The sequence below is a fragment of the Akkermansia sp. KLE1798 genome, assembly GCF_001580195.1.
In the GTDB taxonomy this organism is placed as follows: Bacteria; Verrucomicrobiota; Verrucomicrobiia; order Verrucomicrobiales; family Akkermansiaceae; genus Akkermansia; species Akkermansia biwaensis.
Window position 1 is genome coordinate 197,700 of sequence record NZ_KQ971082.1, and the last position, 53,388, is coordinate 251,087.

Here is a 53,388-nt window from a genome sequence, read left to right on the forward strand (position 1 = left end):
GCGGCCCCGGACACATGGTTTACCTACTACTACTGGATGGACGACACCAAGGCGCCGGACTTCGCCCGCTGCGTGGACATTCACCGCAAACCGGGCTACGACCCCGCGGAAATGTTCTTTGACCCGGCCCTTTCCTTCCCCATGCTCCATGCGGCCCTGTTCCTGCTGAAAAAGAAACTCGGCTTCCGTGCCCTGATGAAAGTCATCCCTCTCAACGGGGACCAGGTGAAAGGCTCCCACGGCCGGGACAACGTACCGGACTCCCAGCAGCCCGTCTTCATCGGTCCTGCCGGCCTGCCGGAGGTCCATTCTCCGCGGGACGTGCATGAAGCCATTTTGGCGGCCTTCGCCTCCGGCTGCCAATAAAATAAAAAGGAAACAGCCGGAGGAAGGCGCACTTCCACGGAGAAAAACTCAGGATTTCTGCCCGGACACCACTTTCATTCCGGGAGTCTCAACCCGTCAGCCCAGGCGTTCCAGCAGGGCGTCCACGTCCAGGGAATCCTGCCCGTGAATCAATTCACCCAGCACGGGCACGTCGGAAAACTCCTCAATCATGCTCCGGTTCGTCACGCAGGCCGTATCCCATTCATCCTTCACATTGTTGAAAATGATGCCCAGGCACTCCAATCCGCGCGCCTTGATGGCGTCAAGGGTCAGCAACGCGTGATTGATGGCTCCCAGCTTGTTGCCGATCACCAGAAGAATGGGAAGGTGGAAATCCGCGGCCATATCGCTGAACCTCCGCCCTGCCGCAATCGGCACCTCCCAGCCGCCCACGCCTTCCACCAATACGCAGTCATGCGCAGCGGCCAAAGCCTCATAGGCGCGGCGGATGGCGTCTTCATCCACCTGTGTATTCTCCAGCTTGGCGGCCACATAGGGACAGGTGGCATTCTTCAAAAACACGGGGTTCAGCTCATCCAGCGTCAGGCCTTCCGGCCCCGCCTCCCGCAGAAGCCGCGCATCCTGCCTGTCTCCGCAGGCCACGGGCTTGAATCCCGCGGCGTTCACGCCCCGTTCCCTCAGGGCCTTCACAATCAGACAGCTCACATAAGTCTTGCCTGCTTCCGTATCAGTTCCGGTAACGATAAAATTCCTCATGACAGTAAACTTCAGGGATGGGACCTTCTGATCTCCTCCAGTTGCGCGCGGGACGGCGCGGCATCATTCGTAGTCACCCAGTGGTTGATGAAAGACCAGATGATGACGGCCAGCACCAGGCAGAACAACTTGGCAGGCCAGTTAAGCAATAGCAGTTTTTTCATTGGAAGGAGAAATATTCAGCAGCTCTTCAAGACGGGCCTTCAACTGTTCCGGAGTCAGGTTGCGCTCCAGCTTGCCGCCCACGGCCAGGGCAATGGCCCCCGTTTCTTCGGACACCACCACCACCACACAATCGCTCTCCTCGGACATGCCCACGCCGGCCCGGTGCCGCAGTCCCAGGGTACGGTCGCTCATTTCCTTCTGGGAAACAGGGAACACGCAGGCGGCCGCGGAAATCCGGTCGCCGGAAATGACCACTCCCCCGTCGTGAAGAGCGGTCTTCGTATGAAAAATGGTCAGGGCCAGTTCCGGGGAAAAAATGGCGTCCAGCTTCACGCCGGAATCCTCGATCGGTTTCATGCTGATGCTCCGTTCAAAAGCGAACAGGGCTCCGAACCGCTGGTTGGAAAGCTTGCTCACCGCCTTGCAGAAATTATCCAGGAAATCCACCCGCTGAAGCTTGGCGAAGGAGGAAAAAAACGGATGGCTGCCCAGCTTAGCCAGCCCCACGCGCAGCTCCGGCTGGAAAATCACCACCAGCGCCAGCGCCAGGCCGGGGGCGAAGATGCGCGTCAGTATCCAGGAAATTACGTTCAACTGGAAGAAAAAGGCCAGTACCACCAGGGCCAGGAAACAGGCGAACAGCCCCACCATGATGCGGGCGCCGCGCGTCGCATGGAAAGCGCGGTAAATCTGGTACAGGAACACCCACAGGATGAAAATTTCAACGATCGCCCTGAGCGCATCCTTGATCACAATCCAGTCCCACATGGGCACAAGCTACACAACAACACCGACGATTGCAACACCGATCCTTTCCTTCCCTGTTGCCACGCGGGATGGGAACTGCTATAAGCACACCATGAAATGCCGGGTATTTCTCTCTCTGCTATCCGCCGCGCTCATCCTCTCCATTTCCACGGGCTGCATCATCTCCCACTGCACCACGCCCGGAGACGGAACAGCGTCCGCCTCCGCCGTGCGGCCAGGGCTGGAAGGCGAATTGAAAAAAGACGTCCGCTATCTGGCAAAAACCTGCCACCCCCGTCCGGCAGGCTATGAAAAGAACCAGGCCAAAGCCGTGGAATACGTTGCCCGCTCCCTGGCGGACACCGGAGCCAAAGTCACCTGTCAGCCCTTCACTGCAGACAAGCGCACCTTCGTCAACGTCAGCGCCGTCTTCCCCGGAAAATCAGCCAAAAGAGTTATCGTAGGAGCGCACTACGATACCTGCGGAGACACGCCCGGAGCAGACGACAACGCCAGCGGAGTCGCCGGCCTGCTGGCACTGGGGCGCATGCTCAAAGGCATCTCGCCGCAATACACCATTGAACTCATCGCCTACGCCAACGAGGAACCACCGTACTTTGCCACGGAACACATGGGAAGCGCACAGCACGCCCAGAAACTTTACACGGAACAAATAGGCATCAAGGCCATGATCTGCCTGGAAATGATCGGCTACTTCTCCGACAAGGAAAACAGCCAGACCTATCCGGGGCCCGGCATGGGGACGCTGTATCCGGACAAGGGAAACTTCATCGCCATCGTAGGCAACTGGGACAGCGTCAGGCTGGGCCGCGACATCCAGAAAAGCATGCGTCCCTTCCTTCCCACCGTCCGCCTCAACCTGCCGCAGATCAAGGGCATGTGCATGGACTTCTCCGACCACCGCAACTTCTGGGCTAAAGACATGCCTGCCGTGATGATCACGGACACGTCCTTCTTCCGCAATCCGAACTACCACCAGCCCGGAGACCTTCCGGAAACGCTGGACTACCGCCGCATGGCCCAGGTGGTCCGCGGCGTCCACCAGGCCGTTCTGCATCTGGCGGCGGAAGAAAAATAAAGTCCCCCGCGCTGTGCTCGGCGTCAAACGGCCTGGCCGTCCATAATCGTGATGATGCGGTCGCCCCGCCGGGCCAGGTGTTCGTCATGAGTCACGATCACCAGCGTCTTGCGGGACTCGTCCGCCAGGCCGAACAGCAGGTCCAGCACTTCCGCACCATTCTTCCTGTCCAGATTCCCCGTAGGCTCATCCGCAAAAATAATGGGGGCGTCGTTCGCCAGCGCACGTGCAATGGCCACGCGCTGCTGTTCCCCGCCGCTCAATTCGCCCGGCAGATGGTTCAAGCGGTGGGACAGGCCCACGCGGTCCAGCAATTCCGTAACGTACTCCACGCGCGGTCTTTTGCCGATGGACGAAGCCAGGCAGGCATTCTCCAGGGCCGTCAATTCCGGCATCAGCAGATAATTCTGGAAAATGAACCCCATGTTCCTGTTGCGGAAAATGGAGCGCCCCGTGGCGGACAGGGAATAAATATCCGTGCCGTTGATCGTCACTTTCCCCTCCTGGGGCGTTTCCAGTCCGGCGAGCGTGTACATCAGAGTCGTCTTTCCGGCGCCGCTGGGGCCGCACAGGAACACCTTCTCCCCGGCGGCAATATGCAGGTTCACCCCGTGCAGAATCTCAATGGACTTCTTGCCGATGGAATAGCTGCGGTGGAGGTTGGCGGCGGTAATCACGGAATCAATATAGCGGAATGGCCGCCGGATTAAAGTTCTATATTGTCGATAAGACGCACGTCGCCGAAATACACGGCGGCGGCCATCAGGGCCGGCTCCCGGTTCTCCTCCAGGGGCTGCATGGTCTCCGCGTCCACAATCTCCAGGTAGTCGATCCGCGTGCCGGGAACGGCTTCAATCATCGCGGCGGCATGATCCTTCACTTCCCGGACTCCCGTCCCGGACCTGAACTCGTCCCTGGCCTGGAGCATGGCCTTCCGTATCACGACAGCCTGTTCCTTCTGCTCCGGAGACAGCCGGGCGTTCCGGGAAGAATAGGCAAGGCCGTTCTCATGCCGCACGATCTCCGCACCGTGGATGCGCACCGGAATATCCAGGTCGCGCACCATGCGGCGGATAATCGCCAGTTGCTGGTAATCCTTCTTCCCGAAGATGGCGTCCGTAGGCTGCACCAGATTGAAAAGTTTGGCCAAAACCGTGCAAACCCCGGAAAAATGTCCCGGCCGTGACGCACCGCACAGCGTAGTGGACAAAAAACCTTCCTCCACGCTGATGCTGCGCTCTCCGGCATACATCTCTTCCGGAGCCGGGGAAAACACGTAATCCACTCCGGCGGCTTCGCACAACTCCAAGTCCTTCTCCGGAGTGCGGGGATAGGTCTGCAAGTCGGAAGTATTGTTGAACTGGATGGGGTTGACGAAAATGCTGGCAACCACCACGCCGTCCTCCCCGGCCAGCTTTCTGGCCTGCTCCAGCAGAGAACGATGGCCGCTGTGGAGAGCCCCCATCGTGGGAACGAGAACAACGGGATCATTCTGCCGGTGGTGTTTGGACAGGGCTCCCTTCAACTGAGCCTTGGTCGAAAAAGTTTGCATGCGCATAAAGTGGCCTCATGATGACAAAAGTTCAATCCTGAAATATGGCTAGAAGATTGACGCATGCCATTCCACATGTAAACTGGCAAAGTCAGAAGACGCTAAAAATTATGAGATTCTTCAAAACAGCATTATGTGTATCCGCTGCAATGGCATTCAGCGCCACTGCCAACGCCGAACTGAAAGTAGCTACAGTGGACGTGCAGAAACTCTTTGCCGACTACTACAAAACGCATGAAGCCCAGGCGGAAGTGGACAAGGCGGCGCAGGCGGTCCAGCAGGATAACAACACCCGTGCGGAAAGCATCAAGAAGATGGAAGCCGATTTCACCGAAATGGTCAAAAAGCTCCAGGACCCTTCACTGAATGAAAAGGACAAAAAAGACCTGGAACAGAAAGCCCAGATCACGCGCCAGCAGGCGATTGCCCTGGAACAGGAACGCCGCACTTATGTGGAGCGCCAGCTCAAATCCCTTCAGGAACAAATGAAACTGCGTTCCACCAACATCATGGGTGAAATCACCAAGGTTGCGGAAGGCATCGCCACCAAGAGCAACTACGACCTTGTTCTGGATAAGAGCGCCCAGGCCCTCCGTTCCAACAACGTCTTCGTTTACACCAAGCCCAGCATGGACATCACCCCCACCGTGATGAAAGAACTCAACAAGGACGCGCCCGCGGGCTTTGATCCCACCAAGAAAAAGACCCCGGCCGTTCCCGCCGCGCCTGCGGCCCCGGCCAAGTAACCCTTGACATTGCCCCCGGGAAGGCGGAATCATATCCGCATGAAGCTTTCACTTGAAGCCGTGGCCGCCCTCACCGGGGGAACAATCCTCTCCGGCGATCCCGAACTGAATGTGTTCGGGGTCGCTTCTCTTCTTGATGCCACCCCGGAGGAAGCCTCCTTCCTGGGCAACGAGAAATACTTTGAAGACTTCCTGAACACTTCCGCGGGAATTGTCCTGGTGCCTCCGGGACTGCCCAAATATCCGGAAAACGTCGCCTTCGTTGAAGTAGCCAACCCGTCCATGGCCTTCAATGCCCTGGTCAAATACTTCAAGGCTTCCTCCTATAAGTTCGTGCCCGGTATTCATCCCACGGCCATCATCGACCCTTCGGCGAAAATCAATCCGGACAGGGTCCGGGTGGGAGCCTATACCTGCATTGGCGCGCACTGCGAAATAGGCGACGGCACGGACATAGGCAACGCCTGCCAGATCGGCGACGGCGTCACAATGGGGGAAAACTGCCGCCTGCACGCCAACGTCACCATCCGCGAGCGCTGCAAGCTCGGCAGCCGCGTCACCATCCAGCCCGGCGCCGTCATCGGCTCCGACGGCTTCGGCTTCCTGATGGGGGACAATGGACGCTATGTAGGCATCGACCAGGTAGGCATCGTGGAACTGGGAGATGATGTGGACGTAGGCGCCAACACGACGATTGACCGCGCCCGGTTCGGCCGCACCGTCATCGGGGAAGGAACCAAGATAGACAACCTCGTCCAAATCGGGCACAACGTTGTGGTGGGCAAGCACTGCATCATTGTCGCACTATCCGGAATTGCCGGCAGCACCCATGTGGGGGACTACGTCACCATCGCGGCCCAAGTAGGTATTGCCGGCCATCTCAAAATTGGTTCAAAATCCACGCTGGCGGCACAAACGGGCGTTACCGCGGACATTCCGGAAAACGCTGCCTGCTGGGGCACTCCCGCCTCACCCTTCAAGGATGCCTGCCGCCAGTACGCGGCCATCAAAAAACTGCCGGCCCTCATCAAGGAAGTCCATTCCCTCAAGAGGAAGCTGGATTCACCCGGAAACTAGGCAGGAACAAAGCAGCCGGGGACGGAGCCGCACAAGCTCCATCCCCCTGTAAACACTGTTCAGGCCTGCCCCGTTCCCCAGCGGCGGTGAAGGAACCGTTCCAAAGGTGAAAACAGAATCTTGTCCGACAGGAGCCCGATCACCACGATCACGAACATGATGCCCACCACCTGCTCCATCGCGTTCAGCTCACGCCCATAGTGCAGAAGCTGCCCCAGGCCGAACCCGGTCAGAATGGGCACGAAAATCTCCGCCGCCATCAGGGAGCGCCATGCGAAAGCCCAGCCCTGTTTCATGCCGCTCACCACAAACGGGGCGGAAGCGGGCAAGGTAACGTGGATCAGGCAGTAAATGGGCCCGGCGCCCATCGTGCGGGCGGCCCTGGCATAAATGGGCGGCACATTCCGCATGCCGTTGGCCGTAGCCAGGATGACGGACCACAGGGTACCCATGATCACCACAAACAGCATGGCGGACTCTGTCTGCCCGAACCACAGAGTGGCCAGGGGAACCCAGCACACGCTGGGAAGAGCCTGGAACCCCAGGGAAACCAACCCCAGCGTATTCTGCATCAACTGGAACCGGGAACACAGCATGCCGAGGGGAATCCCCATCACCAGGCCGATGCCGTAACCCAGCCCCAGCCTCTTCACCGTAATCCAGGAAGCTTCCTCCAAAGCGCCGTCCGCAAAGGACGAGCGCAGGTATTCCCAAACCTCCAGCGGAGAGGGGAACAAATAAGGCTTCCAGACCTTCTCATCGCTCAAATACTGCCATACCCAGATGACAACAATGAAAAACACGAGCGAACACGCGTGGGCTCCCCATTTGGACCATCTGTTCCTGTTCATTTCGCAGCTCCTTTCAAATCACGGGTGATGCGGGACGACAGCAGGGCCAGCTCCTGGCTGTTGATATCCCTGGGATGGGGCAGATCCACGGAATACTCCTCGCAAATTCGTCCCGGATGCGGAGTGAACAAAATCACGCGGTCCCCCAGGCACACGGCTTCCCGCATATTGTGGGTAACAAAAATAATCGTCATGCCCCACCTGAGGTGGATATCCTGGATATCCTGGTAAAGCTGCTCCCGGGTCATGGCGTCCAACGCGCCGAACGGTTCATCCATCAACAAAATGCGGGGATTCGTCGCCAGTGCGCGGGCCAGGGCCACGCGCTGCTTCATTCCCCCGGAAAGCTCGTGAATGTGGGCGTGCATGCAATCCTGAAGCCCCACCAGCTCCAGATTCTTCTCTGCAATGGCCATGCGCGCGCCGCGCGTCAGACCGGGCACCAGCTTCAGGCCGAACATCACATTCCCCAGCACGTCCAGCCACGGAAACAGGGCGGACTCCTGGAACATCACGGTACGGTCCCGGCCCGGCCCGCTCACGGGAATGCCATCCAATTCCACCGTGCCGGAAGAGGGGAACTCAAGCCCGGCGATAATATTCAGCAAAGTAGTCTTTCCGCAGCCGCTGGGGCCTACCAGGCAGACAAACTCCCCGGCCTTGATATTCAGGTTGATGCCCTCCAGCGCCTCCACCTTTCCCCGCCGTCCTTCAAACACCTTGGACACTCCGGCGATGCGCAGCTTGCATCCGCCCGGCCCGCAATGCTCTTCTCCCATAATCATCCCTGCGTTTCCTCCTTCATGGCCAACTGTTTCTCCTCTACCGCCTCCGGTGTCACCAGGCCGGAAACGTCGGGAACCTCCTTCATGAATCCGGCATGATAGGCGTCTTGCACAAACTGCTGCAGCTTGGGGATGGAAATCTTGTCCTTCATGTGAATGCTCTTCCATGCCCGGGCAATCAATTCCGGTTCAATCCTGGAATGGGTAAGCTCCTCCAGCTCCTTCACCACGATGGCCTGGGCCTCCTCCGGATTCTCCCGTATCCACTGGTTCAGCTCTTCATGCGCCTTCACGACGGCCTGCGCCACGTCGGGCTTCTCCTTTAAAAATTCAGACCCGCACACCAGTACCGTGGCTATGGACTCCTTCTCGTCCACCAGCACCTTCCCTTTGGCCATCATCACCAGGCGGCTCACCCAGGGCTCCACCGTCCAGACACCGTCCAGTTTCCCCTGGCGGAACAGGCTCAACTGCTCCGGATTGGGCGTAGGAAGAATCTTCACGTCCCCGCCGCGCTGCGTCACATGCAGGCCGCCGCGGGAAAACCAGGCACGGGCGGAAACATCCTGCGTATTGCCAAGCTGGGGCGTGGCTATCACCTTGCCCCGGAAATCCTGCGGTTCCCTCAGGTCGGAATCCTGCGGCACCACCAGGGAAGCGCCCCCTTCCACGGCTCCGGCGATCATCCTGATATCATGGCCGCGGGAACGGACAAACGCATTGATGGCGGGACTGGGGCCCACATACGTCAATTCAATGGACCGGGCAAATATCGCCTCCATCGCGCTGGGCCCGGCGTTGTACACATACCAGTTGATCTTGACATCCTTCCCGGTGGCCTTCTTCACGCGCTCTTCAAACCACCCGTTCCCCTGTCGGGAAAAATGGTGGGCCACCAGGCCCTGCACATGGGTCACATTCGGAAAATGGCCGAAATTCAATTCAATCACATTCGTATCCTCTTTCTTCCCGTCCCGGCAGGAAACGAGAGACAGGCAGAGGGAGGCGGCCAGGAACAACAGGGGGAATCTTGAAAAAAGCATGAGGTATCAGAAAAATGGTTGCAGGCTCACGGCATCTTGGCCGCACCCTTTCAGGCTCCGACTAGCAGAAAAAGACATCTGCGGCAAGTTTCCGCATGTGACGACTTTTTCACAATGGACAGCCGGATTGCCGATTCTGTTGAAAAACTCCCCCATTCTGCAACCCGCAAAATCCGGTCTATTGACAAGGACGTGCGTTCCCGCTACAAAAAAGCGCTATTTGCCCCTCTATGCCGAACAAAACGCACCAGCCGCATTTCGGAGCATGGCTCAACCTGCCTCCGCCCGGGGACGAACGGGTGCGCCCTGCCGTCAAATACAGATGCACCCTTCTGCTGCTCCTTTACTGGGGTATTCTGTCCGCTGTGCCGCAGGCAGGAAACAATGTGATGGAAGTTGGCCCCTCCTTCTCTCCCTGGATAGCGGCTCTGGAGCTTACCCCCCTCATCCTTGTTCCGGCATTCCTGTGCCTCGTCCCCCGTACGGGGTCCCAATGGAGGGCCCTGATGATTGCCGCGTATGCGGGACTGGCGCTGTGCCTGTTGCTGAATCTGTCGCTTCCTTCGGACGGCTCGTGGGGAGACCTTCCCCTGGCGGGTCCCTACGGCACGCTTGCCTGGCCCGCAGACGGCCACTGCGAATGGCTCATTACGCTCCCCCGCTTCTCCTCCTTCTGGAGCCTGCTCATCTATGTATCCCTTTCCAGCGCCGGAACCTCTCCCATCCTGCGCCTGCTGGCGCTCGTCTGGTGGTTCCTGCTATGCCTGGCCCCCATCAATACCGGAATAATAGGATACGCGGACCTGCTGGGCCCCCTGGTCATCATCGCCGCCATTCTGGCCTGCATGCACCTGGCGGACAAACGCAACGCCTGACACGGCATGCCGTTCCTGCCGGAAAGGCAAAGACCATCTTCCCGTTCCTGCGCAATGGGGAAAAATCTGGCCTTCCCGGTTGAAAAACTCTCCCGCAGTCCGGCAAAGGAGAATACTGTTTCCATCGCCATTCCCCTGCCGTGGAACCGAAAACGGACATGGTGCGGACGGCTCAATGTCAAAGGGCTGTTCCACACCCGGTGAAACAGCCCTTTTCCAAGTTCATTCCAAGCCTCCTCTACTTCCAGATCACCTCAAAAATATTCACGGAAGTATCCTTCTTGCCCGTAAGGCCGATAGCCTTGACCGGCTTCTTGACGGACTTCAAATTCAAGGTGGTCACTTTTTTCCCCTTGCCCAGACTGCCCACGGGAACCCAGCGGCCATCCGCGCCGCAGGCCTGAACGGTGGCTTCCCTGCCGTCCGACAGGACGATGGCCGAATTCGCCCGCGGAGAAGTGCAGGGAATCTCCACCCGCTCCGGGGACAACTCCACGGGCAGGAACGTAGCCAGGTTGAAATCGCCGGCCGCGCCGCTGTTGCCGTCCTTCTTGCCCTTGTTGGCAAGATGGAGCTTGAACTCTTCCAGGGTCACCTCCTGCGGGGATGAACCGGCATTCACCAGCTTGACTCCTTTCACCACTCCGCCGATCTCTGCGGAGCCGTCCGCTTTCAGCGGCACTTCCGTCCAACCCTTCCCGTCCATGGAAATAAACAGTTTGGCCCACTTCATGTCCGGCGTCTTCAGATTGATGGACGCGGACTCCACGGCCGCTCCGGCGGGAATTTGAAGCCCCAGAGACTTCCTGGGGGGCAGAGGGTGCACCTCCATGATGCGCTTCAGGGAAATATCCCTGTCCCCGGTCTCGGCCACGGCGCTCTTGAAAGCGGGAGCGTCCGTCAGCACGGAAGGAGCGGCGGGGGCGTTCACCTTGAAATCGCGGATGGCCGTCCACACGTCAGACTTGCCGCCGGGAACACCCTGCACCGTGGCGCGGTAGCGCACAAAGCGGCCTTTTTTCCCGCTGCCCTGGTATTCCACGCGCACGCCGCTCGTTTCCGGCATCAGGGGCGACCATGACTGTCCGTCCATGGACACTTCCAGCTGTCCCTTGTTCACGGCATCCTTATCGGAATCATTCCGGCCCATCACGATGGAAACGGTGCGTATCTCGCGGGGAACGCCCAGGTCCACGCCGAAAAAGTCGCCCTTCTTCTGCACTTCCTTGCAGTAAAAATAGGATTCGGGATCGTCATCCAGCATCTTTTCAATGCCGTTCTTCAGCTTGGTGGAAACGTAGGGCTTCACCCGCCCCACGGCCTGACCGCTCACGCGGGAAAGCACGGGAGTGGACCCCAGGTCCAGCAACTCGCGCACGGCGGGCGCCATCACCAGTTCGGACGGCTTGACGGCCGTCTGCCACGGGGAATTCTTCTTGGTCACCTCCGTCACGTGCTTGTTGATGGCCTTGCTGATCTCCTTGCTGTAGCGCTGCATCTCCGCCAGCAGGCAGGCGGCCTCCATGGCGTAATTCAATGCCGCGGAGGAATTCCCCGCCTCCGTGGCCTCCAGCATCTGCATGCTGTTCAGCCCCGCCTTGCCGAGGGATTCAAACTGGATCAGCCAGGGCTCCACTTCCGCGACAAAGGCGGGATTGTTCGACTTGGCCCGGATTACGTCCGGAGCCTGGGCCATCTTGGCAAACTCGGCCTTCAGGCGTTCAAACGCCTTGCTGTCTGCCACCTTAGCGCCGCGGCGGCACTGGTCCAGCACCTGTTCCACCACGGGGGCGATTTCCACGGACTCCTCCTTGCGGTAATTGTGCCCGCTCGGACCGCCGTCGCTATTGTGGTTGGCAAACGTCTGCATCGCGGAGGCGCAGCCGGGGAACAAAATGCGGATGCTGTCCTTCCACGTCTTGTCGGAATCATACGCCTTGGCGTTCCAGGTCATGTTCGCCACGCTGAACAGGGAAATCTTGGAGGCCTCCGGCTTGTCCATCGGATTGGAGGCGAACCCCTGCATGTACGGCATGGCGTCCGCATCCACGCCGTAAGTGCGTCCCAGGAACAGGGCATGGCGGACGTAATCCGTCACCGGGAAATTCCACCAGATGAAAGCGGGTCTCTGCAAAAACTTGTTGATTCCCTTCAAGGCCGGGGTACGGATATCGCTCACGATGCCAGACCCCGTCCACATGATGCCGATGTCCTTGTCCAGATGTTCCCCCATCACCTCATGATAACGGCCTCCGCCGCCGGAATACGCCGTGGGGCACACGATCAGCGGGGTTACGTCCGGCTTCTTGTGGATAAACTCCTTGTTCAGGTAATTCAGGAACTCCACCTGGCCTTCCGGCTTGGCACCCTCCCCGCCAATGTCGTCGAAAAACACGGCAAAGGAGCGGAACCCCAGATCATACATCATCTCAAACTTCTTCACGGCCGCCTTCCGGTCCGCCTCTCCCCAGTGAATATCCGCACCGGGGTGAACGGCCCAGACGAAATTCACCTTGTTTTCCTTCGCGATCTTCACCAGCTCCTTCAAATCCTTGGCCATATCCGCCGGATAAGGTTCCCGCCACCTCTTGGAAAAACCGTGGAACACGTCGTCCTTCGGGCCGTAGATGTAGGTATTCATCTTGTACTTCCCGTAAAACTTGAACTGGCTGATGCGGCCTTCCTGCCCCCACGGCAGCCCGTAAAAACCTTCAATAGTGCCGCGGAACGGAACATCCGGCCAGTCCAGAACCTCCACCTGCGGAATCGTCACGCCGGAGGGCGTCTTCTCCGCCAGTTGAAGCAGGGTCTGGGCCGCGTAAAACAGACCCTCGTCGTCATACCCCGTCATCCGGATTCCCTGCGGTGTCACGCTCAGGGAATAGGCGCCCGCCTTCTGCGGAATATTCCCGGCAGGCTTCTTGCTCCCCTTGATGATGGACATCTGAACGGGCAGCCCGTTCGGAGACAGCGCGAACATGCTCTTCAACGCGTTCATGGTGGGGGCATCCTTGGCGCCGATCAGCTTCAGCGCGGGAACCGTTACGGAACCACCGCTCCTGGTCATCTTCTGGGGAATGGGGTACACCGGCATCCTGGACGCTTTTTTCGCGTGACCGGATGCGGCCGCGGATGAAGTGGAGGGGGCGGAAGACTGGGCAAACAGAGGCAGGGCAAGCCCGGCTCCGAGCGCCGTGACCGCCATCATGGATCGGAAGGGAATCAAGTTCATAAGTGTAAAATAAAAGCCTGTACGGGACAAGTCCACGTAAATACGGACCAATCGCCTCACTTCTAGCAGGATGGCCCCTGCATGTCAAATTACTTCGCCCCGGTACGGAAAGCTGCCCATCGTAACGACTGTGCCATGAAGACTGAACCCATTCCTGCGGGCATCGCTCCTGCGGCCCCCGTCCCCTCCATGCGTACTCCGGTCCGTACCGCCATACGCGCCGCAGAAGAAGTCAATTCCCGAAGCGGAAAAAATGAAAACACATTCGAGGGGAACGAAACGGGCAGGCAGCCGCCCCGGAAAGGAATACTGAAAATAAACTCAGAAATTGTTCTTCTTCAACCCCTGGCAGGGAAAAATCCGGAAATATCGAAATAGACGACCACTTCCTTGCCTTTTTTCGTCCTGATCGTAATCACATCATAGAACTTCCCTTCATGCTGGACGAGCCGCTGCTGGAGCTTTTCATAACTCCCGTATTTCTTCTTAAGCCATTTCCTTTCGGCAGGGACACCATCCATCGAACTTGTTGCGCCAACGATCACGACGGCCTCTTCAAAGCTGGAACCGTCTCCGCCTTTATAAGTAATACGAGAGGCTGCCTCTTTTTTCCCTACCTTCGCGGGCATGGCTGGATCTTCGGTTTCGGCAACGGCGCACAGGCCGGGGACCAGCGCAAGAAATAAAACGGGCAGCAAGGTTTTCATACTCTATGAGATATAAGAAGCGCTCATTCCCATGTAAAGTTTTTTAAGACAAGAACATCCGCATGGCCGCATCAGGAAACGGCATACGGGAAAACATAGCAACAAATCCCTGCCTCCTTTCACCTGCGGAACCATTCCCGACCTACAACCGCGCCGCCACTTCGTTTAAAGTCCCGACACGGGCCGTGGCGCAAGTCGGCCCATTTCCGGAGGAAAACAGAAAATTCCGTCCCACGCCGGCGGAAAGGGCTGCCCGAATATCCCGTTCCCGGTCGCCGACGGACACGCAGGACGCCATATCCAGGCCGTGCGCGGTACAGGCTTTCAAAAACAGGCCCGGATTCGGCTTCCGGTCGGGATGGCCGTCATCCACGCTGGGGCAGTGGAACACGTCAGCGATCTCCGCCCCGGCGTTGCGGAACACCTCCTTCATGTAATCCGTCAGCCGTGAAAAATCCTCTTCCGTAAACATGCCGCGGCCTATGCCGGACTGGTTGGTCACCACGATCACCAAATACCCCTTCTCCTTCGCCCGGCGGCAAAGCTCCAGAATTCCCGGCACCAGTTGGAAATCCTCAATGCGGTGCACATACCCCCCGTCCACATTCACCACACCGTCCCGGTCCAGAAACAGGGCTTTACGTCCATACATTTCCTGTTCAACCAGCTCGCAGACCAGATGGCCCACGGCAATGTGCATCTCCTGAATATTATTCGTGGCATCGGAAGGAACGGCAATGCAGAAATCCGCCTGCTCCTTCATGGCGCCTCCGCCCCGCCCCGTAAGGGCTGCGGTCCGGATGCCCATGCTCCGCGCCAGCTCCATCGCCAGCACGATATTCCGGCTGTTGCCGCTGGTGGAAAGCCCCACCAGCAGATCTCCCGCACGTCCTACGCCTTCGAGCTGCCGGGCAAACACGGTATCATACCCGTAATCATTCCCGACGGCGGTCAGAATGGACGTATCCACCGTCAGGGCCAGGGCGTTCATGGCCGGACGGTTCAACTTGTAGCGTCCCACCAGTTCCGCGGCCAGGTGCTGGGAATCCGCGGCAGACCCGCCATTGCCGCAGAACATGATCTTGTTCCCGGTCCGGAGGGTGTCCGTGCAGGCGCGCGCCACCGTTTCAATATCCCCGGACAAAGCGGCCAGCGCCCTGAAATTGTCCGCTATCCCTAAAATCTGTTCCTTGATGTAATCGCTCATTCCGGTCTCTTCTTCATGCGGTTGATAATATCGGTGGAGGAAAAGCCCTCCAGCCGGGGCAACTCAACGGCCCTGCCCCCATAGGACACCACATACTGCCCTTCCGGCCAGCGTTCCAGAGGATACCCCTCCTTGGCGATCATGTCCGGGCGCAGCTTCTCGATCAGCGGAAGCGCGGTATCCTCGTCGAAAAGAACCACGTAATCAATGAAATCCAGAGACGCCAGCAGCAGGGAACGGAGTTCCTCGTTATTGACGGGCCTGTCCTCCCCCTTCAGCCGCTTGATGGACGCATCCGTATTCAGCCCCACAAAAAGCACGTCGCAGGCCTCGCGAGCCTTCATGAACGAATGCAGGTGGCCCAGATGCAGAAGATCGAAACAGCCGTTCGTAAACCCCACCACCTTCTTTTCCTTCCGGAAGTGTTCCGCCAGTTCCGCAGCGGCTTCCGCCGTCAGGATATTGTTCCGGTGATGCCAGGAGGAAACCTTGCGGGCCTTCTCCTCCAGCGCTTCTTTCAACTCCCCTCCGGTCACGCTCGCCGTGCCGAACTTGCCCACCACGATTCCGGCGGCCACGTTGGACACGACCAGCGCCTCCGGCACCGTGGCGCCCGCCGCCAGGGCCGCTCCCAGGCTGGCCAGGGAGGTATCTCCTGCCCCGGATACGTCAAACACCTCGCGCGCCTCCGTGGGAATGCACACAAAATCGGCGGGATTGGAGGAGGGAATGAAAATCATCCCGTGCTCGCTCAAAGTCACGAGCAAATTCTCAATGCCGAACTCGTCAAACAACCTCGCGGCGCCTTCCAGGGCCGCCTTCTCCCACCCCGGAACGGAGGGATTCAAACGGACCCCCGTGGCCTCCTGAAACTCCTTCATATTCGGCTTCACCAAAGTAGCCCCGCCGTAACGGGAATAATCCGCTCCCTTGGGGTCCACGATGACGGGCTTTCCGGCCGCACGGCACCGGGCAATCACGGCGGGAGCGGTTTCCCCGTCAAACAGGCCCTTGCCATAATCGGACAAAAGGACAAGATCGGCATCCGGCAGGCAGGCGTCCACCCGTTCCAGGAACCTGGCGGACAGTTCCGGCGCCATCTTCAACTCCTGCTCCTGGTCCGCCCTCAGCAAATGATGTTTTCCCGCCACAAAACGGATCTTCACCGTCGTCTCGTAATCCCGGCACTCCACCAACTCAGGGGTGCAGCACGTATCTTCCAGAAAAGCCTTCACCTGCCGTCCGTTCGCATCGTCTCCCACCACGCTGACGAAGGTGGTCCGGCACCCCAGAGCGCACAAATTGGACACCACGTTCCCCGCGCCGCCCAGCATGCGCGTCTCCCTGTCCATCCTCATGATGGGAACGGGAGCCTCCGGAGAAATCCGGGTGACGCTGCCGTACAGAAACTTGTCCAGCATCACGTCCCCGATGCAGAGAATGCGCACCTGGGGAAATCCATCAATCAATGTATGCAGCCGGTTCATGGAGACGTTTCTTTCTACCATGCCCCGCCTGATAAGGCAAGGACAGTTGAAAACCGGCGGGAAACCGGGAAAAAGGCAAAATCCCCGTCTCCCCGGACTGCCTGCGGCATCTCCCTGCCCCCTCCGGACCGCAAAAAATGGGTCAGTCACGATAAAAATCTTGACCTCCAGGCGGGAAAGCACTACCTATTGTCTCCCGTTCCCGGACGAATAGAAAAAGGAAAATAAATCATGCGTGAAGTTACCGTAAGAAAAGGTGAACCTATCGATCGCGCTCTCAAGCGCCTCAAAACCAAGCTGGACGTCGAAGGCATTCTTGACGAAATGCGCCGCCGCCGTGCCTTTGAAACCCCGATGGACGAACGCCGCCGCAAGGCCCGTTCCGCCAGCAAGCGCAACAAAGTGAAATGGCGCTTCAACAACAAGAGCGAAGAAGCCGCCGTCGAAACCGCCGAAGCCGCTCCCGTTTCCGCTCCTGAAGCTTAAATCTCCATTGGTTCGGGAATAGAACCTCTTTCAATAAGGGCAACCCTTCTCCAAGGTTTGCCCTTTTTGCTTACCTCAGCAACATGAATCAATCCGCCCAGCTCTTCTCCCGTGCGCGCGCCGTCATACCGGGCGGCGTCAACTCCCCCGTCAGGGCCTTCCGCAACGTGGACGGCGATCCCTTCTTCGTCCAATCCGCCAAAGGCGCCTACATCATGGATGCGGACGGCCGCCAGCTCATCGACTACATCGGCACGTGGGGCCCCGCCATCCTGGGACACGCCCCGGAACCCGTCCTGAACGCCGTACACGCCGCCGTGGACCGGGGGCTGGGCTATGGCATCCCCGCGCCGTCGGAGGTGGACATGGCGGAAATGATTGTCCGCATGGTGCCCTCCGTGGAAAAAGTGCGCATGGTCAACTCCGGTACGGAAGCCACCATGTCCGCGATCAGGCTGGCCCGCGGCTATACCGGACGTCGTAAAATCATCAAATTCATCGGCTGCTACCACGGGCACGTGGACTCCCTGCTCGTCGCGGCGGGTTCCGGCGCGCTTACCTTCGGGGAACCGGACAGCGCGGGCGTTCCCCGGGAAATGACGCAGCTCACCATCACCGTGCCGTACAATGACCGGGAAGCCGTCAAAAAAGCCTTTGAACTCCATGGCCGGGACATCGCCGCCGTCATCCTGGAACCCTTCCCCGCCAACGCCGGACTCTACTTTCCTCAAAACGGCTTCCTCCACTTCCTGAGGGAAATCACCCGCCAGTATGACTCCCTGCTCATCTTTGACGAAGTCATGACGGGCTTCCGCGTCGCCCCCGGCGGCGTCCAGCAGCTTCACGGCATCATGCCGGACCTCACCTGCATGGGCAAGGTCATCGGCGGCGGCCTTCCTGTGGGCGCCTTCGGAGGCCGGGCTGAAATCATGGACTGCCTTTCCCCGCTGGGTCCCGTGTACCAGGCTGGAACCCTCTCCGGAAACCCCGTGGCCATGGCGGCGGGACTGGCGCAGCTCCGGGAACTGCTGGAAGGAAACGCCTATGACCGCTTGGAGCAACTGGGGGCACGGCTGGAGGCAGGCATCCGGGAAGCCATCCGGAAACACGGCAGGAACTACACCTTCCACCGCGCAGGCTCCATGTTCTGCCTCTTCTTCACGGAAGAGGAAGTCTATGACCTGGACACAGCCCAGAAAGCCTCCAAGGCCCTCTTCAAACCCTTCTTCTGGAACATGCTGGAACAGGGTGTTTACTTTGCCCCTTCCCCCTATGAAACGGGATTCATCTCCCTGGCCCATACGGAAGAAGACATTGACCGCACGGTGGAAGCCGTGCATGCCAGCCTCTCCAGGCTCGGCTAACGCGTCACAACCGTTTCATTGCCCGTGGAATACGCCGACCTCCGGCGGCCGCAGTCCACGAATTGGAGTGACAGATGGCGCCCCTTCCCTTATAAGAATGGCATGAGACAGATGGCAGGTTCTATTCTGCTCGCGTCCGCGGCGGTCCTCATGGCAGTTCCGCTGGCAGACGCGGAGGAGAGAACGATCCGACTTACAGAAGAGGAAAAACAGGAACTCAGGGAGGTGAACGAACGTCTGCTGCCCCTCACGTTTCGCTTCCTGTATGACTCCTGGCCTCTGGATATCATGTCCCCCGGTAAAATGCAGGAGGAATTCAACTCCATCCTGCAATGCTACCAGATGATGGAGCAATTCCGGGAAACGGGCAGGCTCCTTCTTCAGACTCCGGACCGCAACACGCCCCTGCACCTCTGCATCGCCATGGGCCTGAACAAGCTGGCTGTCCGGATGATAGAAGCGGGAGCCCCCGTCAACGCCCAAACCGTTTTCCTGCATGACGGCATGAAGGACCCCGGAGACACGCCCCTCATCTGGGCATGTTCGGCGGGCATTTACCAGGACTCGGCGGCAGCGGACAGGCTCCCCGTGGTACAAGCCCTGCTCAGTCACGGGGCGGACCCCGATCTGCCGGGGACGGGAGGCATTACCCCCTTCATGTGGGCCGCCGTCCTCAACAACTCCGACCCGGAACAGGAAAAAATCGCGCTGGCCCTGCTGGACGCCGGCAGCCCGGATCTCAAGCGCAGACTGAACGCCCATGCGCGCGGAACAGGATTCTCCAGCCTTTCCACGGCTATTCTCAAACGGTTGATCGAGGCAGGCTGCGATGTAAACGAACGTTTCTTTGTCAGCAAACAATCGCCCCTCCACTTGCTCTGCACCAGAGAAGAACCGCCGGAGCGAGTGATTCCGCTCATTGAACTCCTCATCAAGGCAGGAGCGGACCCCAACCAACTGGATGTGGACGGCCTGACGCCGCTGATGGCCTGCAATTCCCCGGAAATAGCCCTCTGCCTCATGAACAACGGCGCCAACCCCTCCCTCCGCAACGAAGACGGCCAAACAGCCTATGACTTCCACATGAAAAACGGGTATCGGGAAATTGCGGAAGCCATCAAGAAATGGCAGTCGGCACAGAAAAAAACTGCACGGGACCAGTAAAACACGGCATTCCGCGCTCATTCGCTCATCCCGCAGAAAATGAAGCCGTAATCTCCAAAACGGAAAAAGCGCCCGAGGACAACATTCAAACCGTCTGTCCTTCTTCCCTCTTGTTTACAGGGAACCATCCAAGGACAGGACAAATGCCTATCCCCATGCGGACCTGGCTGCAAACAGGGCAATCCTTGAAGCAACTTTCCGGGAAATGCAAATGTTTCCCGCAAAATTTAAGAAAACATATAACGGCCCCATCCACAATGTCCACAATGTCCACAATGTCCACAATACCCATGATGCCCATGATGCCCCGGCGGACGGCTACTTGAAAGGCCCAAAAAAAGCCGCCTCCCCGAAGGAAGGCGGCTTTGAACATGGAAAAGCGCCTTACTTATTCTTCCGCTTCAATGCCTTCACCGATCATCTTGAGATCTTCCGGCATCTTGCCTGTAGCAAAGTAGCCTTCAATTTCTTCAAGAGAACGGCCCTTGGTTTCAGGCAGGAAGAAGGCCACCGTGATGAAGTACAGCACCGTGATGCCGCCCAGCGTAAAGAACACGCCGGAATAACCGCAGCTTCCCACCCACGGCAGGAAGGAACCGGCAATCACCGTGGACACAAGCTGGTTGATCAGCAGGGCGATCGCCATGCCGTTGGAACGGATGCGGGCAGGCATCAATTCGGACAGGGCCAGCCAGACGCAAACGCCCGGACCTGTGGCATAAAAGGCGATGAAGATGATGAAAAAGGCAGTAACGCCCCAGCCTACCGAGGAATCCGGCTTTTCGCCCAACTCCGCCTTCAGGATGGAAACGGGCTTCATGGCATAGCCGTCCTTGCCGGCCACAACCATCTTGTTGGTGGAATCCGGCACTGCCTTGATGACGGCCAGGGAGGCTTTGTCCTCCTCCTTCTTGATATCCTCAGGTTTCTTCGTCAGTTCGGAAAACTCCACAACGGAAAGCTGCGTGGAGGATCCCATCAGGAACTGGTACCATGCGGGATTGGCTTCCGGCTGGTCATAAGTGATGATCAGCTGCATCCTGTTGATATCCTTGTCCGCCATGCCGTTCTTGGAAAGCAGGTCCTTGACGAATGCGGAATCAGGCGTGCGTTCCAGTTGAAGCGTACGGATGCTGTCCACTTCCTTGCCTTCTTCAAACTGCTTCTGGACGGCGGGGCTCTGCTGCGCCAGCAGGGCCGCTACGTCGGAAGTCACGTCCTTGCGGGCCTTTTCCACATTATTGAACAGGAAACCGGTGCCAAGCAGGCCCACCACAATGCCGGCCGTGCCGATCTTGAGCAGGAACTTGCGGCCCTTGCGGTCCACCAGCATCATGGCAACGATGGTCATCAGGCAGTTCACCACCTTGATGGTGAAATCCGCCCAGTTGGCGGTCGTGCCTTCCAGACCGGCCTGCTGGAACACCTTCACGGAATAGTTCAGCACGGAATTGATACCCGTAGCCTGCGTGAATGCCAGAACAAGAACCGCCAGAATAAAGGGATACACATATTTGCGCTGAAGAAGGGACTCGCCGGAGGAACTCTGCTTCTTCAGCTCTTCCGCCTTCAGCTTCTCTTCCTCTTCAATATGAACCATTTCATCAAACACCTCCTGGGCGCGCACTTCCCCGTAGCTGCGGACGAGCACGGCCATGGCCTCATCCTTGCGTCCGCGGCGGAACAAATAACGGGGGGATTCGCTCAAACGGAAGGAGCCGAAAAACAGGAACAGGCCGGGAATGGCGCAGACCCAGAAAATGGCCTGCCAGGCAATCACCTTTGCGGAAGCCAATTCTTCCTCGCTCACGCCGGAATCCTCCACGCCGCCCACGTAGCTGGCGGCAAGCAGGCCTATCACAGCGGCAAACACCAGACCCACCGTCAGCAGGAACTGGAACATCCCCGTGCCCTTGCCCCGGGACTCCGCACTCAGACATTCCGCCAGATACAGCGGAACCACCACGCCGACGATACCGGCGCTGGCGCCCTGCAAAATGCGGCCCAGCAGCATGATGCCGAACACTTCCTGGGACAGGCAGATCACGGGAATACTCAGCGTGAACAGGGCGGCGGCGATCGTAATCAAAGCCTTGCGCCCCATCTTGTCGGCCAGATAGCCCGCAAACAGGGAGGAAAGCACGCTGCCGAAAAGCACGGCGGCCACCACCTGGGAAAGCTGGGAGGGATTAAACCCGGCCGTCTGCTCAATGTAAGGGAGCGCAGCAGCAATGACGCCGACGTCCACACCGTAGAGAAGGCCGCCCAAACCGGCCATGATGAGGAGGTAGCGCATGTACCGCTTGGCCGCATCCGGGACGGCGGCCTTCATGTTTTCTTGGTCTGTCATGGTCGTTGCATTCTAGTAAAATGACCTTGCTCCGCAACCAAAAAGAGGCCATTTCCACAAAAAACTGGTTCCCGATACCTACCATATCAAGGACAGATCCGTTTTTCACCATCACGGCAAAGGGGGGCATCACAAGAAAACGCGTTTCCCTTGAACGCAACTCCTTCCGAACGCCCACGATCGCGCGGTTACTGCATAGCGGGAGAAGCTCCCTTCCCCAGCCGTTTTTCAATCAGGCTCACGGACAATTCCGCGCACAGCCGCAATTCATTGTCGGCATCATGAATGAGCTCCTTGAGCGCAGCGAGAGACGGTTCCGTCCCAATTTCCCCCAGAATACGCGCGGCGGAACGTTTCAGCACAAAATCATCCGCCTCATTCAGCACTTGGATGACGGCGGCCTCTCCCGTAGGGCCGATGGCCTTGCATTCATCCTCCCACCTCTGGGGATCTTTCTTCCACTCGCTCAAAAGCATCCCGAATGCGTTCTCCTTTTCCGGACCGCGCAGCAAAAATCTCAACAGGGAGGAAGGAACTTCGCAATCAGCCTTCTTCAGCTCTTCCGTAACGTAATACACGACGCGCTGGGCTTCCGCATCCTGTTCCTCCGCCCATACGACCAAGGCGGAAGCCAGGGCGGTCACATACTCGGCGTCGCGCCCCCAAGGCTCCTTGAGCAGTTCCACCAGCCTGGAGGAAACCTCATGGCGCAGCTTGTCGGGCTTCACGGCGGCAAGCCGCTTTGCCGCCGCAATAACGCGCCGAATATCCAGGGATGACAACTCCTTTAAATTCGCCAGTACGAAATACTGGTGCCGTTCATCCTGAAGAGCGGCGGAAGCCGGACGGGCCTCAAACTTGTCCCGGTTCAGGATCACTTCCACAAAAGACCGTTCCTTATCCTCCAGCGTTACTTCCCCCAGCCTGGAGACGACATCTACAAACTCCTTGAAGGTAATCGGCGTGGGTGTGATGACGAACAAACCGCCTCCGGTACCCTTCCGGTCGTAAAACATCGGCTCGTCTCCGGACTGGGTCATCCGTTTCAGATAACTCTTCACCATGTCCCGGTTGGCCGCGTTGACACCTACCACCCACAACCCCAGAACACCCTGGTCCTGCTTGCGGGCAATAGCGGAAAACAGGGGCCTCAGGTCTCCTTCCCCGTAATTCTGAACGGACGCTTTCTGGATGGTATCGGGAGGCAGGACCATGCTGCCGGCGTTGTCTTGAGGAACTTCATCCTCCGGAGCCTGCCCGGAACCGCTCCCGCCAAGCAGGGAGGGATTCACCTTGACGGGATACACATAGGGCAGAGAGGCGATGCCGCCGGCAAGCAAAAGCCCCAGGACAATAAACACCGCCTTGTGCCGGCGCCCTGAAAAAGCCATCAGCGTCCCGGCAAGACAGGCGAAAAACAAAGCGAAAGCCTTCTGTTGCGGCTGAAGCAGCAGGGAAAGGAAGGAGGTTCCATCCATCTCCGTAGAAGCATTGTAAAAAATCCATACGCAACCGGCTCCTATAAGCAGGGAAGCACCCAGGCACACCACTTGGATCAGCCCCGTTTCCATCACGGAGCTCTGAAAAACAGCCCCGCGGTCCTTCCCGAAATTGTCATCGGAGATCCCCTTCGCCCTGGCAAAAGGCTTTTTGGACATCAGCTTTTCCCTGTCGCAAAGAAACTCATGCCCGCACTTGCTGCAACTCACCATGGACCCCTCCTCGGAAGAGGGGACATTGATATGCTGTTTACAGTTGGGACAGTTCAGATTCACTCCCCTTTAATATGATATTTTTGATTCTTTTGCAATACCCGTGTCGCAATCTTTTCTTCACGTTTTTCCGTGCATGAATATTAAACAAAGTTCCCTGTTGATACCATCCGCCGGAGAAAACTTCTTCCCGGACAAAAACATGGCCATTCCTTCTCTGGAAAACATGAACCATATCTTTATTGATAACATATCATTTAAAAACCGGGAAGATGGTACAGGCACGGACACGCATGCATCCCTCCGCACCCCAGTTCCTGGGAGAAAAATTTGCCGTCTTCCCGGCTTTAAAACATGAAAATAGGTATTCCCAAAGAACCCTATATAATAACTATTTAAATATTCATATCTGCAACATAGATAAAAGACAAAAAATGTCGCACGCGGCAAATGCCTCACCCCACGTCATTCCGAGTGAACACGCTTGCAGAACGGAAGGTTTGGTAGTAGAATTTTCGCCATGTCATTGCAGTCTGCCGAACGCCGAGATTTCATCCGCGATATGATTTCTGATGACCTTGCCTCCGGCAAGCATCAGGCTCCGGTCACCCGCTTCCCCCCGGAACCCAACGGTTATCTCCATATCGGACACGCCAAATCCATTTGCCTCAACTTCGGTATAGCCCAGGAATTCCCCGGCGCGCGCTGCCATCTGCGCTTTGATGACACCAACCCCAGCAAGGAAGACCAGGAATACGTGGACAGCATCCAGGAAGATATCCACTGGCTGGGATTCGACTGGGGGGACAACCTCTTCTTCGCCAGCGACATGTTCGACTTCTTCTACGAATGTGCCGTCTCCCTCATCAACCAGGGGCTGGCCTACGTGGACGAACAAACCGTGGAGGAAATACGCGCCCAGCGCGGCAACGTAAACGTGCCCGGCCAGGAATCCCCCTACCGCAACCGCTCCGCGGAAGAAAACCTGAAGCGCTTCCAGGCCATGAAAAACGGGGAAATCCCGGAAGGAAAGGCCATTCTGCGCGCTAAAATAGACATGGCCTCCAGCAACATGAACATGCGTGACCCCGTGCTGTACCGCATCATGTTCGCGGAACACCACAACACGGGCAACAAATGGTGCATCTACCCCATGTACGACTTCGCCCATCCGCTGGAAGACGCCTACGAACACATCACGCACTCCCTCTGCACGCTGGAATTTGAAAACCACCGCCCCCTGTACGACTGGGTCATTGAACACTGTCCCGTCCCGTCCCGTCCGCGGCAGACGGAATTCGCCCGGCTCAACCTCACGTACACCGTCATGAGCAAGCGCAAGCTGCTCCAGCTTGTCCAGGAAGGGCACGTCACCGGCTGGGACGACCCCCGCATGCCCACGGTCTCCGGCATGCGCCGCCGCGGCTACACGCCCGCGGCCATCCGCAACTTCTGCCAGACCATCGGCATTACCAAATTCAACGGATTCACGGACGTGGCCCTGCTGGAATACAGCGTCAGGGAAGACCTCAACGCCAACGCCCCGCGCCGCATGGCCGTCCTCAATCCCCTCAAGCTCACCATCACCACCCTTCCGGAAGACGCGGAAGAAATGGTGGAAGTACAGAACAACCCGGAAAAACCGGAGGAAGGCTTCCGCCAAGTGCCCCTCACCCGGGAAATCTGGATTGAACGGGACGACTTCATGCTGGACCCTCCCAAAAAATACTTCCGCCTGGCCCCCGGCCGCACGGTGCGCCTGCGCGGCGGCTACTGCGTCACCTGCACCGACTACAAGCAGGACGCGGACGGCAACATCACGGAAATCTTCTGCGAGCACATTCCGGGCACCATCGGCTCCAACCCTCCGGAAGGCATCCAGTGCCGCGCCGCCATCCACTGGGTCAGCACCCGCCACGCCGTGGACGGGGAAATCCGCATCTACGACCGCCTGTTCAGGGAGGAAAACCCGGACGCGGCGGAAAACGGATTCCTCTCCGTCATGAACCCCGGCTCCCTGACCGTCATCACCGGAGCCAAGCTGGAACCCGCCCTGGCCGGCGTGGAACCCGAATTCAACTGCCAGTTTGAGCGCCTGGGCTACTTCGTAGCGGACCGGAGGGACCATGTGCCCGGACAGCGCCCCGTCTTCAACCGCACGGTAGCCCTCAAGGACTCCTGGGCCAAAAAGCAAAAATAAACTCCTCTTTCATCAACCCCATACTTATGGACGATCAACTTCAATTCTGCTCCGTCGAGGAAGCCGTGGAAGAAATACGGCAGGGACGGATGATCATCGTTACGGACGACCCCGGCCGTGAAAATGAAGCGGACCTCATCATCGCCGCCGAATTCGCCACGCCGGAAGCCATCAACTTCATGGCCACCCACGCCAGGGGCCTCATCTGCGCTCCCCTTTCCCCGGAACGGGCGGATACTCTCCAGCTCCCGCTCATGACCTCCGTCAACCGGGAAAACATGTCCACCGCCTTCACCGTCTCCGTGGATGCGGCCCATGACATCACCACCGGCATCAGCGCCGGGGAACGCTCCCTGACCATACGCACCCTGGCGGACCCTAAGGCCACCGTCAACGACTTCGTGCAGCCCGGCCACGTCTTCCCGCTCCGCGCCGTTCCCGGCGGGGTGCTCCGCCGCGCCGGCCATACGGAAGCCACCATCGACCTCGTGCGCATGGCGGGACTCCAGCCCGCCGGAGTCTGCTGTGAAATCATGAAGGACGACGGCACCATGGCCCGCATTGGCGATCTGGGGCCCTTCCAGAAAAAATACGGCCTGAAAGCCTGCACGGTGGCCCAGCTCATTGAACACCGCCGCGCCCAGGAAAAACAAATCCGCCTGGTGGAAACCGTCAAGATGCCGACCGACTACGGAGACTTCACCTGCCACCTTTACGAATCCCATCTGGACGGAGCCCTGCATCTGGCGCTCGTCCACGGGGAAATCTCCCCGGACAAGCCCACGCTAGTCCGCGTGCACAGTGAATGCCTCACGGGAGACGTCTTCGGCTCCCGCCGCTGCGACTGCGGCAGCCAGCTCCACACCGCCATGCGCCGCATCGCGCAGGAAGGCGGCGTGCTCCTCTATCTGCGCCAGGAAGGCCGCGGCATCGGCCTTGCGGCAAAGCTCCAGGCCTACAAGCTCCAGGAACAGGGGCTGGACACCGTGGAAGCCAACCTCAAGCTGGGCTACCCGGACGACTTGCGGGACTACGGCATCGGCGCCCAAATCCTGCATGACCTGGGGGCGGACCAGCTCCGGCTGCTCACCAACAACCCGCGCAAAATCGTGGGGCTGGAAGGCTTCGGCCTTAAAATCACGGAGCAGGTACCCATCGTCATCCCGCCCAACGAACAAAACAGCAAATACCTGGCTACCAAAAAATGCAAGCTGGGCCACACCCTGTAACCCGCCCCTCCATCATCCATGTCCACGGAACTCCCCCGCCGCCAGCGCCCTACGGGAACGCGCGCCAAAATCTGCATCGTCGCTTCGGAATACAATGAGCAATACACCCAGGCCCTGGTGGACAACTGCTCGGAAGAACTGGCCGCCGTGCTCCCGTCCGCCCGGCTGGAAGTAGTCCGCGTTCCGGGCGCCTTTGAAATCCCGGTCACTATCAAATCCATCCTGTCCCGCTCCCCGGAAAAACGGCCGGACGCCGTCGTGGCGCTGGGCGTCATCCTGCGCGGCAGCACGGACCACGCGGACCTCATCGGCTCCACCATCACGCAGGCCCTGATGCAACTGGCACTGGAATTCACCACTCCCGTCATCCATGAAGTACTGCTTCTGAATGATGAAAAACAGGCATTCGCCCGCTGCATCGCCTCCCAGCTCAACCGTGGACGGGAAGCGGCGCGCACCGCCGCACGCATGGCGGAACTCTTCATCAACTCCCTCTCCCGGCAATAAGCCACACCTCCCGACCTATCTTCCTCCCACCGTCATGCTCTCACGCAACCAAATCAGACAAACAGCCCTTCAATACCTCTACGGCGCCTCCCAATCCCCGGAAATCACCGGAGAACAGGAAGAAGGCATCTGGGACATCCTGATGGAACCCTTCCGGGCGGACTACTGCAAGCTCCGGGCGAAAGCCGTTTCCGGCCACCTTACGCGTGACTACCCGGACAAGCTACGCCTCTTCGTCACCCGCGCCAGGGAAACGGCGGAAAAACTGCAGCACGACCCCCTCACGCTGCCCGTCCGCGACCAGCTCCACGACCTGCTGAACAAGGAAGGGGAATTCAACGCAGCCCTGCTTCAACTGAAAAAAGCCCTGCACGATGACCCCGCCAACGACAGGAAAACCCTCTCCGCCGCATGTGACGCCGTGCAGGAACTCAACACGGCCCTCATGCAGATGCGCGGCCGCCTTCTGGACTCGCTCAGGGACTTCCCGGCCTATAACAACATCTGGTCCCCCCTCATATCCGCCTGCGGCAAACTTCAGGAAATCAACGACCGCATCAACTGCATCATCCACCAGGACGGCCGCCCCTCCCTGGCGGAAGTGAAAAAAGTGGTGGAAGCGGGCCAGGACGCGGAAGAACTCTACCGGGAAGCGAAAACACTGGGAGAAGAAACACTGCGCCGCCGGGAAGAACTGGACTCCGTCATCAACGGCATCCTGGAAAACTACTCCCCGGAACGCGTCAGCGCCATGGACCGCGCCATCCTGCGCCTGGGTGCCTGCGAACTGCTCCATCGGAAAAACCTTCCCGCTCCCGTCGTCATTTCGGAAGCCATCCGGCTGGCGGAACGCTTCTCCTCCGCGGACTCCCCCCGGTTTGTCAACGGCGTGCTTGCCGGCATCGCCAAAACGGAGCGTCCCTCCTAACCCATATTCCCTCCAGACTCATGGCCGGATTCTTCAAAAAGCTCCTTACCAAATTCTCCCGCGGCACCCGGATAGACTGGGATGAACTGGAAGCGGACCTGGTGACCGCGGACATCGGCATCAGGCGCGCCATGAACATCGTTGACCAGCTCCGGGAAAGCAGGGGGCTGGATGCGGAAAACCTGGTGGAATCCACCCGTGAAGTCATCCGCCAGGCCTTCCCGGCCACTCCGCCCTCCCTGCCGGCTCCTCCGGAGGGTTATCCTCTCGTCATCCTCGTGGTGGGCGTCAACGGCACCGGAAAAACCACCTCCGCCGCCAAACTGGGCCATCTGCTGCAAAAACAGGGCGGCAGGGTGCTCCTGGCCGCCGCGGACACCTTCCGGGCCGCCGCCGTGGAACAGCTCCAAAGCTGGGCGGAAAAACTGAACCTGCCTCTTTACAAGGGAGCGCCCGGCCAGGACCCCGCCTCCGTCTGCTATGAGGCCCATGCCCAGGCCATCCGGGAAGGCTGCCAATACCTCATCTGCGACACCGCCGGACGGCTCCATACCCGCCACAACCTCATGGAGGAACTCTCCAAAATCCGCCGGACCCTCGCCAAGCAGGACTCCTCCGCCCCCCATTACACCATGCTGGTGGTGGACGCCACCACCGGAGCGAACGCCCTGGCACAGGCCAGGGAATTCCACAAGGCCACCCCCCTGGACGCCGTCATCATCACTAAAATGGACGGCTCCGGCAAAGGCGGCGTAGCCGTAGCCATCATGGATGAAATGCAAATCTCCCCCGCCTTCCTGGGAACAGGGGAACAGGCGGACGACTTTGAAACCTTCAACCGGGACCGCTACGTGGACTCCCTTCTCTAACGGGAACTCCCCTGCCATGAACCCGCTCCCCCTGATCACCGCGCAAACGGAGGAAAAGCTGCTGGCCTTCCTCACGGAGCGCGGCCATACCAAATTCCGCGTCCAGCAAATCATGGACTGGGTCTGGCGCAAGCGCGTCGCCTCCTTTGACGCCATGACCAACCTCTCCCCGGCGCTCAGAAGCCTGCTGGCGGAAAACTTCCGCTTCCATACGCCGGAAATTGTGGAAATCAGCGGAACTCCGGGTTCCACGCGCAAATTCCTCACCCGGATGGAAGACGGCAGTTTGGTGGAATCCGTCATCATCCCCGCCGCCGTTGCGGAGGACGGAGAAAAGGCAGACCGGACCACCCTCTGCGTCTCCTCCCAGGTGGGCTGCGCCTTCGGCTGCAAATTCTGCGCTTCCGGCCTGCTGGGGCTCAGGCGCAACCTCTCCGCGGGGGAAATCACCGGACAGATACTCTCCGCGGAATCCATTGCCGGGAAAAGGGTCAACAACCTCGTTTTCATGGGAATGGGGGAACCCCTCGCCAACTTTGACAACCTGCATGACGCTCTGGAAATCATCACCTCCCACCGCGGGCTGGAAATAGGCGCGCGCCATATCACCATCTCCACCTCCGGATTCGTGCCGGGCCTGAAAAAACTGGCCGCCTACCCCAGGCAGATACGGCTGGCTGTCTCCCTGCACGGAGCCACGGACGAAGTACGCGGCCAAATCATGCCGGTCAACAAAAAATGGCCTCTTTCCCAGCTCATCCCCGCTCTGGAGGAATGGGGAAAAGACCGGAACCAGATGCCCACGCTGGAATACATCCTCATCCGGGACGTAAACGACTCTCTGAAAGACGCATCCCATCTCGTGCAAATCGCCAAGCGCCTGCACGCCAAAGTCAACCTCATCCCGTACAACACCGTGGAGGGGCTTCCCTGGGAACGCCCCTCGGAAGAGCGTTGCTGCACCTTCCGCGACGCCGTCCGTAAGGCCCGCATCCCCGTCACCATGCGGTATGAAAAAGGCCATGACATCAATGCCGCCTGCGGCCAGTTGAGGCTCAGAAAGGAACGGGAAGACAGCGGCGGAACTTCCCTCTGACGAACTGAATCGTTACTAAAATTACTGCAAAATTGCAGTAATTATTTTGCCCGAAAGCTCTCGTTGTGCTATTCCTTTCCAGCCGGATGACGCCATCCGCCAGCATCATCATGGACACTACGGAAACCAACAACGCCGCTGCCACTCTGGAACTTACCAAGGCACCCCGGAAAGCTCCGGTTCTGGACGTCCGGGACATTCCCCAGGCTCCGGGCCCGGAAAAAGGCGTACTGGCCCTCATGGCCATGGACCCCGCCACCTATGTGGGCCAATGCGTTACCCTGGGCATGACGGAAGACTACTTCTATCTTCCGGCCCACAAGCTGCTCTGGCGTCTCTTCCAGGCCCGCTACAACAAAAACGAACCCATCGACATCGTCTCCATCACCCAGGCGCTGGAAGACATGCACCAGCTGGAAGCGGTAGGCGGGAGCGCCGGGCTGGCGGAAATCTACACCTTTACCACCACGGGAGCCTACTTTGAGCACTACCTCAACATCCTGAAGGACAAATTCATCCTGCGCTCCATCATTGACATTGCCAACCAATCCACCACGCAGGCTTTCGATAATCCCGACGACGTCGCGGAGCTTCTGGACTCCGTGGAAACGCACATCTTCCAGATACGGGAACGCTACAACAGCGCCAAGGACGAACAAAGCCTGGCAAGCATCCTCAAGCAGGCCGTCACCAACTTTGAAAAATTCATCGCCAGCAAGGGACAAATCCAGGGGCTGACCACGGGATTCGAGGAGCTGGACAAAAAAAGCAACGGCCTCAAGCCCGGGGACATGTTCATCATTGCGGCGCGTCCCTCCATGGGGAAAACCTCCTTCCTGCTCAACATCATTGAGCACATCTCCCTCAACGAAAAAAAGCCCACCCTGCTCTTCTCCTGTGAAATGCCCGCCGTCCAGATCGCGGAACGCCTCCTCTTTGCCCGTTCCGGCGTGCGCCGTGCGGAAATCATCAAGCGCGGCAACCTCACCCAATTGGAAATGAAGCACTTCAAACAGGCCGTAAAAGAAGTGGGGGAATCACAGCTCGTCATTGATGACACGGCGGCCATCTCCATCAACGAGCTCCGGGCCAAGGCCCGCCGCGTCATGCGGGACCTGGGCGCCCTGTCCGCCATCGGCGTGGACTACCTCCAGCTGATGCGCTCCCACTCCAAGCAGGCGGCCAACAGTCGCGAACGAGAAGTAGCGGAAATCTCCGCCGGTCTCAAGGCGCTTGCCAAGGAACTCAAGGTGCCCGTCATCGTCCTCGCCCAGCTCAACCGCGGCCCGGAAAGCCGCACGGGGGCCAGCCTGGGCGTTCCCCGCATCTCCGACTTGCGCGAATCCGGTTCCATTGAACAGGATGCGGACATGATCGGCCTGCTTTACCGCTCTGCCTACTATGCGGAAGACGAGGAAAAACGGCAGCAGATGGCCGGCAGGGCCAACCTCCATCTGGCAAAAAACCGCAACGGCCCCACAGGCGACGTTCCGCTCCACTTTGAAGCGGAACTCATGCGCTTCTCCACACGGGAAGCCGACGAACACGACCAGGAAAACGAATAGAGGCCCTGCCGCCGCTCTCTCCCTGGGCGATGCCACAGGCCGGAATTGTCAGCCTGCGCCTCTCCGCTTCCGGCGGTTTACGTGAATCAAAGAAAAACAGCAAATCTCACGGGTTGCGCGCACACGCGTGCAGCCCTTTTCAATATCAGCGATATTTCTTTGTGACGAAAACGTTCCAGAAAAGTCGTTTCCACATTTCCATGCAAATATAGCATCTTCCCTATCTCCATTCATCCAGCTTATGAATACTCACGCCAAATCACTCAATGAACGTCTGCGCACGCTCATCTCCCTTATCTTTGGACTGTTTATCGGTTGTGCCCTGCTCTTCGGGGAAACGCGCTGGGAAACATCCCCCGTCGTTGAGGAAAGCCTCATGCTTATTGCCTGCTTCATGGCCGGCATCGGCGCCTTCGGACGCATCTGGTGTTCCCTCTACATCGCAGGCTATAAAAACAATGTCCTGGTGATAGAAGGTCCGTACTCCATGTGCCGCAACCCGCTTTACTTCTTCAGCTTCATCGGGGGCGTAGGGGTGGCGTGCGCTACGGAAACCTTCACTGTCCCCCTCCTTACGGCACTGGCATTCGGCATTTACTATCCCGCCATCATCAGAAGGGAGCAGGAACGTCTCATCTCCCTGTTCGGAAACGCCTACCGGGACTACTGCCGGACGGTGCCTTCCTTCATCCCTTCCCTTTCCCTGCTCAAACCGCCGCCCGCCACCTACTCAGTCAATCCGGCCACATTCACGCACAACATCTTTGACGCCCTGTGGTTCATCTGGTTCATCGGCATCTTTGAATTCATCAGCGGGCTGCATGATGCGGGAATCCTTCCCGTATGGTTCTTCATTCCGTGATAGTCTGCTGCTTCCTGGCGGCCAGCATCCCGATCAGGGCTTTCTGGGAAACCATCTGCCGGAAAGACTCCCGGTCCCTGGGATAAAACATCATCTCCGTAACCGTTCCCCCGTTCCTGAACGCCCAGGCAAACCACACGGTGCCCACGGGCTTCTCCGGCGTACCGCCGTCCGGTCCGGCAAATCCGCTGACGGCGACGGCGACATCCGCGCCGGAACGTTCCAGCGCACCTTCCGCCATGGCCTTCACCACGGGTTCGCTCACCGCTCCGTGCTCTTCCAGCACCTCTGCCGGAACACCCAGCATCTCCGTCTTCGCCCGGTCCGCATAAGTCACCCAGCCGAACTCAAACACCCCGGAAGAACCGGGAACATCCGTAATCCTCTTGGCAATCAGTCCGCCCGTACAGCTCTCCGCCGTAGCCGCCTTCAATCCGAGCCCTTTCAGATGAAGCACCACGGCCCGTTCCAAAGTAACCCCCAGGGGCCTCAGCACATACGCTCCGGCCAGGGTCAGCAGGCGCGCCTCCCCCTGCTTCAGCGCCACTTCATTGCCAACCAGCCTCACATCCACCTCTCCGATGCGGGCGCAATAAGCCACTTCCAATCCCTGCACCTGGTGCAGGGAATCGTCCACCAGATCCTGAAGATCACTCTCTCCAATCCCCACCAGGCGGAACACGCGCAAACGGGGAATATCGCCGTCCACCATGGACTCCAGCAGAGGCATCACGGACCTCTCCACCATCGGCTTCAATTCCGAAGGAGGCCCGGGCAGAAGAATAAACATGGGCAGGCGTTCGGAGGCAGGCATCACCAGTCCCGGAGCCGTGCCGTTGGGATTCTCCAGTACGGCGGCGCCGTCAGGCACCATGGCCTGCTTGAAATTGCACTCCGCAATGGAAATGCCCCTCCGCTTGAAATAATCCCTCAATCCCTCCGCTACATGCTCGTCACGGTGCATGTCCACGCCGCAGACATCACACAGGGCCTCCCTGGTCACATCGTCGCTCGTCGGCCCCAGCCCCCCGCTCACAATCACGACATCCGCCCTGCGGGCACTCTCCCTCATCGCCTCGCTAATGGCATAACCGTCGGGAACCACGGTCTCCCTCTCCACGCGGAACCCCGCTTCAAACAGCCTGTTCCCCAGCCATGCCGCATTCGTATTCACAATGCTTCCCAGCAGAATCTCCGTACCGGTGTTGATCAGCTCAACCCTCACATTCTTCATGCCTCCATTATGCTCCCCTCCCTTCACTCTGGCATGCAACAATCCTGCCATGTACTACAAAAAACTTCATTTGAACTCCCCGTAGGATAAAGTAGGGGCACTGACATAGACCATGAGTACGCCCTCCAGACTTCGCGCCACAAAAATCATCTGCACCATTGGACCGGCAACGGATACCTCCGACATGCTGGGCAGCCTTATCCAGGCCGGAGCCAACGTCTTCCGGCTCAACATGAGCCATTCCAAGCACGACTGGGTCCGGGAAGTCGTCTTCCGCATCCGCCGGAAGGCCGCGGAGCTCCAGGCAAACGTAGCCGTTCTCTTCGACCTCCAGGGGCCGTCCATCCGCACCGGAGACCTTCCGGAACCCTATAACCTGAAGGCCGGGGACATCATGGAAATCCGCCTCAGCACGGCGGAACCGGAGCTGCCCTTCTCCACCACCGTCAACTATGACGGCCTTCTTCAGGACGTCCAGGCAGGCCATACCATGGTCGTGGACAATGGCGGCATTCTGATGCGCATTGAGGAAGTGCGTCCGGACCGGCTCATCTGCAAGGTCCTCACGGAAGGCGTGTTCGGCTCGCGCCGCCACATCAACCTGCCGGGCGTGGCCCTGCGGCTCCCGGCCCTGACGGAAAAAGACCTGAAGGACCTGGAAGTGGCCGTGGAATGTGAAACGGACTACGTCGCCATGTCCTTCGTCCGTGACGCCGCCCACATTGCGGAATTGAGGGAACATATAGACAACCTGGGGGGGCGTGCCCAGATCATCGCCAAAATTGAAGACCAGCAGGCCATCCGCCATATCGACGACATCATTCTGGCGGCAGACGTCATCATGGTGGCCCGCGGCGACCTGGGCATTGAAGTCAGCATCGAGGAACTGCCCATCATCCAGCGCCGCATCATCCGCCACTGCCACAGGCTGGGGCGCCGCTGCATCGTCGCCACGCACATGCTGGAATCCATGATCACCCAGCCTACTCCCACCCGTGCGGAAGTAACAGACGTATCCAACGCCATCTTTGAACAGGCAGACGCCGTCATGCTCTCCGGAGAAACCTCCGTAGGCCACTACCCCGTGCGCTGCGTGGAAGTCCTGGACTCCATCGCCCAGCGCATGGAACGCTCCGGAAACCTCAACTTCGCGGCAGCGGCCATCCTGAACGGGGATCGCCAAAAAGCCACGAAAGCGGCCATCTCCCTGGCGGACTCCGTGGAAAACGCCTGCCTCATCGTCTTCACACGCCGCGGACTGGCAGCCACGCAGGCGGCCGTGCTCCGTCCGGAGCGGGCCCCCATCTACGCTTTCAGCAATGATCCCGTCGTCGTCCGCCAGCTTGCGCTGGCCCGTGATGTCACTGCCTTTGAATCTCCCTTCCTCAAAGACCCGGCGCGCATGATATCCACGGCTCTGGACCTGCTGAAGGAAAAAGGGCTGGTCACCTCCGGGCAGCCTGTCATCATCCAGGGGGACAGCCTTCAGGGAGAACTCCTGGCGGACTCCATCATCTTCATGCGTACCGAATGAGCCTCGGCACCTTCGAGATATCACGGGAAGCGGCGGACTATCCTCCGCCCCCATCCATTCTCACTCTGCTGCTGGACGCTGACCCGGACGAACGCCAGGTGGCCGCCCACTTGGCGCATGGGGAACTCCATGTAGCCCGCAGAAATGGAATTCCTGTGGGAGTTGTCGTCATCTGCCGGAAGACGGTGGACACTTGGGAAATCATGAACTGCTCCGTGGCCCCGGACCACAGACGCCGGGGATGTGGAACGGCCCTGGTCCGGCACGCACTGGACGTCATCGGCGGCAAGGGGGCGCGATATGCGGAACTGGGAACGTCGGACGCTTCTCCCGGCCCGATGGCCTTGTACCGCAATTGCGGTTTTTACGTAACGGGCACCATCAGAGACTATTTTCTGGACAACTACCCGGAACCGATATGGGACAATGGCGTCCAGTGCATTGACATGATCCGCATGCGTGCGGACATCCCCGCGGTGGATTAGAATGAATAAACCAGGCTGACTCCGGTCACCCAGCGGTTCCCCTTCACCAGCGTTTCTCCATACGTTCGGTTCAATCCATGCCCACCCCTGCCCAGCCAGTGCAATCCCGCAAAGGGCTCCACAAACACATCACCGAACAGGCGGTAACTGGCCGTTACCCTGAAATACAGGGCCTGCCAGCCGTTGCCGCCGGACGGCCAGTAGGAGGAACTCAGCACGGCTCCGAACTTGAACCCCATGTACAAATTCTCCGTCAGCCTTGAATCGGACCCCGTACACATGTCAAACCACCATCCAGTAATGCCGTAAAAGGAATAGGCGCAGCTGCCCTGCACATAAAATCCGGGAAGAAAATCCAGGTCCCGGCGCAGGACAAGGGCAGCCTCATAAGTCGTGCTGCTATTGCCGAACAGGCGTTCCGAAGCAAGACCCGCCAGGCCGCCGTCATTGGCCCGCAGGGAAAATGCGGCGTACGCGTCCTTCCCCAATTTCCGCTGAAACCCCAGGTCCACCACCGTTTCATCATCCAAATCAATGGCCGGACGGCCCGGAAACAACTCCTCCTTCAATGCCAGGATAAAAGAATAATGCTCATTCAGATCGCTTCTCCAATCCAGGCTCACGGGAGCCGTCTGGTTGCAGCCGGCGGGAATCAGGCCCCGGAACTCGTAATGGGTGGAATATCCCGCTTTCAGGCTGCCGCTTGCCGGCCTGAGGAGAGGATCGGCAGGGTGGTCCGGAATGCGGGATTCAGCCAGTGACACGGAAAAGGTAAGCGCCAGCGCCGCCCCGGCAGCAAAAGGAAGGGAATAATTCATGGACAGGGAACTTCTGTGCGGCTCATTCTGAATCAAAACATCCATGCTGGCAACAAACAAAAAAGTGCGGCGGATTTCTCCGCCGCACTGAAAACATGATTCGATCTCAAGCCGTCAGGCTTAGAAGGAATAAACAAGGTTGGCCCCGGCTACCACGCCGAAGTTCTTGTAGGGCTTCCAGCCTTCCTCGAACTGCTTGTTGGCCTTCAGGGCGCCGTTGCCGGCCCAGTTGAAGCTGACGAAAGGCACCACGGCGAGGTTTTCCACGCCCACCTTGATCGGCAGTTCAACCTTCACCCACCAGGCCTGGGAGCCGTTGGCCATGAAAGCGGACTTGCTGTCGAAGTACCCGGCAGTGGCGGACATACCGGCGGTAAGCACAATGTCCGTAGCAGGGCAGATGGTGGCCTTGTAGCCGACATACGGCTGGAACCACCATCCGGTCATTCCCTGGAAGCCGTAGCTCGTGGTAACGCCCGCGAACCAATTCTTGCACACGTCGTAATTCAGGTTCAGATAGAACTCCTGGGCTACGAATGTGCATGACGCCTGCCAAGGGAATCGTTCCCATAGATACCGCTGTAATCATACTTGGCAAAGTTGCCGAGCAGACCGCCGTGAATCAGATTCCAGCCGACGGTGGTGGACAGGTTCTTCAGAAGGCCGTCCTGGTTTTTCCAGCCGAGGTTGAAATTGGTTTCATTATGGAAGGAGACATCCTTCTCACCAAGCAACTCATGACCGGAAGTCAGAGACGTGTAGGAAGCGGCGCCGACAATGGAGTTGGCGTCGTTCAGCTTGTAATTCAAATTAACACCGGCAGGGATGACGTTATCCCCTCCCACCAAGGCGTGGGATGCCACGATGCCGCGGCAGGTGTAATTGGAGGCATAGCCGGCGTAAAGGTCGCCGGACCATGGGCTGACAGTCGGCACGGGCGGTACCGGTGCCGGAGCAACAACCTTGACGGGGGTTCCCGCAAAAGCGGCGCCGGCAAAGGATGCCACAGCCGCTGCAACACTGATGATGTTCTTGGTTTGCATGACTATTATTTGGTTAGGGTATTAATTGTTGATTTGCTAACAAAGGTTTAAAGTATTCTTTTTCCCCTTGTTAGGTTTAGTGAAACATTTTCGTCACAAAAGTAAAGACTTTTCTCCCAAAATCGCCATTACCTACTGATTATTTACCACTTATACTAATCATCCCGATGACAAATAAAGCAATTTTCCATTTTTTTCCCAGCGAATTTTTCCAGGGCATGGGAGGATACAGGCACTCGGCGCCGTCCAGCCGGGCGTTCTCTTTCAATTTCCGGGACGGATTGACCAGGACCTGGCGTCCGCAGGCAAGCAGCATGGGAACATCCGCCACACTGTCGCTGTAGGCGATGGCCCCCTCCCGGATGCCACTCTCCGGCAAAACACCCATGTTCCGCAAACGCTCCACCTTAACCTTCCCCTTGTTGTTTCCCAAGGGAAGTTCCGGCATCAGGGGCATGCGGCCGTCAAGTGCCACATCCGTCCCCAGAACGGCATCAAAACCCAGCAGCATCCCCAGGGGCTGCGCGTAAAAGGATGGAGAGGCGGATACCATGATGCATGTATCTCCACTATCCCGATGCCTCTGGAGCCGTTCACGCAATTCGGGATAAACCCATGCATCCGCCAGCTTCGCGAATTCCCGTCCGTATTGAAGAACCGTTTCCGGGGGCAGCCTCCACAAATAGCAAAGGAAGGCCCTCTTCATCCGGGTTTCATCCCATATCCCCAGAAAAAACAGCGGAAGGCAGGCCAGATAAAACAGGAGCAGCAGCCGCCTCCAGGGATGCCGCTGAACCACAAAGCAGGAAAACACATACTGCGTATCCCACGGCAGAAGCGTGCCATCCATGTCAAATAGGGCCAGCCCCCCTTCCTTCCTTTCATCCGTCATGCCGCCATCCTATACTCTCAACTCTCAACTCTCAACTCTCAACTCTCAACTCTCAACTCACCCTCCTTCCCTGAACGCCCAAAACCCCGGCCACCTGAAGGCAGCCGGGGTTTTAAAGCAAATCCAGAAGAGGCGGGATTAACGGGAATAGAATTCCACGATGAGCTGCTCGTTAACGATGGGAGCAATCTCTTCCTTGGAAGGCACGCGGGCAATCTTGCCCGTGAGCTTGTCGCGGTCACCTTCAAGCCAGTCCGGCACCACCGTAGCCTGGGTCAGGTCAAGGGAGCGGGTAACAAGCTGCTGGGAGGAGGGTTTGGCACCTACGGCAACCACGTCTCCGGGGCGGCAGGAGAAGGACGCAATATTGGTCTTCTTGCCGTTCACGGTAATATGACCGTGGGAAACGAGCTGGCGGGCGCCGGCGCGGGTATTGCTGAACCCGAGACGGTACACGACATTATCCAAACGGAGTTCAAGGAGCTGAAGCAGGATGTCGCCGGTAATGCCGCGGCGGCGGGCGGCTTCTGCATAATACTTGCGGAACTGGCCTTCAAGCACGCCGTACTGGAAGCGCAGCTTCTGCTTTTCAGCAAGCATCACGCCATAGTCGGACTTCTTTTTGCGGCCTGCACGCATCCCGTGCTGACCGGGAGGGAAGGGGCGCTTTTCAAGAGCCTTGGTGGAACCGAAAAGGGCAACGCCAAAACGGCGGGACACTTTATCGCGGGGACCGGTATAACGAGCCATGATATATTAGATCTATAGGTAAAAAAGTTCAATTAGACGCGGCGGGCCTTCGGAGGACGGCAACCGTTGTGGGGAATGGGGGTCACATCCTTGATGGAGGTGATTTCAATACCGATCGACTGCACGGCACGGACGGCGGATTCACGACCGGAACCCGGACCTTTCACGCGCACTTCCACTTCACGCAGACCGTGGCCCATGGCCTGGCGGCAGGCGTCCTGGCATACCACCTGGCCGGCGTATGCGGTGCTCTTGCGGGAGCCCTTGAAGCCCATCTTGCCGGCGGAAGACCAGCCGATCACGTTGCCGCGCTGATCCGTCACAGTCACAACAGTGTTGTTGAACGTGGAGGAAACATGAACCACGCCAGAGGAAACGTTCTTGCTGCCCTTGGCCTTCAGGATTTTGGGCTTGTCGTCATCACCGCCCAGGCCGAGTTCCGCGAAGATGTCCTTGCGGGGTTCGTGCTTCTTGGTTTCTTCAGGAGCAGGTGCAGCGGCGACCGGAGCTTCAGCGGCGGGAGCGGGAGCGGGAGCGACGGCTTCCACGGGCTGTTCAGCGGTTTCGTTGGTAATTTCTTCGCTAGCCATAATAAAGCTATATAATAAGTTCAGGTTGGCGGATTACTTCTTCTTGGCCTGTGCGCCAACAGTCTTCTTCTTGCCTTTACGGGTGCGGGCATTCGTGCGGGTACGCTGACCGCGGACGGGAAGACCGCGGCGGTGGCGCTGACCACGATAGCAGTTGATGGAGGTCAGACGCTTGAGAATGGATTGCTTTTCACGACGAAGGTCACCTTCGATCAAAATGCCGTCGGTGGTGATTACTTGAACAATCTTCGTCAGTTGTTCGTCGGTAAGCTGTCCCGTACGGATGTCGGGATTGATGCCTGCTTGTTCCAGGATTCTCTTAGAAGTCGAGTGGCCGATTCCGTAAATATACGGAAGGGAAGCCTCGATGCGCTTCTCGTTGGGTATTTCTGTACCGAAAAGGCGTGCCATAATGGATTGGATTTGCTAGCTGTTATTTTTCTCTGCCTCGCGCAGAGCTATTGCTTGGGGCAAGATGGATACCATAAATTGAGGTTTTGACAAGACCAAAACTTCATTTTTTCTATTTTTCATCTTCCGCGCCGCCGGGGCATCCCCCTGCCGCGTGCCTGTGCAGAATACGCTCCATGGCCCATTCCGCGTGCTCCGCTACCAGCGGAGACTCCCCGCAAAGTCTCTTCAGCAAATCAAGATCATCCGGTGTTCCGGCATTCCCCAGCACAATGCATCCGTTGCGCAAAAGGCCCTCCCTCCTGATTCTTTTCAACGGGGAATTCCGGAACATGGCGGTAAAACCGGCATCATCCAGGGAAAGAAGGTCCCGCAAGGAAATGGAAGCGAGCCGGAGAGGCATGCGGAAGCGTTCGTCCGCGTCCGTCAGAGGCTTTTTATTCCAGGGGCATGCGGTCACGCAGGTGTCGCACCCGTACAGGCGCGTGCCGATCAGGGGGCGGATATCCTCCGGAATGGCGCCCCGGTGTTCAATCGTCCAATAGGAAAGGCACCGGTTGGCATCCACCAGGCCATTCTCCATGATGGCCCCTGCCGGGCATGCCTCCACGCAGCGGCGGCAGCTTCCGCACGTACCGGAAGCCGGAGCGTCCGGTTCCAGCTCCAGCGTCGTCAGCAACGTGGCAATAAAAAAACGGGAACCTCCCCTGCGGCGTACGATCAGGCCACTGCGGCCGCGCCATCCCAGGCCGCACGCCTCCGCGTGATCCCTCTCCATGACCGGACCGGCGTCCACATACCCCTTCTGCTCCCCCCCGTAGATGGAAAGCAATTCTGAAAGATCAGCCAGCTTTTCTTCCAGAATGCCGTGGTAATCCCTGCCATGAGCGTACAGGCAGATGGAACCGCTCCCGGAAGGACGGCTCATGGAACTGTCATAATCATAGGACAGGCAGATCACGGAACGGCATCCGGGGAGTACCTCGGCCGGATTCACCCGGCGTTCCGGAGAACGGGCCATCCATTCCATGTCCGCATGCCAGCCTCTCTCCAGCCAAAGAAACAACTCCTCCGCATGAAGGGCCCTCCCGGCACGGGCCACCCTGCAGTCGGAAAAGCCCAAACTCCGGGAAACGGAGTGCAGGGAATCTTTAATAAGGAAGGAATCCGGCTTCGGCACGCCGCCATCATGGCGAAGAGCGCTCCCGGCACCAAGAATTTTCTTCGCTCCCGCGGAAATTGGATTGCCTGCACATCCTTGCCGTCCCATAATAGACATATATGAACATCCGGATTCTGAGCGACGGCAAGCAGGGCCACCTCAACCAGTCCCTGGGGCTGGCGCAGGCCCTGGTCGCCAAGGCGGGAGGCGCCGTGGAAATTGTGGAGCTGCAGGGGCTTTCCACCCTCGGCAAAATCCGCAAGGTCGTCTCCGGGAACAACAAGCCGCGGCCCGACCTGTTCATTGCCGCCGGCCACGCCACGCACATTCCGCTCATCTGCGCACGCCAGCACTTCAAAACAAAAACCGTGCTGTGCATGAAGCCCACCCTCCCCTGCTCCTTCTTCGACCTCTGCCTCATTCCGCGCCATGACCTCCGCGCGGACCGCGACTACGCGGACACCAACATCTTCCCGACCCAGGGCGCCCTTCATCCCATGAGGCCGGACTTCTCCATGCCCAAGGACATCACCCTCATCCTCATCGGCGGCCCCAGCAAGGACTTCGACTGGGATGACGAAACCATGCTCAACCAGCTCTCGGACATCAGCATCCACACGCCCGGCGACGTCGTCCTGACCACGTCGCGCCGCACGCCTCAGGGCTTTGCGGAAAAAATCAGAAAAGCCGTACCGGAAATCATCGTCGTTCCCGTGGAGGAAACGGAACCCGGCTGGGTAGCCGGACATCTGGCGCACGCCTCCGGCGCATGGGTAAGCCAGGACAGCGTCTCCATGGTATATGAAGCGCTGGGGTCGGGCGCACCCGTAGGCATCATCACCGTCCCCCGCCGCCTCAATGGCAGAAAATCCCGCATCCTGTCCGGTCTGGAAATGCTGGAGCGGGACGGACTCGTCACCGGCTACCGGGAATGGAAAAAACAAGGCTTCCGCCTCACCGCCCCCGGTACTCCTCTCCTTGAGGCGGACCGCGCCGCGGATCACATCCTCTCAAGACTCTTCCCCCAGCTTGCAGCCTTATGAAAATAGTGCATCTCGTCCCCTCCATGGAATCCGGAGGCGTGGAACAAGTCGTTCTGGAACTCGGCAGGGGATTCTCCGCCCAGGGGGTGGAAAACATTGTCATTTCCGGTGGGGGACGCATGGTGGAGCAACTGGAAAAGGAAGGTTCCCGCCATATCCTGATGCCGATCGGCAAAAAAAGCCTCTCCACCTTCTTCCGCGTAGGGGCGCTCCGCGCTCTTCTGCAAGCCATCAGGCCGGACATCCTCCACCTCCATTCCCGCGTGCCGGCCTGGGCCGGCTACCTGGCCTGGAAAAAACTGCCGCCGGAAGACAGGCCCGGCCTGATCACCAGCGTGCACGGCTTCTACTCCGTAAACTGGTACTCCGCCATCATGTGCAGGGGTGAGCGGATCATCGCCGTCTCCAACTGCATCCGGGACTACATCCTCAGGCATTACCCCTCCACGCCGGAAGAACATATCAGGATCATCCCCAACGCCATTTCCCCGGAACTGCACCATTCCGGATACTCCCCGTCCCGCGAATGGCTCACGGGCTGGTACATGACCTATCCGGAACTCAGGGACAAATTCACCCTCTGCCTGCCGGGCCGCATCACGCGCCTGAAAGGCCAGCTGGACATGATACCCATTGTCCGGGACCTCCTGGCCCAGGGAATCCCGGCCCACGCCGTCATTGTGGGAGAAGCGAAAAAGGGCAAGGAGGAATATAAAAATGAAATTCTCCGGAAAATCGAACAGGCCGGCCTTGCCCACGCCTTCACGTGGACGGGCCACCGCAAGGACCTCCGGGAAATCCTCTCCGCCTGTTCCGTCACCCTCTCCCTGACTCAAAGTCCGGAAGCCTTCGGAAAATCCACGCTGGAAGCCTTGGCCCTGGGAAAACCCGTAGCCGGATATGCCCATGGCGGGGTCAAGGAACAACTGGACATCTTCCTGCCGGAGGGAAACATCCCCGTCGGAGACACCGCCGCCATCACCGCCCTGCTCGCCCGCTGGCATGCCCAGCCTCCCCCCGTCCCCCGGCAAATCCCCTCCCCTTATAAAATGAGCGACATGATCCAGGCCCACCTGAACGTATACCGGGAAATCAGCCCTTCGCCATGACACCGCAGGAAACCGCCGTCATCCTGAACCTGATACCGGGACTCGGCCCTGTCAGGATCATGCGCCTGATGCGCGCCTTCGCCTCTCCGGAACTTGTTCTGGAAGCCCCCGCCGCCATGCTGGCGGCCGTGCCGGGCATCGGACCGGAACTGGCCCGGTGCATTTCCTCATGGAAAAGCATCGTCAACCCGCACCGGGAACTGGAACTGGCGGCCAGGGCGGGCGTTTCCGTAACCACTTTGTTTGACGGGAATTACCCGGAATCCCTGCGGGAACTGCCGGACCCGCCCGTGGTTCTTTATTCCCGGGGAAGCTGGACCCAAGCGGACTCGGAGCGTTCCATCGCCGTGGTGGGTTCGCGCATGGCCACTCATTACGGCAGGCTCTGCGCAAAAACCATATCCCATGACCTGGCGGAAGCGGGCGTCACCGTCGTCTCCGGCCTGGCGCGCGGCGTGGACACGGAAGCCCATACAGGCGCGCTGGATGCGGGCGGGCGCACCATTGCGGTCATCGGAGCCGGCCTCAACAAACTCTACCCCCGGGAAAACAGCGAACTTGCCCGCCGCGTTGCAGAGGGACACGGCGCCGTTGTTTCAGAACTCCCGATGGACATGCCCCCGTCCCGCACCACCTTTCCCATGCGCAACCGCATTGTCAGCGGCTGGAGCCGCGCCACGCTCGTCGTGGAAGCTCCCGCGCGCAGCGGAGCCCTCATCACGGCCCGCATGGCGGGAGAACAGGGACGGGACGTCTTCTGTGTGCCGGGACCGGTCAACAGGCATTCTTCCGACGGCTGCCATGCCCTCATCCGGGACGGAGCCATACTTGCCACCAGTGCCGCAGACATCTTGCAGGACATGAAATGGCAAGCGCCTGAAGCGGGGCTTCCCCTCTTCTCGCCATCCTCCGGCTCCACCGCTGCGGACAACGTCCCCATCACCCGGGAGGAAGAAGAGGTCCTGCACGCCATCAGGCAGGGATTCAACACCATTGACTCCCTCTGTTCCTCTCTGGGCCAGCCGGCACACGCCGTCACGGGCAGCCTGGCCCGGCTGCAAATCGCCGGCAGGGTCACCCCGGACTCCGGAGGCTACTTCTCCATCAACTGATCCCTGAAAAAGCCGCCCCCCAACGGCAAAACCCGGCCGCTGTTTCAACCGGCAGCAGACATTTTCCGGCCGCCCTGAAAACAAAGGTTGCGAACCTATTGTTTAACTTCCTTGCGCAAGGCGTCAATCCAGGCGGAAATGGTTTCCGTCTGCTCCCACTTCACCGGAGAAGCAAGTTTCTTCTTGGATACGGGATCGGAAATCTCGAAAATCACGCCATACACAAACTTGATATCGTTCGGATCCCTCTTTTTCTGGAAGCGCCCTTCCTTTTGCGCGTTGAAATCAATCTTTTCGTAAGAGGCCAGGGACAAATTCAGGACCATGCCGTCTTCCCCTTTCAGCACACCAAGGGGCACTACGGGGCAAACCGCTTCCTTGCCGCGGATGATGCACTTGACAAGCCTGGGTTCCGCCTTCTTCAGAGCCTCCAGCTTCTTGGAAACATTCTCCCTGGCAAACGCCTTTTCAAAAACGGCAAGATTACTGTAATTGTTCCTGTCGCGGAAAGGGATGCTTATCTCCATCTTCTCCTCGCCGTCCTCCAGCTTCACATTCACGCACGCCTCCTTCTGCTCCATGGAAAGGGAAGACTTCGCCTTGTCCGCACCTCTCTTGGTGTCGAAACACGGCGTTTTGAACGGAAGAACCTCGGCACACGCCATGCATGCAACCGCCAGAGACAGAAATAAAACAGAAACCTTCATTATGTGGAAAATTTATTGTAATAAACCATACCAACCTATCCGCTGCAATGACTTTTTTTCTTTTCCTGTGCCTTTTCCTTCCTTTGAAAACCCTTTATTTCCGGCACAAAAGAAACACTATCAACCACCATAAACATTCCAAACAGCCCATCTAACAAATTTCCGCACGTCAGGATGTCCAGCTCCATGAACCGGAATACGTCCATTCCGTCCGAACGGCAGCATTTCCCGAACCTGGCCGGATAAAGAACATAAAGGGAAATACATTCCTTCCTGATCGGATAAATAAATGAAACCATTTAAAAAATCATTTAAAAAGGTTTATTCTTGGACATACTTTGAACGACTTTTTCCGGGATAAAGTCACACCTGCACGAGATCTATCCGGCGCATGAAGAAAATATCTTCAAAACCGCCAAGGGTGGTTCTGGTTCCATAGGTAGTTAATAGAGAAAAAAGGCCGCGGACAGCCATCCCCGCGGCCTTTTTTTGTCCAACTCCCTGCCCAACGCTGAGTTTGGGCTTGATGAAATAAACAACTTACTGTAGCAAAAGACATGCGTTTGTTCGCCATTCTCGCAGGAATTGCCCTTTGCCTGAGCTCCACAAGCTGCCAGTCATACGGGGACTCGAACGATTACATCCCCCTGGCGACGCCCGTTCCTCCCCAAATCTCCCAGCCCGTCTCCAACGCTCTTCCCCGCCCGGCCAACTTTCCCACCCGCCCCGTTGCCATCCCGCCGAGCGCTCCGCGCACCCCGCGCTGTGCCAGCGCCTGCGTCATGGACGCTCTTACGGGAAAAGTCCTCTTCTCGCACAACGGCATGCAGCGCCGCCAGGTGGCCAGCACCCAGAAGCTTGTCACGGCCATGGTCGTGCTCGACCACGGCAGCCTGGACAGAAAAGTAGTCATCCAGCCGTCCGACACCAAGGCGGACCCCACCAAGCTGGGCTTCCGTTCCGGAGAAGTCTACTCCCGCCGCGAACTGCTCAATGCCCTGATGATACGCAGCTTCAATGACGTAGCACTTGCCCTGGCACGGGACACGGCGGGGTCCGTTCCCAGATTCGCTCAAATGATGAACGCCAAAGCCCGCCAGATGGGCATGTACAACTCCCGCTTTGTCAACCCAAATGGGCTGCCTGCGGACCAGTACTCCACGGCCATTGACATGGCGCGCTGCGCCTATTACGTCTACCGGAACCCCGAATTGCGCAACATCATCTGCAAGCAGCAGTACGCCTTCACCCGCGCCAACGGCAAAACGCTTCTCCTGCGGAACACGAACAAACTGCTGGAACAGCACTCCTGGGTCACCGGAATGAAAACCGGCTACACGAACGCCGCCGGACGCTGCCTGGTCTCTTCCGCCGGATTCAATGGACGCCACGTCATCGTGGTCGTGCTCGGCTGCCATCCCTCCCGCATCTGGGCGGAATCGGAAAATCTGCTCAAATGGGCTCTGGGCGGAGCGGCCTGAAGCTTCCCCGGAATTGGGGTTTGACTTTCACGGCCCGACCCGCTATCAGTCCTGCCTATGTTACAGGCAGGTATTGTAGGTCTCCCCAACGTCGGCAAATCCACTCTCTTCAATGCGGTCACCAGGACCCGCAAGGCCCAGGCGGCCAACTACCCCTTCTGCACCATTGACCCCAACGTGGGCATGGTCACCGTGCCGGACCCGCGCCTGCAGGTGCTCTCCAACATCTCCGGCTCTGAAAAAATCATCCCCACGCTCATTGAATTCGTGGACATCGCCGGGCTCGTCAAGGGCGCATCGGAAGGCGCCGGGCTGGGCAACCAGTTCCTGGCAAACATCCGTGAAGTGGATGCCATCGTCCAGGTGGTGCGCTGCTTTGACAATGACGACATCATCCATGAACTGGGTTCAGTGGATCCTCTGCGCGACATTGAAATCATCAACTCGGAACTCATCCTGGCGGACATAGCCACCATGGACAAGCGGCTTTCCTCCCGGGAGCGCAAGGCCCGCAGCGGAGACAAGGAAGCCAAGGCGGAAGTAGCCCTCATCACCAAACTCCTTCCCCACCTGAACGAGGGACTCCCCGCCATCACCTTTGAAGAAAAGCTGGACGATGACGAACGCAAACTGCTCCGTTCCTTCCAGCTCCTTTCAGACAAAAAAAGCATCTTCGCCTGCAACGTCAATGAAGACGAACTGGCCGCCGCCATCAATGACCCGGACTCCCATCCCTACGTCTCCCAGGTAAGAAAATACGTGGCGGAGCACCACAATGCGGAAGCCATCGTCATCTCCGCCAGAATTGAGGAGGAACTCATCGACGTATCGGAAGAGGAAGCCGCCGAATTCCTGGAATCCCTCGGCGTGCAGGACTCCGGCGTCTCCGACCTCATCCGCGCCGTGTACCATCTGCTGGGCCTGCGCACCTACCTGACCACCGGCGTCAAGGAAACGCGCGCCTGGACCATCCCGGACGGAGCCAAGGCCCCCCAGGCGGCGAGTGTCATCCACACGGACTTTGAACGCGGGTTCATTGCCGCGGAAGTCGTCCATTATGACGATCTCGTTGCATGCGGCAGCAAGGCCGGAGCGCGCGAACACGGAAAACTGCGCATTGAAGGCAAGGAATACATTGTGAAAGATGGGGACGTCATCGAATTCCGCTTTAACGTCTAGCCCGGAACTCCCCCGGAATTCCATTGACTTTTCAGAACGCAGAGAGCAGATTGCTCATAACTTCACACCACCTTATGTCTGATTCCGACGTCAAATCCACACCCCTGGCAGCCAAACACATTGAACTTGGAGCCAGAATGGTTCCCTTCTCCGGCTGGAACATGCCCGTGCAGTACACCGGCATTCTGGACGAACACAAAGCGGTGCGCGAGGCCTGCGGCATCTTTGACATCTCCCACATGGGCCAATTCACGGTATCCGGCCCGAACGCGGCTGCATGGCTGAACTCCATGCTCACCAACGACATCAACAAGCTGGACATTGGCCAGGGCCAATACTCCATCATGCTCAACGAACAAGCCGGCGTCATCGACGACCTGATCCTGTACCGCATGGAACCGGAAACCTTCTTTGTGGTGGTAAACGCCTCCAAGATTGATGAAGACTTCGCCTGGCTCTCCGCTCACAAGCCTGCGGACGTAATGCTGGAAAACCACTCCGACGAATACGTGGGCCTGGCCGTCCAGGGACCGCTTTGCGGGGAAATCTTTGCCAAAGTCATTCCCGGAGTGGAACTCCCGCCCCGCAACGGCATCGCCCGCATCACGGTGGACGGCGCGGACCTCATCGTCTGCCGTACCGGCTACACCGGGGAAGACGGCTTTGAATTCTTCTGCCCTGCCGCGGAAGGCGTCAAATGGTTTGAAGCCTTCCTGTCCGCCGGCGCCAAGCCCTGCGGCCTCGGCGCCCGTGACAGCCTGCGCCTGGAAATGTGTTATCCGCTGAACGGTTCCGACCTGGCGCCGGACAAAACTCCGCTGGAAGCCGGACTGGGCTTCTTCTGCGCGCTGGACACGGAATTCATCGGCTCCGGCATTCTCCGTGAACAAAAAGCCAGCGGCCTCACCCGGCGTCTGGCGGCCATTGAATACACCGGCAAGGGAGCCCCTCCCCGCGCCCATTACAAAGTTCACCTTCCCGGCGGCGAAGCCATCGGGGAACTCACCAGCGGCGTCCTCTCGCCCTCCCTGATGACAGGCATCGCTCTGGCATACCTTCCTGCCGCCCATGCCAAGGTCGGCACAGAGCTGGAAATAGATGTCAGGGGGAAAAAATTCCCCGCCCTTGTGGTCAAAAAACCCTTTTATAAAAAAGGCTGACACTACAACGCAAAAATAAACTGACAAATCCTGTAAATTACTACACTCTTACCTCATACCACCAAATCTTATGCACGACGTACCAGAAAATCTGCTGTATTCCAAAGATCATGAATGGATCGAAATTGACGGAGACATCGGCACCATCGGTATTTCCGACCATGCCCAGGCTGAACTCTCCGATGTAGTCTTTGTAGACCTCCCCGAAGTAGGAGCCACAGTCGCGGCCGGGGACCCCGTAGCCGTCGTTGAATCCGTCAAGGCCGCCAGCGACGTGTACACTCCCGTCTCCGGTGAAATCCTGGAAATCAATGAGGAACTTTCCAATGATCCCTCCCTCATCAACTCCGATCCCTACGGCGCGGGCTGGCTTTACAAAATCCGCCTGGACGTTCCCACGGAAACGGAAGACATGATGAACGCAACCGACTACGAGGAATACTGCTCCTGAACGGCCCCTCCTCCTCCGCCCCGGCGATTCCGTCCCGGGGCTTTTTGCTTTAGCCCGGCCCCTCCGGACCGGGCGCCACACTGCCAAACACCACATGAACACCCACTCAGACTTTGCCAGCCGGCATATCGGCCCCCAGGGGGAAAAACGCCGGGAAATGCTCAACAGCCTCGGCTATGAAACGCTTGAGGAACTCATCGCGGACATCGTCCCCGCTGACATCCGCATGAAAGCCCCTCTGGACCTTCCCGCCGCCAAATCGGAACCGGAAGCCCTGGAGGAACTCCGTTCCATCCTTGGAAAAAACAAACTCCTGAAATCCTTCATCGGCCAGGGATACTACGGCGCCGTCACTCCGGCCGTCATCCTGCGCAACGTTCTGGAAAACCCCGGCTGGTACACGGCCTATACGCCCTATCAGCCGGAAATCGCCCAGGGACGGCTGGAAATGCTCATGAACTTCCAGACCATGGTGGCCTCCCTGACGGGGCTGCCGGTCGCCAATGCCTCCCTGCTGGATGAAGGAACGGCCGCGGCGGAAGCCGTCTCCATGTGCCGGAACACCCGTCCCAAGGCCAACACCTTCTTTGTGGCGGACACCTGCCATCCCCAGACCATCAGTGTCATCCGCACCCGTGCCGCATGGCAGGGCGTCAACATCGTAGTAGGGGACTGGACCGCTTTTGATCCTGCTTCCGTCGGTGCGGACCTTGCCGGCGTCCTGGTCCAGTATCCGGACACCCTGGGCCGCATCAGCGACTACACGGACTTCTTCTCCCGCGTACACGCTGCCGGAGCCCTCTGCGTCGTGGCAGCCGACCTGATGGCGCTTACCGTCATCAGGGAACCCGGCTCCTTCGGAGCGGACATCTGCGTGGGCAACACGCAGCGCTTCGGCGTCCCGATGGGCTTCGGGGGACCACACGCAGCCTACATGTCCTGCACGGACACCCTGAAGCGCCGCATGCCCGGACGCCTCATCGGCATGTCCATAGACCCGCAGGGGCGCCCGGCCTACCGCCTGGCTCTCCAGACGCGGGAACAGCACATCCGCCGGGACAAGGCCACTTCCAACATCTGCACCGCCCAGGTCCTCCTGGCCGTCATGGCCGCCTTCTACGCTGTTTACCACGGGCAGGAAGGCCTCAAGCGCATCGGCACGGAAATCCACCGGAAAACGAAAAGCCTGTACAAGGCTCTAACGAAAGCCGGCATCTCCATAGAAAACAAGGACTTCTTCGACACCCTGCTCCTGACGGCTCCGGGCCGGGCGGACGCCCTCGTGAAACAGGCTCTGGATGCGGGATACAACATCCGCAAGGTGGATGCCGACCATGTCGCCATCTCCCTGGATGAAACGGCTTCCTGCACGGACGTGGCCGCTCTGGCCTCCGCCCTCACCGGTACGGAAACTTCCGCTCCCTGCTGCTGTGAATCCCCGGCATGGGCGCCCATCCATACGCGCCAAACTCCCTTCTGCACGGAAACGGCCTTCAACTCCTACCACTCGGAAACGGAAATGATGCGCTACATCCGCCGCCTGGAATCCCGCGACCTGGCCCTCAACGAAGCCATGATCCCGCTGGGCTCCTGCACGATGAAGCTCAACGCCGCCTCCGAAATGATCCCCATCACATGGCCGGAAACCTGCTCCCTGCATCCCTTCGTCCCTTCAGATCAATCTGAAGGCATCCGGGAAATGCTCGCCACCCTGGCGGACCGTCTGGCGAAAATCACGGGCTTTGCCGCCGTTTCCCTCCAGCCCAACGCGGGCGCGGCAGGGGAATATGCGGGGCTTCTGGCTATCCGTCGCTACCAGCAGCATGCGGGAGAAGGCCACCGGAACGTCTGCCTCATCCCCACCTCCGCCCACGGAACGAACCCCGCTTCCTCCGCCATGGCCGGTCTCAAGGTGGTCCCCGTCAAATGCGACGAAGCGGGCAACATCGACATGGACGACCTGAAAGCCCAGGCGGAAACCCACCGGGACAGCCTCTCCTGCATCATGGTCACCTACCCCTCCACGCATGGCGTCTATGAGCAAACCATCAGGGAGCTCTGCGACATCGTCCATGCCAACGGCGGCCAGGTGTACATGGACGGAGCCAACATGAACGCCCAGGTGGGCCTCACCTGCCCCGGCGGCATCGGCGCGGACGTCTGCCATCTGAACCTTCATAAAACCTTTGCCATGCCTCATGGCGGGGGCGGCCCCGGCATCGGCCCCATTGGCGTGGCGGAACATCTCGTGCCCTTCCTGCCCGGCCATCTCAGCCTGGACAGTGAGGAAGGAGCTGTTGCCTCCGCGGCATGGGGCAGCGCCTCCATTGCCGCCATCTGCTGGATGTACCTGTCCATGATGGGGCCGGACGGCCTCAAGGAGGCAACGGAAGTCGCCATCCTGAACGCCAACTACATCGCCAAAAAACTCGGCGGCCTGTTCCCGGTCCTCTACTCCGGCAACAAGGGCCTGGTGGCCCATGAATGCATCCTGGACCCGCGCCGGCTCACCCACGACGCCGGCCTCACCGTGGACGACATCGCCAAACGGCTCATGGACTACGGATTCCATGGCCCCACCATGTCCTTCCCCGTGCCCGGCACCTTGATGGTGGAACCCACCGAATCAGAACCCAGGGAAGAACTGGACCGCTTCATTCAAGCCATGGAGCATATCCATGCGGAAATCATGGCCGTTATCAACGGAGGAGCGGACAAGGAAGACAACGTTCTTAAAAATGCCCCGCACACGGCGGAAATGGTCTCGGCCGACGAATGGAAGCACCCCTACTCCCGTAGCCAGGCGGCCTATCCGGTGCCCGGACTGCGCGTCCACAAATTCTGGCCATACATTGGCCGCGTGGACAACGTGTATGGAGACCGCAACCTGATCTGCACCTGTGACACGGTGGAGGAATTCTCCAAGGCTGTGGAAGCATAAAGCAAATACACCCTTAACCGCGAAAAGCCGTCCCCTGATCCGGGACGGCTTTTTTATTCTTCTCCGGCAGAATGAATTCGATCAGGCTGCATCTCCCTTCATGGGATATCAGCCCACAAAGGAATCATCCGGGGTTCCTTCAAATTGCTCCCACGGCTGGAATAAGCACTTTTTCCGGCTCATGCTGTTATTGATCGCATGCAACCTGCTTTCCACAGAAAAACGATTAATCTAATGAATATATTACTTCTTCTCTGTGAATCGGATTATAAATTCG

52 protein-coding genes and 1 pseudogene (1 of these 53 cut by a window edge) are annotated in these 53,388 nt (G+C 58.7%); 27 read left to right on the forward strand and 26 right to left on the reverse strand.

What is annotated here, in order from left to right; genetic code table 11:
• A protein-coding gene (locus tag HMPREF3039_RS07485) for an alkaline phosphatase family protein (RefSeq protein ID WP_067574095.1) crosses the window boundary here: on the forward strand, positions 1 to 366 show its 3' end. The gene continues 1,020 nt to the left of window position 1, outside the view; the window shows 366 of its 1,386 coding nt (coding positions 1,021-1,386); the start codon falls outside the window, past its left edge; the stop codon is at positions 364 to 366.
• Positions 367 to 462: 96 nt separating this feature from the next.
• Here HMPREF3039_RS07485 and bioD read toward each other — a convergent pair whose 3' ends face one another.
• From bioD to cdaA, 3 genes are read right to left on the reverse strand one after another with little or no spacing between them, the layout of a single operon-like run.
• The gene (gene bioD, locus HMPREF3039_RS07490) at positions 463 to 1,104 is read right to left on the reverse strand and encodes a dethiobiotin synthase (protein ID WP_067573884.1); all 642 of its coding nucleotides are present in this window, start codon (positions 1,102 to 1,104) and stop codon (positions 463 to 465) included.
• Between the two features lie 11 nt (positions 1,105 to 1,115).
• Complete coding sequence (locus tag HMPREF3039_RS13780; RefSeq protein WP_153812535.1) at positions 1,116 to 1,268, reverse strand: hypothetical protein; 153 nt, start codon at positions 1,266 to 1,268, stop codon at positions 1,116 to 1,118.
• Positions 1,246 to 2,037 (reverse strand): diadenylate cyclase CdaA, encoded by a 792-nt coding sequence (gene cdaA, locus HMPREF3039_RS07495; protein WP_067573885.1) that lies wholly within the window; start codon positions 2,035 to 2,037, stop codon positions 1,246 to 1,248. Before cdaA ends, HMPREF3039_RS13780 begins: the two co-directional genes overlap by 23 nt.
• A 91-nt stretch (positions 2,038 to 2,128) precedes the next feature.
• Here cdaA and HMPREF3039_RS07500 point away from each other — a divergent pair, with 91 nt between their 5' ends.
• A complete protein-coding gene (locus HMPREF3039_RS07500) occupies positions 2,129 to 3,115 on the forward strand; it encodes a M28 family peptidase (RefSeq protein ID WP_067952039.1) in 987 nt (328 codons plus the stop codon).
• A gap of 23 nt (positions 3,116 to 3,138) precedes the next feature.
• On the opposite strand, the gene HMPREF3039_RS07505 is transcribed toward HMPREF3039_RS07500, so the two are convergent.
• Both HMPREF3039_RS07505 and panC read right to left on the reverse strand, forming a co-directional pair.
• Positions 3,139 to 3,792: an ABC transporter ATP-binding protein gene (locus tag HMPREF3039_RS07505; RefSeq protein ID WP_067573887.1), complete on the reverse strand. Its 654-nt coding sequence runs from the start codon at positions 3,790 to 3,792 to the stop codon at positions 3,139 to 3,141.
• Positions 3,793 to 3,821: 29 nt separating this feature from the next.
• Positions 3,822 to 4,667, reverse strand: coding sequence for a pantoate--beta-alanine ligase (gene panC / locus HMPREF3039_RS07510; RefSeq protein WP_067574099.1), 846 nt, complete (start codon positions 4,665 to 4,667; stop codon positions 3,822 to 3,824).
• A 149-nt stretch (positions 4,668 to 4,816) separates the two neighbouring features.
• Here panC and HMPREF3039_RS07515 point away from each other — a divergent pair, with 149 nt between their 5' ends.
• Entirely contained in the window at positions 4,817 to 5,413 is a 597-nt protein-coding gene (locus tag HMPREF3039_RS07515) for an OmpH/Skp family outer membrane protein (protein ID WP_067573889.1), read from the forward strand.
• A gap of 39 nt (positions 5,414 to 5,452) precedes the next feature.
• Positions 5,453 to 6,490, forward strand: coding sequence for a UDP-3-O-(3-hydroxymyristoyl)glucosamine N-acyltransferase (gene lpxD, locus HMPREF3039_RS07520; RefSeq protein ID WP_067573890.1), 1,038 nt, complete (start codon positions 5,453 to 5,455; stop codon positions 6,488 to 6,490).
• A 59-nt stretch (positions 6,491 to 6,549) separates the two neighbouring features.
• Here the strand turns inward: lpxD and HMPREF3039_RS07525 are convergent, their stop codons facing one another.
• Genes HMPREF3039_RS07525 through HMPREF3039_RS07535 form a run of 3 tightly spaced genes read right to left on the reverse strand, consistent with a single transcriptional unit; the run spans position 6,550 to position 9,169 of the window.
• Positions 6,550 to 7,341, reverse strand: a complete 792-nt coding sequence (locus tag HMPREF3039_RS07525) for an ABC transporter permease (RefSeq protein WP_067573892.1) — start codon at positions 7,339 to 7,341, stop codon at positions 6,550 to 6,552.
• The gene (locus HMPREF3039_RS07530; protein ID WP_067573894.1) at positions 7,338 to 8,126 is read right to left on the reverse strand and encodes an ABC transporter ATP-binding protein; all 789 of its coding nucleotides are present in this window, start codon (positions 8,124 to 8,126) and stop codon (positions 7,338 to 7,340) included. Before HMPREF3039_RS07530 ends, HMPREF3039_RS07525 begins: the two co-directional genes overlap by 4 nt.
• Complete coding sequence (locus HMPREF3039_RS07535; RefSeq protein ID WP_067573896.1) at positions 8,123 to 9,169, reverse strand: ABC transporter substrate-binding protein; 1,047 nt, start codon at positions 9,167 to 9,169, stop codon at positions 8,123 to 8,125. Before HMPREF3039_RS07535 ends, HMPREF3039_RS07530 begins: the two co-directional genes overlap by 4 nt.
• A 230-nt stretch (positions 9,170 to 9,399) precedes the next feature.
• On the opposite strand from HMPREF3039_RS07535, the gene HMPREF3039_RS07540 reads away from it, so the two are divergent.
• Positions 9,400 to 10,044 carry a hypothetical protein gene (locus HMPREF3039_RS07540; protein WP_067573898.1) on the forward strand — a complete coding sequence of 215 codons (645 nt, stop codon included), beginning with the start codon at positions 9,400 to 9,402 and terminating at the stop codon, positions 10,042 to 10,044.
• A gap of 238 nt (positions 10,045 to 10,282) precedes the next feature.
• Here HMPREF3039_RS07540 and HMPREF3039_RS07545 read toward each other — a convergent pair whose 3' ends face one another.
• The 5 genes and pseudogenes from HMPREF3039_RS07545 to HMPREF3039_RS07560 form a co-directional block, all read right to left on the reverse strand.
• The gene (locus HMPREF3039_RS07545; protein WP_082770171.1) at positions 10,283 to 13,276 is read right to left on the reverse strand and encodes a glycoside hydrolase family 84 protein; all 2,994 of its coding nucleotides are present in this window, start codon (positions 13,274 to 13,276) and stop codon (positions 10,283 to 10,285) included.
• Positions 13,277 to 13,614: 338 nt separating this feature from the next.
• The gene (locus tag HMPREF3039_RS07550) at positions 13,615 to 13,983 is read right to left on the reverse strand and encodes a hypothetical protein (RefSeq protein WP_067573911.1); all 369 of its coding nucleotides are present in this window, start codon (positions 13,981 to 13,983) and stop codon (positions 13,615 to 13,617) included.
• 142 nt (positions 13,984 to 14,125) lie between these two features.
• Positions 14,126 to 14,635 (reverse strand): D-glycero-alpha-D-manno-heptose-1,7-bisphosphate 7-phosphatase, encoded by a 510-nt coding sequence (locus HMPREF3039_RS14605; RefSeq protein ID WP_343124313.1) that lies wholly within the window; start codon positions 14,633 to 14,635, stop codon positions 14,126 to 14,128.
• Positions 14,636 to 15,190 (reverse strand): annotated as a pseudogene (locus HMPREF3039_RS14610) (D-sedoheptulose 7-phosphate isomerase); the annotation flags it as partial.
• Positions 15,187 to 16,698: a PfkB family carbohydrate kinase gene (locus tag HMPREF3039_RS07560; protein ID WP_231863878.1), complete on the reverse strand. Its 1,512-nt coding sequence runs from the start codon at positions 16,696 to 16,698 to the stop codon at positions 15,187 to 15,189. The pseudogene HMPREF3039_RS14610 and the gene HMPREF3039_RS07560, both read right to left, overlap by 4 nt.
• A gap of 210 nt (positions 16,699 to 16,908) precedes the next feature.
• Here HMPREF3039_RS07560 and rpsU point away from each other — a divergent pair, with 210 nt between their 5' ends.
• From rpsU to HMPREF3039_RS07575, 3 genes are all read left to right on the forward strand, one after another.
• The gene (gene rpsU / locus HMPREF3039_RS07565) at positions 16,909 to 17,163 is read left to right on the forward strand and encodes a 30S ribosomal protein S21 (protein WP_067573913.1); all 255 of its coding nucleotides are present in this window, start codon (positions 16,909 to 16,911) and stop codon (positions 17,161 to 17,163) included.
• 83 nt (positions 17,164 to 17,246) lie between these two features.
• Complete coding sequence (gene hemL / locus HMPREF3039_RS07570) at positions 17,247 to 18,527, forward strand: glutamate-1-semialdehyde 2,1-aminomutase (protein WP_067573915.1); 1,281 nt, start codon at positions 17,247 to 17,249, stop codon at positions 18,525 to 18,527.
• 102 nt (positions 18,528 to 18,629) lie between these two features.
• Positions 18,630 to 19,691, forward strand: coding sequence for an ankyrin repeat domain-containing protein (locus HMPREF3039_RS07575; protein ID WP_082770173.1), 1,062 nt, complete (start codon positions 18,630 to 18,632; stop codon positions 19,689 to 19,691).
• Between the two features lie 388 nt (positions 19,692 to 20,079).
• On the opposite strand, the gene HMPREF3039_RS07585 is transcribed toward HMPREF3039_RS07575, so the two are convergent.
• Together HMPREF3039_RS07585 and HMPREF3039_RS07590 are read right to left on the reverse strand one after the other, a co-directional pair.
• Positions 20,080 to 22,041: an MFS transporter gene (locus HMPREF3039_RS07585; protein ID WP_067952043.1), complete on the reverse strand. Its 1,962-nt coding sequence runs from the start codon at positions 22,039 to 22,041 to the stop codon at positions 20,080 to 20,082.
• Between the two features lie 188 nt (positions 22,042 to 22,229).
• Positions 22,230 to 23,753, reverse strand: a complete 1,524-nt coding sequence (locus tag HMPREF3039_RS07590) for a HEAT repeat domain-containing protein (RefSeq protein WP_067573921.1) — start codon at positions 23,751 to 23,753, stop codon at positions 22,230 to 22,232.
• A 136-nt stretch (positions 23,754 to 23,889) separates the two neighbouring features.
• Here HMPREF3039_RS07590 and HMPREF3039_RS13785 point away from each other — a divergent pair, with 136 nt between their 5' ends.
• The 9 genes from HMPREF3039_RS13785 to HMPREF3039_RS07630 all read left to right on the forward strand — a co-directional run bounded on the left by HMPREF3039_RS13785 (position 23,890) and on the right by HMPREF3039_RS07630 (position 33,009).
• Complete coding sequence (locus HMPREF3039_RS13785; RefSeq protein ID WP_147549843.1) at positions 23,890 to 24,111, forward strand: hypothetical protein; 222 nt, start codon at positions 23,890 to 23,892, stop codon at positions 24,109 to 24,111.
• A 162-nt stretch (positions 24,112 to 24,273) separates the two neighbouring features.
• Positions 24,274 to 25,953 carry a glutamine--tRNA ligase/YqeY domain fusion protein gene (locus HMPREF3039_RS07595; protein WP_067573923.1) on the forward strand — a complete coding sequence of 560 codons (1,680 nt, stop codon included), beginning with the start codon at positions 24,274 to 24,276 and terminating at the stop codon, positions 25,951 to 25,953.
• Between the two features lie 26 nt (positions 25,954 to 25,979).
• Positions 25,980 to 27,182 carry a bifunctional 3,4-dihydroxy-2-butanone-4-phosphate synthase/GTP cyclohydrolase II gene (locus HMPREF3039_RS07600; protein WP_067573925.1) on the forward strand — a complete coding sequence of 401 codons (1,203 nt, stop codon included), beginning with the start codon at positions 25,980 to 25,982 and terminating at the stop codon, positions 27,180 to 27,182.
• 18 nt (positions 27,183 to 27,200) lie between these two features.
• Complete coding sequence (gene ribH, locus HMPREF3039_RS07605) at positions 27,201 to 27,689, forward strand: 6,7-dimethyl-8-ribityllumazine synthase (protein WP_067573927.1); 489 nt, start codon at positions 27,201 to 27,203, stop codon at positions 27,687 to 27,689.
• Between the two features lie 34 nt (positions 27,690 to 27,723).
• Entirely contained in the window at positions 27,724 to 28,617 is an 894-nt protein-coding gene (gene nusB, locus HMPREF3039_RS07610; RefSeq protein WP_067573929.1) for a transcription antitermination factor NusB, read from the forward strand.
• A 20-nt stretch (positions 28,618 to 28,637) separates the two neighbouring features.
• Positions 28,638 to 29,486 (forward strand): signal recognition particle-docking protein FtsY, encoded by an 849-nt coding sequence (ftsY, locus tag HMPREF3039_RS07615; RefSeq protein ID WP_067573931.1) that lies wholly within the window; start codon positions 28,638 to 28,640, stop codon positions 29,484 to 29,486.
• A 16-nt stretch (positions 29,487 to 29,502) separates the two neighbouring features.
• Positions 29,503 to 30,582, forward strand: a complete 1,080-nt coding sequence (gene rlmN / locus HMPREF3039_RS07620) for a dual-specificity RNA methyltransferase RlmN (protein WP_067573933.1) — start codon at positions 29,503 to 29,505, stop codon at positions 30,580 to 30,582.
• An 86-nt stretch (positions 30,583 to 30,668) separates the two neighbouring features.
• Positions 30,669 to 32,147 carry a replicative DNA helicase gene (gene dnaB, locus HMPREF3039_RS07625; RefSeq protein ID WP_231863880.1) on the forward strand — a complete coding sequence of 493 codons (1,479 nt, stop codon included), beginning with the start codon at positions 30,669 to 30,671 and terminating at the stop codon, positions 32,145 to 32,147.
• A 241-nt stretch (positions 32,148 to 32,388) separates the two neighbouring features.
• Complete coding sequence (locus HMPREF3039_RS07630; protein WP_067573935.1) at positions 32,389 to 33,009, forward strand: methyltransferase family protein; 621 nt, start codon at positions 32,389 to 32,391, stop codon at positions 33,007 to 33,009.
• On the opposite strand, the gene HMPREF3039_RS07635 is transcribed toward HMPREF3039_RS07630, so the two are convergent.
• Positions 32,999 to 34,294 (reverse strand): competence/damage-inducible protein A, encoded by a 1,296-nt coding sequence (locus HMPREF3039_RS07635; RefSeq protein ID WP_147549846.1) that lies wholly within the window; start codon positions 34,292 to 34,294, stop codon positions 32,999 to 33,001. The two genes, HMPREF3039_RS07630 and HMPREF3039_RS07635, sit on opposite strands and share 11 nt — an antisense overlap.
• Positions 34,295 to 34,355: 61 nt before the next feature.
• Between HMPREF3039_RS07635 and pyk the strand changes: the two genes are divergently transcribed.
• Both pyk and HMPREF3039_RS07645 read left to right on the forward strand, forming a co-directional pair.
• Positions 34,356 to 35,777 carry a pyruvate kinase gene (gene pyk, locus HMPREF3039_RS07640; protein WP_067573939.1) on the forward strand — a complete coding sequence of 474 codons (1,422 nt, stop codon included), beginning with the start codon at positions 34,356 to 34,358 and terminating at the stop codon, positions 35,775 to 35,777.
• On the forward strand, positions 35,774 to 36,262 hold the full coding sequence (locus HMPREF3039_RS07645) for a GNAT family N-acetyltransferase (RefSeq protein ID WP_067952045.1): 489 nt from the start codon (positions 35,774 to 35,776) through the stop codon (positions 36,260 to 36,262). Before pyk ends, HMPREF3039_RS07645 begins: the two co-directional genes overlap by 4 nt.
• On the opposite strand, the gene HMPREF3039_RS07650 is transcribed toward HMPREF3039_RS07645, so the two are convergent.
• The 8 genes from HMPREF3039_RS07650 to queG form a co-directional block, all read right to left on the reverse strand.
• Positions 36,259 to 37,080, reverse strand: coding sequence for a hypothetical protein (locus HMPREF3039_RS07650; protein ID WP_147549849.1), 822 nt, complete (start codon positions 37,078 to 37,080; stop codon positions 36,259 to 36,261). The two genes, HMPREF3039_RS07645 and HMPREF3039_RS07650, sit on opposite strands and share 4 nt — an antisense overlap.
• A 120-nt stretch (positions 37,081 to 37,200) precedes the next feature.
• A complete protein-coding gene (locus HMPREF3039_RS14370; RefSeq protein ID WP_067573943.1) occupies positions 37,201 to 37,578 on the reverse strand; it encodes a hypothetical protein in 378 nt (125 codons plus the stop codon).
• A gap of 32 nt (positions 37,579 to 37,610) precedes the next feature.
• The gene (locus HMPREF3039_RS14375; protein WP_067573945.1) at positions 37,611 to 38,123 is read right to left on the reverse strand and encodes a hypothetical protein; all 513 of its coding nucleotides are present in this window, start codon (positions 38,121 to 38,123) and stop codon (positions 37,611 to 37,613) included.
• Positions 38,124 to 38,262: 139 nt separating this feature from the next.
• Entirely contained in the window at positions 38,263 to 39,015 is a 753-nt protein-coding gene (locus HMPREF3039_RS07665) for an HAD family hydrolase (protein ID WP_067573949.1), read from the reverse strand.
• 138 nt (positions 39,016 to 39,153) lie between these two features.
• Complete coding sequence (gene rpsD, locus HMPREF3039_RS07670; protein WP_067573951.1) at positions 39,154 to 39,765, reverse strand: 30S ribosomal protein S4; 612 nt, start codon at positions 39,763 to 39,765, stop codon at positions 39,154 to 39,156.
• Positions 39,766 to 39,797: 32 nt separating this feature from the next.
• Entirely contained in the window at positions 39,798 to 40,355 is a 558-nt protein-coding gene (gene rpsK, locus HMPREF3039_RS07675; RefSeq protein ID WP_082770175.1) for a 30S ribosomal protein S11, read from the reverse strand.
• Between the two features lie 33 nt (positions 40,356 to 40,388).
• Positions 40,389 to 40,766, reverse strand: coding sequence for a 30S ribosomal protein S13 (rpsM, locus tag HMPREF3039_RS07680; RefSeq protein WP_022396508.1), 378 nt, complete (start codon positions 40,764 to 40,766; stop codon positions 40,389 to 40,391).
• A 112-nt stretch (positions 40,767 to 40,878) separates the two neighbouring features.
• Complete coding sequence (queG, locus tag HMPREF3039_RS07685; protein WP_082770176.1) at positions 40,879 to 42,045, reverse strand: tRNA epoxyqueuosine(34) reductase QueG; 1,167 nt, start codon at positions 42,043 to 42,045, stop codon at positions 40,879 to 40,881.
• Between the two features lie 2 nt (positions 42,046 to 42,047).
• On the opposite strand from queG, the gene HMPREF3039_RS07690 reads away from it, so the two are divergent.
• Genes HMPREF3039_RS07690 through dprA form a run of 3 tightly spaced genes read left to right on the forward strand, consistent with a single transcriptional unit; the run spans position 42,048 to position 45,192 of the window.
• A complete protein-coding gene (locus tag HMPREF3039_RS07690) occupies positions 42,048 to 42,971 on the forward strand; it encodes a mitochondrial fission ELM1 family protein (RefSeq protein ID WP_067573955.1) in 924 nt (307 codons plus the stop codon).
• Entirely contained in the window at positions 42,968 to 44,080 is a 1,113-nt protein-coding gene (locus tag HMPREF3039_RS07695) for a glycosyltransferase (RefSeq protein ID WP_067573957.1), read from the forward strand. The genes HMPREF3039_RS07690 and HMPREF3039_RS07695 overlap by 4 nt, the downstream gene beginning before the upstream one ends.
• Positions 44,077 to 45,192 (forward strand): DNA-processing protein DprA, encoded by a 1,116-nt coding sequence (dprA, locus tag HMPREF3039_RS07700; RefSeq protein WP_067573959.1) that lies wholly within the window; start codon positions 44,077 to 44,079, stop codon positions 45,190 to 45,192. The genes HMPREF3039_RS07695 and dprA overlap by 4 nt, the downstream gene beginning before the upstream one ends.
• 95 nt (positions 45,193 to 45,287) lie before the next feature.
• Here dprA and HMPREF3039_RS07705 read toward each other — a convergent pair whose 3' ends face one another.
• Together HMPREF3039_RS07705 and HMPREF3039_RS13790 are read right to left on the reverse strand one after the other, a co-directional pair.
• A complete protein-coding gene (locus HMPREF3039_RS07705; protein WP_147549852.1) occupies positions 45,288 to 45,857 on the reverse strand; it encodes a hypothetical protein in 570 nt (189 codons plus the stop codon).
• Between the two features lie 77 nt (positions 45,858 to 45,934).
• Positions 45,935 to 46,087 (reverse strand): hypothetical protein, encoded by a 153-nt coding sequence (locus HMPREF3039_RS13790; RefSeq protein WP_156469857.1) that lies wholly within the window; start codon positions 46,085 to 46,087, stop codon positions 45,935 to 45,937.
• Between the two features lie 369 nt (positions 46,088 to 46,456).
• Here HMPREF3039_RS13790 and HMPREF3039_RS07715 point away from each other — a divergent pair, with 369 nt between their 5' ends.
• The 5 genes from HMPREF3039_RS07715 (at position 46,457) to gcvP (ending at position 53,111) form a co-directional block, all read left to right on the forward strand.
• Positions 46,457 to 47,380 (forward strand): D-alanyl-D-alanine carboxypeptidase family protein, encoded by a 924-nt coding sequence (locus tag HMPREF3039_RS07715; RefSeq protein WP_067573965.1) that lies wholly within the window; start codon positions 46,457 to 46,459, stop codon positions 47,378 to 47,380.
• A 57-nt stretch (positions 47,381 to 47,437) separates the two neighbouring features.
• Complete coding sequence (ychF, locus tag HMPREF3039_RS07720) at positions 47,438 to 48,559, forward strand: redox-regulated ATPase YchF (protein ID WP_067573967.1); 1,122 nt, start codon at positions 47,438 to 47,440, stop codon at positions 48,557 to 48,559.
• Between the two features lie 74 nt (positions 48,560 to 48,633).
• A complete protein-coding gene (gene gcvT / locus HMPREF3039_RS07725; RefSeq protein WP_067573969.1) occupies positions 48,634 to 49,719 on the forward strand; it encodes a glycine cleavage system aminomethyltransferase GcvT in 1,086 nt (361 codons plus the stop codon).
• 70 nt (positions 49,720 to 49,789) lie between these two features.
• Complete coding sequence (gene gcvH / locus HMPREF3039_RS07730) at positions 49,790 to 50,170, forward strand: glycine cleavage system protein GcvH (protein ID WP_067573971.1); 381 nt, start codon at positions 49,790 to 49,792, stop codon at positions 50,168 to 50,170.
• Between the two features lie 94 nt (positions 50,171 to 50,264).
• Positions 50,265 to 53,111, forward strand: coding sequence for an aminomethyl-transferring glycine dehydrogenase (gene gcvP, locus HMPREF3039_RS07735; RefSeq protein WP_067573974.1), 2,847 nt, complete (start codon positions 50,265 to 50,267; stop codon positions 53,109 to 53,111).
• Positions 53,112 to 53,388 lie beyond the last annotated feature (277 nt).

What these genes read in the sequence shown, in the direction of transcription:
- dnaB (WP_231863880.1), top strand. Translation starts at nt 30,669, where the DNA reads ATGACGCCATCCGCCAGCATCATCATGGACACTACGGAAACCAACAAC.
- ychF (WP_067573967.1), top strand. Translation starts at nt 47,438, where the DNA reads ATGTTACAGGCAGGTATTGTAGGTCTCCCCAACGTCGGCAAATCCACT.
- rpsD (WP_067573951.1), bottom strand. Translation starts at nt 39,765, where the DNA reads ATGGCTCGTTATACCGGTCCCCGCGATAAAGTGTCCCGCCGTTTTGGC.
- HMPREF3039_RS13790 (WP_156469857.1), bottom strand. Translation starts at nt 46,087, where the DNA reads ATGGAGCTGGACATCCTGACGTGCGGAAATTTGTTAGATGGGCTGTTT.
- gcvH (WP_067573971.1), top strand. Translation starts at nt 49,790, where the DNA reads ATGCACGACGTACCAGAAAATCTGCTGTATTCCAAAGATCATGAATGG.
- HMPREF3039_RS07585 (WP_067952043.1), bottom strand. Translation starts at nt 22,041, where the DNA reads ATGACAGACCAAGAAAACATGAAGGCCGCCGTCCCGGATGCGGCCAAG.
- HMPREF3039_RS07600 (WP_067573925.1), top strand. Translation starts at nt 25,980, where the DNA reads ATGGACGATCAACTTCAATTCTGCTCCGTCGAGGAAGCCGTGGAAGAA.
- ftsY (WP_067573931.1), top strand. Translation starts at nt 28,638, where the DNA reads ATGGCCGGATTCTTCAAAAAGCTCCTTACCAAATTCTCCCGCGGCACC.
- cdaA (WP_067573885.1), bottom strand. Translation starts at nt 2,037, where the DNA reads ATGTGGGACTGGATTGTGATCAAGGATGCGCTCAGGGCGATCGTTGAA.
- HMPREF3039_RS07665 (WP_067573949.1), bottom strand. Translation starts at nt 39,015, where the DNA reads ATGACGGATGAAAGGAAGGAAGGGGGGCTGGCCCTATTTGACATGGAT.
- HMPREF3039_RS07525 (WP_067573892.1), bottom strand. Translation starts at nt 7,341, where the DNA reads ATGAACAGGAACAGATGGTCCAAATGGGGAGCCCACGCGTGTTCGCTC.
- HMPREF3039_RS14375 (WP_067573945.1), bottom strand. Translation starts at nt 38,123, where the DNA reads ATGCAAACCAAGAACATCATCAGTGTTGCAGCGGCTGTGGCATCCTTT.
- panC (WP_067574099.1), bottom strand. Translation starts at nt 4,667, where the DNA reads ATGCAAACTTTTTCGACCAAGGCTCAGTTGAAGGGAGCCCTGTCCAAA.
- HMPREF3039_RS07705 (WP_147549852.1), bottom strand. Translation starts at nt 45,857, where the DNA reads ATGGCGTGTGCCGAGGTTCTTCCGTTCAAAACGCCGTGTTTCGACACC.
- hemL (WP_067573915.1), top strand. Translation starts at nt 17,247, where the DNA reads ATGAATCAATCCGCCCAGCTCTTCTCCCGTGCGCGCGCCGTCATACCG.
- HMPREF3039_RS07560 (WP_231863878.1), bottom strand. Translation starts at nt 16,698, where the DNA reads ATGGTAGAAAGAAACGTCTCCATGAACCGGCTGCATACATTGATTGAT.
- HMPREF3039_RS07650 (WP_147549849.1), bottom strand. Translation starts at nt 37,080, where the DNA reads ATGAATTATTCCCTTCCTTTTGCTGCCGGGGCGGCGCTGGCGCTTACC.
- HMPREF3039_RS07535 (WP_067573896.1), bottom strand. Translation starts at nt 9,169, where the DNA reads ATGCTTTTTTCAAGATTCCCCCTGTTGTTCCTGGCCGCCTCCCTCTGC.
- pyk (WP_067573939.1), top strand. Translation starts at nt 34,356, where the DNA reads ATGAGTACGCCCTCCAGACTTCGCGCCACAAAAATCATCTGCACCATT.
- dprA (WP_067573959.1), top strand. Translation starts at nt 44,077, where the DNA reads ATGACACCGCAGGAAACCGCCGTCATCCTGAACCTGATACCGGGACTC.
- HMPREF3039_RS13785 (WP_147549843.1), top strand. Translation starts at nt 23,890, where the DNA reads ATGAATATTAAACAAAGTTCCCTGTTGATACCATCCGCCGGAGAAAAC.
- rpsK (WP_082770175.1), bottom strand. Translation starts at nt 40,355, where the DNA reads ATGGCTAGCGAAGAAATTACCAACGAAACCGCTGAACAGCCCGTGGAA.
- HMPREF3039_RS07530 (WP_067573894.1), bottom strand. Translation starts at nt 8,126, where the DNA reads ATGATTATGGGAGAAGAGCATTGCGGGCCGGGCGGATGCAAGCTGCGC.
- HMPREF3039_RS07690 (WP_067573955.1), top strand. Translation starts at nt 42,048, where the DNA reads ATGAACATCCGGATTCTGAGCGACGGCAAGCAGGGCCACCTCAACCAG.
- rlmN (WP_067573933.1), top strand. Translation starts at nt 29,503, where the DNA reads ATGAACCCGCTCCCCCTGATCACCGCGCAAACGGAGGAAAAGCTGCTG.
- HMPREF3039_RS07575 (WP_082770173.1), top strand. Translation starts at nt 18,630, where the DNA reads ATGAGACAGATGGCAGGTTCTATTCTGCTCGCGTCCGCGGCGGTCCTC.
- HMPREF3039_RS07550 (WP_067573911.1), bottom strand. Translation starts at nt 13,983, where the DNA reads ATGAAAACCTTGCTGCCCGTTTTATTTCTTGCGCTGGTCCCCGGCCTG.
- gcvT (WP_067573969.1), top strand. Translation starts at nt 48,634, where the DNA reads ATGTCTGATTCCGACGTCAAATCCACACCCCTGGCAGCCAAACACATT.
- HMPREF3039_RS07515 (WP_067573889.1), top strand. Translation starts at nt 4,817, where the DNA reads ATGGCATTCAGCGCCACTGCCAACGCCGAACTGAAAGTAGCTACAGTG.
- gcvP (WP_067573974.1), top strand. Translation starts at nt 50,265, where the DNA reads ATGAACACCCACTCAGACTTTGCCAGCCGGCATATCGGCCCCCAGGGG.
- HMPREF3039_RS07645 (WP_067952045.1), top strand. Translation starts at nt 35,774, where the DNA reads ATGAGCCTCGGCACCTTCGAGATATCACGGGAAGCGGCGGACTATCCT.
- HMPREF3039_RS14605 (WP_343124313.1), bottom strand. Translation starts at nt 14,635, where the DNA reads ATGTATGGACGTAAAGCCCTGTTTCTGGACCGGGACGGTGTGGTGAAT.
- HMPREF3039_RS07595 (WP_067573923.1), top strand. Translation starts at nt 24,274, where the DNA reads ATGTCATTGCAGTCTGCCGAACGCCGAGATTTCATCCGCGATATGATT.
- rpsM (WP_022396508.1), bottom strand. Translation starts at nt 40,766, where the DNA reads ATGGCACGCCTTTTCGGTACAGAAATACCCAACGAGAAGCGCATCGAG.
- HMPREF3039_RS07635 (WP_147549846.1), bottom strand. Translation starts at nt 34,294, where the DNA reads ATGGCAGGATTGTTGCATGCCAGAGTGAAGGGAGGGGAGCATAATGGA.
- HMPREF3039_RS07590 (WP_067573921.1), bottom strand. Translation starts at nt 23,753, where the DNA reads ATGGTGAGTTGCAGCAAGTGCGGGCATGAGTTTCTTTGCGACAGGGAA.
- ribH (WP_067573927.1), top strand. Translation starts at nt 27,201, where the DNA reads ATGTCCACGGAACTCCCCCGCCGCCAGCGCCCTACGGGAACGCGCGCC.
- HMPREF3039_RS07695 (WP_067573957.1), top strand. Translation starts at nt 42,968, where the DNA reads ATGAAAATAGTGCATCTCGTCCCCTCCATGGAATCCGGAGGCGTGGAA.
- HMPREF3039_RS07715 (WP_067573965.1), top strand. Translation starts at nt 46,457, where the DNA reads ATGCGTTTGTTCGCCATTCTCGCAGGAATTGCCCTTTGCCTGAGCTCC.
- HMPREF3039_RS07500 (WP_067952039.1), top strand. Translation starts at nt 2,129, where the DNA reads ATGAAATGCCGGGTATTTCTCTCTCTGCTATCCGCCGCGCTCATCCTC.
- HMPREF3039_RS07545 (WP_082770171.1), bottom strand. Translation starts at nt 13,276, where the DNA reads ATGAACTTGATTCCCTTCCGATCCATGATGGCGGTCACGGCGCTCGGA.
- nusB (WP_067573929.1), top strand. Translation starts at nt 27,724, where the DNA reads ATGCTCTCACGCAACCAAATCAGACAAACAGCCCTTCAATACCTCTAC.
- rpsU (WP_067573913.1), top strand. Translation starts at nt 16,909, where the DNA reads ATGCGTGAAGTTACCGTAAGAAAAGGTGAACCTATCGATCGCGCTCTC.
- HMPREF3039_RS07540 (WP_067573898.1), top strand. Translation starts at nt 9,400, where the DNA reads ATGCCGAACAAAACGCACCAGCCGCATTTCGGAGCATGGCTCAACCTG.
- lpxD (WP_067573890.1), top strand. Translation starts at nt 5,453, where the DNA reads ATGAAGCTTTCACTTGAAGCCGTGGCCGCCCTCACCGGGGGAACAATC.
- HMPREF3039_RS13780 (WP_153812535.1), bottom strand. Translation starts at nt 1,268, where the DNA reads ATGAAAAAACTGCTATTGCTTAACTGGCCTGCCAAGTTGTTCTGCCTG.
- queG (WP_082770176.1), bottom strand. Translation starts at nt 42,045, where the DNA reads ATGTCTATTATGGGACGGCAAGGATGTGCAGGCAATCCAATTTCCGCG.
- HMPREF3039_RS07630 (WP_067573935.1), top strand. Translation starts at nt 32,389, where the DNA reads ATGAATACTCACGCCAAATCACTCAATGAACGTCTGCGCACGCTCATC.
- bioD (WP_067573884.1), bottom strand. Translation starts at nt 1,104, where the DNA reads ATGAGGAATTTTATCGTTACCGGAACTGATACGGAAGCAGGCAAGACT.